Origin of the sequence: Pseudomonas batumici (genome assembly GCF_036585405.1) — a bacterium.
In the GTDB taxonomy this organism is placed as follows: domain Bacteria; phylum Pseudomonadota; class Gammaproteobacteria; order Pseudomonadales; family Pseudomonadaceae; genus Aquipseudomonas; species Aquipseudomonas batumici.
The window spans coordinates 6616620-6671865 of record NZ_CP144470.1 but is presented as its reverse complement, the minus strand read 5'-3'; the positions used below and the strand labels follow the sequence as shown (position 1 = coordinate 6671865).

Here is a 55246-nt window from a genome sequence, read left to right as displayed (position 1 = left end):
ATGAAGATATTTATGCGGCCATCAGACGTCGCGATGCTGATGCCGCGCTGGGGGGCGACGCGCCTGAGGCCCCATGTGCGATCTGCTCGGGTACACGCTCGCCTTTCAGCGACTCGGTACACCATCACCCCGCCCCATCGGGTTTTCCTCAGTACCACCTGCCGCTAACGACCCGAGGTAATGAGCACGGCCACACCGGGAGCGAAAACATCATGATCATTGCTGAGCAGCGATAAGGTTGGGTCGGCCCGTTGATCGTTCTGGACGCTCCATGGAGGAAGATCAAGGTATCGGCTTCCGGAGTGTCAGTCTTCCAGACTCTCGGCCATCAACGCCACCAGCTCCATTGGGCTTCGACTGTTGATGACGTTGTAGATCAGGTCGCGCTTGCCGCGCGGCAGCTTCTTCACACAGCTCTTTGCCGAGGCGCGCACAGCGTCGTCCGTGCCATGGATACGGGCGGCCAGCAGCAAAATGAGTACAGCGTCAGTGAGGTTCATCAGAAACGGGCTCGTGCAATCTGGGCAGCAGTGTATCGGCGCTGCCTGGGGTTTCTCCACTACGCTTTCGACCCTTTGTCGGAAGTGGTGCTTCGACGGCTAGGCTGGGATCAGGAACATCAGTGGAGGGCAGGAAATCACCTGAAACCACCGCATCTCAAGCTCCAAAATTGTAAGTATTCATGTCGATTCAAAAGGGTTCAGACGCCACAAATGCACCTACAAACGCCTTGTTTAGAGCTTTCCGCACCACCGTACCTTTTCAGAGTCTGAAGGCGAATACGGCAGGAAGTGTTCCCTATTTCACCGACCACACCCGACCAATTCGTCGGATCATAGCCCCTGCGACTGTCAAAACTCGTTCGTCGCATGCGCCCAGAACAGCCGCCCCAAGAGGACTTCATTTCATGACCTGAGACATCGGCAAGGTAACCGTTATGCGTACTTCATCTACGTTATCCATCAAGGTCCATTATCGTCCCATCGAAGCAGCCATCCGCTTGAGCAACTTGCATCGTTTTGAAGAGCAAATTCTGCAACACCTGGACGGCCGACCACGACCCACGCCGGACGACTTCCCACGCTGGCCCGGCTTACTGCTCAAAACCGATCGAATTTTCGATGCACTGCTCAACGGCGATCTGCCCTATGGCAAAGCCGGCATTACTTGCGCCGACCCTGCCCTCCTCGACGATCCCGACCTCACGATCCGTCATGTCGATCTCAAGGCATGGATGGAAAAGTTCTACACAGAAGATCGGCCCAGATTTCTGTTCAGTCCACCAGAACGCTGCGGGCTAAGCCGGTCGGCAGTCCAGAGCTTGATCAATGAGCACAACAACCTGACGTTACTCCTGAACGAATGCACCTCACGCGGCATGGCCCTGAAAGAGCACAACGTAACGCTCAAGTTGCAGATCATCGACCTGAAGGAAAAACTGCAGCCCGATAACTTGAGCGACCGCAGCAGGTCCACCTTGCTGAACATTATCGGTGGTTTGTTGACCGCCCTGCGCGGCAGCTCACCCGCAGGCAAGCCCTTCACTGCATATGAAAGCGACAGCGCCATCATGGACCTGATCATCGCTCACCATCGTGGGCAAATCGGTATCTCCGAGCGTTCGATGCAGAAACATTTCGCCGCCGCCCGCCGAAGTCTAGCCAACTAGCCACTCGCCCAAACCGCAACTGCGGCCCTGCCCCCCGCAGTTGCGTAGCGACATGAGGTCAGCTGCCATTGAATACCGATCACGCCTTCCAAGCCTTCAGGAGTGATCCTAATGACTGCTCTTCGTACGTCTCCCACCACCGAGCCCCTCGAACACCGCGTCCTGCGTCGTGATGAGGTCGAGCACAAGACCGGACTCAAGCGCGCGCACATCTACGCGTTGATGCGCGCAGGTCAGTTCCCCAAGACCATTCCTCTGGGCAAGCGCGCCGTCGGCTGGGACTCACGGGAGATCGAACAATGGATCGCCGACCGCTGTGCCGAGCGAGATTGACGGGAGCTGATCATGCAGGTTGTCTCACTGATCTCGACCAAGGGTGGTGTTGGCAAGACCACCACCGCCGCCAACCTCGGCGGCTTTGTCGCGGATGCCGGCTTTCGGGTATTGCTGCTGGACCTGGACGTACAACCCACCCTGTCCAGCTACTTCGCACTGAAGCAGCAGGCGCCGGCCGGCACCTACGAGCTGCTGGCGATGAACGAGCAAGACCTGGACCGCCTGATTTCCCAGACCAGCGTGAATCGACTGGACCTGATCCTCTCCAACGATCCCTTGGGACAACTGGGAACTTTGTTGTTGCACGCACCGGATGGCCGTTTGCGCCTGCGCAATCTGCTGCCGACACTCCAGGCGCACTATGACCTGCTGCTGATCGACACCCAGGGCGCCCGTAGCGTATTGCTGGAGATGGCCATGTTGGCCTCGGATCTGGTGTTGTCGCCTGTCACCCCGGAGATCCTCGCCGCCCGCGAGTTGCGTCGGGGGACCTTGCAGCTACTGGATGATCTTGCGCCCTATCGCCATCTGGGGATTCAGCCGCCGCCCATACACCTGTTGATCAATCGGGTTCACCCCATCTCGATCGACGCTCTGCTCATCCATCAGGCCCTGCGCCAGGCGTTTGGCCAGGGCTATGGCGTGCAGGTGCTGCAGACCACCATCCCGGCGATCGACGCCTACCCGCGTGCCGCCACACGACGACTGCCAGTGCATCAGGTCGAGCCGCGTAAACCCTCCCGCCGCCTGGCGCCTGCAGCCCTGGAGACGATGCGAGCACTTGCCAGCGAGTTGTTTCCTGCCTGGCAAGAGTCCTTCGCCACTGTCAGCGGCCGAGCGATGGGAGGACACCGCCATGTCGAGTGAAGCCCAGAGGGTGAAGCCGACAATGGCTGAGCCCGTCGCCGACACCCTGAGCAGCATGACCGCGCAGTTGCTGAGTCCACCCTTCGCCCGTGACACGCCAGTGGCCCAGGTCCTCAGCGATCCCCTGGTGGACACACCCATGCAGGTGCTCCTGGAGCAGATCCAGCCGTACCACCTCAATCCGCGACGCTCACCCAATCCTCAGTACGGCGCCATCAAGGCCTCGATTCGCCAACGCGGACTCGACCAGCCGCCGAACATCACCCGCCGGCCTGGCGAAGAACACTTCATCATCCGCAACGGTGGCAACACGCGCCTGGCGATTCTCAACGAACTGTGGCTCGAGACCGGTGAAGAGCGCTTCCACAACCTGCTGTGCCTGTTCCGCCCGTGGACGGCGCGAGGCGAAATTCTCGCGCTTACCGGTCACTTGGCCGAGAACGAATTGCGCGGCAACCTGACCTATATCGAACGCAGTCAAGCGGTGGATCAGGCACGTCTGTTGTACGAGCAAGAATGCGGGCATTCGCTGAATCAAAGCGAGTTGGCCACACGTCTGACTGAGGACGGTTATCCGGTAACCCAGCCGTCCATCAGCCGCATGCGGGCCACACTGGAGCATCTGCTCCCCGCCATTCCCGGACAGCTGCACGCGGGCCTCGGACGCCCTCAAGTCGAGAAGCTACTCAGTCTGCACAAAGCCGCCCTGCACGCCTGGGAGCGACATGCACCCGACGCTGAGTTCGCCCCCGTTTTCCAGCAGAGCCTGACCCGCTTCGATAGCGACGTGGTGCCTTTTTCCATTGAGCGGGTACGTGATGAGTTGATCGGAGATTTGGCGCAACAACTGGCGCTGGACTACGATGAACTGGCGCTGGAAATGGGTGGGTCCGATCTGCATCGCAGCCTGTTGGGCCAGTTGCTGGAACCGGAAGTACCGCTGCCACGGCCAGAGCCAGGCCCCCGCCCCGCTTCATCGGTATCCGTCATCGGCACGCCGTCTCCAAAGCCTCCCGGCACCGAACAACTGCGCAGCCGAATCGCCGAACTGGCCCGAACCATCACCGCAGAGACAGCGCCAGACATTGAGGTGCTGGTGCAGTCCTCGGGGTGTGGCTTCGCTTGCCACTGTGCTGATCAAGAGCGTTTGCCGCCCTTTGGGCAAGCGCTGCTGGGGTTGCTCCAGGCGCTGACAGGGACTGCGCCTGCGAACACACAACTGGCGGTGGATCTAGGCTTCCTGTTCTGCGGCGGCAGCACGGCGCCCTTCGAACGCCTGAGCGATGAAACGCTAAATCAGCTGTTTCGGCTGATCAAACTGATACGCCTACTGCCGCTCAGAAACTCATCGGACGTTAGCCCATGAACGGCCCACAGGCGCTGAACCAGGCGGTCATTGCCCAGGCGCTGCAGGATCTGCGCAACGGGCAACTGCGACGCTGCCTGGCCTTGGGATTTACCGAGCAACAGCTGGCGGCGCTCAAGCGTCCCGAGTTGCTCAGTGTGTTGATCAACGCCCAGGTCAGTTGGTGCACGGTCAAGGTCAACAGCGCAGTGGTGCAACGGATTCTGACCCAGGCCAATGCGGTCACCGAAGAAGTGGTCGCCATCGACCGGCTGCTGCGCGCGGGCGCCAGCACCGAGATGATGAGCCGCTACCATGGACTGACCCATCAGGAGGTTGCCATGCGTCGCGACGTGCTCGGTCTACCCAAGCGCAGGGGTCGCCATCCGACCCTGGACGAAGCCCAGGATGTCGAACTGTGGCACCGCTGGAAGCCACTGCGCGATCAGCGAGCCGTCGAGGTCAGCGATGAGGCGGCAATGTTGCAGCTGGCCCTGGAGGTGGCCGAAGACATGACACTGCCGCTCTCGGTGGTATGGGCGGCGATCCAGAGCTGGGTTGATCAAGATCTGGTGTGAATCATGGGTCAGCCTCCTGCATCTCCCGCACGCCCCTCGGTCAAACCGCTGCCCGGCGACGGCTTTGTCTACAGCGGCAATCCCCATGACTGCGTACCCCGCGCCCTGCTGCTGGATCGTCGTCTGACGCCCCTGGAGCGCAACACCTGGCAGGTCATCCGTCTGCTGCTCCAGGGCGATGGCATCACCACCCTCCCCACCTACGAACATCTGCGCCCCTACCTGGCCACCAGCCCCTGCGCGGTACAAGCTTCCTGCGAGACCGTCGCTCGTGCGCTGACCTTGTTGCGTCTGAGTCGCTGGCTCAGTCTCGTACGCCGGCGACGGCCCGGGGATGCCGGCCAATGGCAGGGCAACATGTATGTTCTGCACGATGACCCCTTGTCGCCCAGCGAAGCCTTGCACCTGGATGCCGACTACCTGGAGTTGGTGAGTCAATCACTGGTTCACGCCAGCAAAGCGCTGCAGCGAGTCGCCTATCAGGCTTTGCAGGAGCTGGCGGAGGATCCGCTTCTGGTCACGCAGCCGCGACCTGAGCGTCTGCAGCGACTGGCCCACTGGTTGGATGATGCCAGTGCTTTCACGTCACCCGAGATGCCCCTAATTTCGGAATCCGAAGTAGGTCCTGCTTCGGATTCCGAAGGCACACCTACTTCGGAATCCGAAATCCCCTCACCTGCTTCGGATTCCGAAGCAGGACGCAAAGCCAATGAATCCGCCAGACTTCGGAATCCGAAGCAGGTGTCCAGTACTGTACTAAGTATCAGTAAAAGCTTTTGTATACCGCACGCAAGCGACAGCAATCCGCTGCGCCCGCCATCCCGCTTCGCCAGCCTGCGGCCGGAGGAACAAAGTGCGGTATTGGCCACCTTGCAGCGGGTCGATCCAACACTGCGCCAAGCCGTGCTGGACGAGTGGGCTATTCGCTGCGAGAGCGGTGGCATCCAGCGCCCGGCGGCGTACCTGTTCGGCATTGTGCAGAAGGCCCTGCGTGGTGATTTTCATCGTTGGGTCGCGCCAGCCCAACTCGCGGCGAGGCCGGTCATGCCGCCTCCCGTACAAGACGAGGCACAACGTGCCGTGGATCGACAGCATCTGGCGGAGTTGCGCCAACTGCTCGGTATTCGCTCGCCCTGAACGGTCCGTCGGAAAATTATGCCACTGGCATAAATCCATAGCGGTCTGTCCCGCCACCACCGCTGCAAACTGGGCAGGCAGACAAGCCCATTCACGGCAGACAGTGATGATCAGCGGCACCACCCTAAGTGCTCGATTTGCCCACGAGCCCTTTGCCCATGGCCCCGTCCAACCACACCCCACTCGGCACCCTGCGCAGTCAGATGCAACTGACCCTGCACACGCACCATGCCATTCGCCTTTGGCATGGGCGCCCACAGGCAGGCGATCTGCACGGCATCCTGGGACTGAACGGTTTTGTCGCCCTGGCCAACCGCATCCACCGCGATGCGGCAACCGATGATCCTTACGCCGATGCCTGGCTACTGCGCATTGAAGCAAAACTCGATGCCACCCGAACCGTCCTGTTGGCCCTGCGTGAAGAGCTGAGGGACGCACTGACCCAAGCCCCGTCCGCCCTGAATCTGGGCGACAACCTCAACATCGCCCCTGTGCAACTGCCGATCACCGTCAATGCACCTTTGGGATTTCTGGCGCTCTACCTGCTGGCCGACTACGACGAACTGGCACGCCTCGCCATCCTGGCCCAGCACACCGCGCTGATTGACGGCCTGACCCTGGAGCTCTGGCTGGAGGAAGGCGCACACCAGTTGCGCAGCCTGTTCAGCCTGGTTCAGCCCTATCGCTCCAGTGGGGTCTGTCGCAACGACTTCGCTACCGGCAATGCCAAGGCTGCTTATGCGCGCGAACAGTTCGGTGACCTGCCGCAGTCCGTGCTCGATGGCAGTCAGCGCGCCCGACATGCGCCAGCGATACGGAGGTCAGGGTCAGGCAAGAACACCGGTGCTGCGCCAGTGCCAAGCGTGGGCGGCGATGACGGCATTCTGGACCAGTCCCCGATCGAGGAGCACCGGTCATGAATCCGTTGAAGGTCGCGGAACAGGTGGCCTCCCTAAAAGGCCTTTTCAAGGGTAAGGGGGAACTGCTGATCCTGGCCAATGCCTGTGTCGCGCAGCGTGATGCATTGATCCAGCAGACCCTGCCCTCAATGCTGGCCCGTGCCCACATCTCACCGCTGCACCTGTTGCCAGTGCAGCTGAGTCGTCAGGCCACCCAGGCGGGCACCACGTTTTTGCGCTGGCGCCGAGTCGATCGCACGGCCATGGGTGTGGCGCAGTGGCAGGCCCTACTGCTGGTCCCGACCACGCCCTTGGCCGTAGTGCCAACGCTGTACCAGCTCGAACGCCAGCGCATCTTACTCAATGCCCAGATCAGCCTGACCCACGCCCTGGCGCAACTGGCGCGCAGCACGGCCGACAAGCTGGCCCATGCCGAACGTATCTACCACCAGCGACGGGAGTGCGTCGCAAGGGAGGTCCCATGAGCACCTACTTTGTCGGTGAAGGCAATATCGGCTCCGCCCCCGACTACCGAGAGTTTCCTCGGGATAACGCCGAACCACGACGCTTGCTAAGGCTGAATGTCTATTTCGACAACCCGGTACCGACCAGGGACGGCTATGAGGATCGAGGCGGTTACTGGGCGCCGGTAGAGTTGTGGCACCAGGATGCCGAGCAATGGCAAGCGGTGTATCAGAAAGGCATGCGCGTGCTGGTCGATGGCCGCACTGTCCGCGAGGAATGGGAGGATCGCGAGGACAACCCACGCGTGACCTTCAAGATCGAGGCGCGACGTATCGGCATCCTGCCGTATCGCTTGGCGAAGGTGACCTTGCAAGCCCCCGTCGAATCATCGGGCCGTGACGCAGCGGACGAAGCCTAGTTAGCCAACACGTCTGCGTTATGGCGCATCGGCACTTGCCCACTGCACATGTCTCGGCGAACCAGCACCGCCTCACATCAAGCGGTTCAACGCTCCTTCCCCTCCAATCGGGTTGCCCTTCCCTGCGTATTACCACAGGCACCGCGGCACGCGCTCCTACAGGCTTGCCTACGTGATCGCCGTATCGATCGGCAACCGCCCAGGCAGCCCAGGTCTTCAAGGCTGCGCCGCGCTCTCGCGCTGACCGTTCCCTGTCTCTCAACGCTGCGTACCGTCCCAACGTACGACGGCGCCCATTCACAGGAGCCCCGTGATGCAGTCCCGTCCACGCCCATTGAATAGTGTAAGGCCATGCCTTACACTCCAGTTACCATGATCCGGCGCTTCCGGCACAAGGGCCTGAAGGTGTTGCACCAACGCGGCGATACATCCGGCGTTCGCGCCGATCACGTTGCCCGTCTGTGCCGCCTGCTGGCATCCCTTGATGTCGCGCAAACGCCGCAAGACATGGACCGCCCTGGCAACCGATTGCATCCACTCAAAGGCCCCTACGTGGGCTACTGGTCGGTCAGCGTGTCGGGTAACTGGCGTGTCGTGTTCCGCTTCGACGGCACCGATGCCGACCAGGTCGATTACCTTGATTATCACTAAGGAGGTTCCTGATGCCGATGCACAATCCTCCCCACCCCGGCGAGGCGCTACGTGAAGACGTGTTACCCGCCGTCGGCCTGAGTGTCGCTGCTCTGGCCCGGCACCTGGGGTATTCCCGTGGTCAGCTGTCGACAGTGCTGCATGGCCATGCGGCGATTTCCGCTGACCTGGCTTACCGGCTGGAACTGGCCGGTTTGGGCAGTGCTCGCCAGTACTTGGCCGAACAGGCGGCCTACGATCTCTGGCAGACCCAGCAACGCGAGCATCCGTTGATTGCTCGGTTGCAGTTGGCTTGATCCCTCCCGCCCCCTCGGCGTAAGCCAGGGGGGCGCACCTTCCATCACGCTGGTCAGTTGCCTATTGCAACGCGCCAATGAGCGAGTAGGATTTAATCCTACCTTTCACCGGCGGAGTCCAACATGCGCTCAACCCAACAAATGAGCATCACCCTGCCCCTCGAAATGGCGGCAGCAGTGAAAGCCAAGGTGACCACCGGTGAATACGCCACCGAGAGCGAAGTGATTCGCGATGGGCTGCGCGCCCTGTTGGCACGTGACCGAGCCATAGAAGAATGGCTGCGTGATCAGGTGATCCCGGCAGCCGTGGCGCTCAAAGCCGACCCGGGCCGGGCACTGTCCACCGACCAGGTCCGTGAACACCTGGCCGCCAAACGTCAACGCAAAGGCGCCGATAAGCCGTGAGTTACAACGTTGTCTTCGCACCTGAAGCGTTGACGCAACTCGACGCCCTTGAAGACTACATCACCAACGCCGACTCACCTGTCATCGCCGCACGCTATGTCGACGCGATCATCAACTACTGCGAAAGCCTGTCTACCTTCCCGCTCCGCGGCAACCGCCGTGACGACTTGATGCCTGGCTTGCGTATCACCCACTACCGACATAGCACCATCATTGCCTTTACGGCGGACACTCACACCACAACGGTATCGATCCTGGGTGTGTTTTATGGCGGGCAGGATTACGACGCTCATTGGCAGGAGGAAGACGGCGAGTAACTCACACGCAGACCTCCACTAATTTGACATACTGCGGGCAAGTGCCAAGAGTTGAACTGGCGCCCTCGCAGCAAAGCTGCTGATGGACGACTAGATAGCATTTTGCTAGCCTCACTTCGATCGACGAATGCCCCATGAGGAAACGATTAGTGTCAGGACGAGAAGATAGTGTAGCAAGGACTTTTCACCGTCAGCTTTTCAAGGCTTGCAACATGACGGGTGCGCTTGACTTGAGCATTCCGCTGTGTGGCGCGGATAGGCACTTTAACGCTGATGAGATGTTTGCCGCTAACGATCAATTCCTGCTTATAGAGTTCAAATCAAACCGCCACAACCTAGGGAAAGAGAACTCTAAAGAATCTGCTTGCCTACTCTGCGAAAATCTAATTCACATACAAGAGGCAAGGTTACTCCACAGACAGTGTCATTTCGCGATGTGGGGAAAAAAACATAGGGGTGGAGGGCTGGAAACCCTCGGTGGAATTTACCAAGATTTGGTTTGCCATCCAGATGTACTACCTTCGTGTGAAGCAGTTTTTGCTACAACTAATTTAGTTGATGAGACAGCTCTTGTGTTCAAGGGTGAAGCTCTTGCGCGCTCAGTAGCTCAGGGAAAGGCTGGATTACATGCTGATGAATTTGCTCTATACCTTCAATGGCTACTCAGCTTGCGAGGTGGGGAAACTCGCAGGCAGAACTTCCCGATCGTCCTATTTGGAATCTCCATGTTAGGCCCCGTAGATAGTTACGCCTTCGACTCATTTCACGAGCTTGCAGGATGGGCTAACTTAGGTTTAGTCCCGGAGCCAAATCCTGAAGACGAGCCTGATGAAGAAAACACAATAAGGCACGACGAGCCACGTTTCTAACATAGGCAGTGTTGTATAAATACAATTTAGATTTTGAGGGTGAGTCCACCCGAAAAAAACTGATCACATCCAACATCGGATTGGCGCTACCCACACCGATCACACATACCCACTCTACCGTCCAGCGCTGCCAACTCGTTTGGCACCCGCCCAGGTAGCCAAGATCTTCAAGGCTACAACTCGGTGTTTACCGCGTTGATCCAACGGCCTGCAACAAGCCCGCAGGCGCATTTATCCCATCAAGCGGCCCTTCCCATCGGCCCCTGACAGGAGTCCCTCAATATGCCCCAGGAGACCATCGACCCCATACTCGCGGAACTGATCCGCGCCCATCATCAAAGCACTCAAACGCCCCATCTGTTCTTCCGCGCCTGGAAACAGGCCGTCCAGCTTGCCGGAATCACCTATTTCGGCGACGGCAGTCGTTCAGGCTTCCAAGATGCCCAGAGCAAATGGGACCTGTGCCCCAACATGCCACTGATCCAGCGAGCCATCGGCGTCATGAGCCATGGCGAAAAGGTATTTCTGGCCTCACTGGTCAGCTTTTACAATGCCGATGACGGGGGACGCCTGCTTCAAGCAGCCGGTGTCCACGGCCTGGCTGATCTTGGTGTGCTGGACATGAAACGACGCGCGCTAATCGCCCATCTGATCCTCAACTACAGCGGCTGGTAACACAGCACGCGACAGCCCCGACGGGACACCTCCCGTCGGGCGGTGTCCCTCTCCCTTCAGCAGGAGATCGACACATGCCTACTCATCCTTTCAATCCGTTTGCACGCGGCTTCAGTGATCTGCGCATTCAGCGATTGCTGGCCATTCTCTACGACGTCGATGCGCCGCTGTGTCATCGACCGCCGCACCCATCCCAGCAGGACATGGACGACGACCAGTTCTCCCGTCGCCAATGCCTGTTCAACGACGAACATGCACTGGTCCTGACAGCGCCGACTACCCTCGAGGAGCACGACGCCCAGTATTCCCACATCGGAGTGGTGGTGCAGGTTATCTACGCTCTATTCGCCCACTATCGACAACCGCCCGTTCTGCTAGGCGACCTCTACTCCCAGACTGTTGCCCAACTACGGATCAAACAGCTGGCGTTCGAGACCGGACACTACAGCCGTTGCTGGGAGATCAGCAGTGTTCATCTGTGCGACGCGGCCTATAACTGGTTGGTAGCGCAGACTGCCCACCACACTCCGACAGGGCTGCTGTTCGAGGTGTTCACGCTCCCCGTCAGCCAGACCCTGGGCTGCAAGCTGATCGACACACCCTGGACGGATGCCAACCTGGGTGACGTCAGCGACTGCACCGCCGAGGAACTGCGGCAAGAACAGCTAGACGCCGGCATGCCGGAATCGCTAGTCAACGTGCTTCATCTGGCCGCACAGGCGGATGTGCGGATACTGATCTTCGATCCGGACGCGGCTCCTCTGGAGGGGCTCGTCATCTACACGAGCGACAACTGATCAGATCACACGAAGCCCCTCCTCTGGGGCTTCGATCCGATCCACCCACGAAACAACGCGGAGCCGTGGCACGGCGCATTGAAACGTGCACTCACGTCATTGACGACCGATGCTGCCTGCATGTTCCGCCGACCCGTTCGGCAACATGCCCAGGTGGTCACGATCTTCAAGACCACGGTGCCTTGCGCTGATCACTCCCGTTCGCACCGCATCCTCGCGCGAACCCCGTCAGCACGACGGGCGATGCCATCAATCCCCGCCAGTCATGCACTGGCCCCCCACCCCGTGGAGTCTGTCCCTGCGGGGCGTCTCCACGTTCATTTGCCATCCGAACTCAGGAGACTGTCATGTCCCAATCATCTGCGGTCGCCGACGCGACCTACTTCGATCTGCATACCAGCGGCCTTGGTTATCTCAATCGCATCCGCGAGGTGAAACCCAACCGCGGCAAGCCTTTTCTGGCCTGCACTATCGCCGCCCTCTGCGGACCAACAGAGTCCCCGGACTATCGCTACTTCGATGTCAAAGTCAGTGGCAGCGAAGCCCAACGTCTGGTCAGGCACCACGCCGAAACGGTCCGTGAAGGCCACAAGGTGCTGATCGGCTTTCGGCTCGGTGATCTGTGGGTCGATCTGTTCCCCTATCAACGCGGCGAGAAGGCCGGCCAAACCGGTGTCAGCCTCAAGGCACGCTTGCTGTTTATCAGCTGGATCAAGATCGACGGCGAACAGGTGTATCAGGCTAGGCCCAGCGCCAACGACGAGCACATTGTTGAGCCCCAATCGTCCAAAACCTCCGACACCTCGGAGGCCTCCATCCCCGAATCGCCCGCTGCGGCCAAGTCGTTCTAAACCGCACGTCCATTCATCCCCTCGCAATGCCCATGGTTTGTCACTCGCAAGCCATGGCCTTGCCGCGCACTCAGGAAACCATCATGGAAACCCATTGCGCTTTCACACCACGCTTTACCCCCGGCGTCGTTATTGCCAGCCGAGGCGTCCAAATGCTGATCGAGGATGGAAAACTCGACCCGTCGTCCTACCTACTTCGCCATCTTGAAGGCGATTGGGGTGATGTCGATCCAGAGGACTGGCAAACCAATCAGTCCGCCCTCGAGCATGGCGAACGCCTGCTGTCGGTTTATCACCACACGTCCGAGTTGACGTTGTGGATCATCACCGAGTGGGATCGGTCAGTGACAACAATGTTGCTACCCGAGGAGTACTGAGCGAACAGACGACGGCCTTCCTAGGAAGGCCATTTGTCTTTGCGGTAAACCTGAGGGTGACTACGCCATTACAGGGGAACTGCTCAAGCCGCTTTGCCTGCTGACGATACCCGGCACGATTCGTCAAATAGCGCTCTCCACCAGAGGGCCATCCGATGCGTACCCGGGATGTTTTCCAGTGCCGTAACACACTGTGCTTGAGCCTATGCCTGCTGGCCGGCTGTGCGTCGACGTCACCGCTCCCCTCTTCTTCTGCTGACATGACTACTGCCTCGGTCAGTGCCACTCCGGTTTCTGTGCTCAGGCAAGGTCGCTACACCCTGATTGAACTGCGCCCAGAACTCGCCCAACTGGATCTGCAGCATCAGATCATCGACTTGCGTATCCCCGCTACACCGGACACCAGTGTCGGCGATGCAATGCGCTACGTGTTGCGGCGCTCAGGCTACCAGCTGTGCGACGGCGATCCCGTACTGGCGGCTTTGTGGTCTTTGCCCTTGCCCGCCGCGCATGTGCGGCTTGGACCTCTGCCGTTGAACAAGACCTTACAACTGTTGGCCGGCAACGCTTGGCGTTTATCGATCAATGAGCGCGAACGACAGGTCTGCTTTATCGCCGATACCTCCGTATGGGAACCATCGTCGGGAGCCCAGCCATGAACCCAACATCTCGCCCACGCCTGACGCATCTGGTGGTCGTCGCTTGGCTGACGCTGCTGACGGTGGCCTTGATCGCATTGGCGATTTCCGCCGCCCATATGGACGCACAACACCAACAGAACGCGCCCAATGCCCAGATCGCCGAGCTGCGGGATCACGTGACCGTTCTGGAAACGTTCAAGGCGGAATTTGAAGCCGCACCAGCTAAGGCGAGCAAGACCGATCTTCAGCAAGTCAGCGATCGCTGGCAACAGCTGTGGGACGCCCTGAGCCAGCGGCAGCAGGATGCCGCTAGCGCGGCCAGCGTGGAGACCCTGCAAGTTCGCTTGGACCTCCTGGAGCAACAGCTCCAAGCCCCCAAACCAGATACAGCTCAGCCCCATAGTTCCTCTGCCAAACCCCGCACTATCCCCGTCGCGCCCTCCTTCCAAGTGCTTGGTATCGAATCACGCGGCGGCGAGCGCTTCCTGGCGATCCAACCGAATGGCACAGCCGAGTTGGTACAGGTCCACTTGCTGCGCATTGGCGAAGCAGAAGGACGCTGGCAGTTGCAAGCACTGGAAGGTGAAAGCGCGCTGTTCGTAGTGGATCGGCAAGTACGGCGCCTGACGCTGCCGAAGGAATGAGCCATGCCATCACCAACCAACTTCCGCGCCCTGTCATGGCTGCCCATTACCCTGCTGTTCGGGCTGGCCTCGGCACTGGCCGGCGGAGACTTCATCAGCGACACCCGAATCAGCCAACAACGTGAAAGCCGCGAAACCCGCACGGATGAACAGTTGGCCCAGGACTGGGGCCTGCGCGCCGAGGACTGGGTGCGCTATCGGCAACTGCAACAGGGCCCGCTGGGTGTCTACTCGCCCAATCTCGACCCACTGACCGCGCTCGGCATTGAGGCCCGCAACGACGAGGAACGCCGTCGTTATGCCGAATTGCAGGTACACGCCGAGTCCGCGCGAGTGGCCAAGGAACTGGCCTACCAACGCGCCTATGACCAAGCCTGGAAGCGGCTGTACCCGAACCTGCTGCCGGTCAGCCTGATGGATGCCCGCAACAACAGTCCCATAAGGCTGCCCGGCAATGGACGCCTGGCCCTGTTTATCAAGGACAACTGCATGTCCTGCAATCTTCAGGTCAAGAAGCTGCAGAGCGCAGGCCTGGAGTTCGATCTGTATATGGTCGGCAGCGACAGCGACGATGCCCGCTTGCGACGTTGGGCTCAGCAGGTCACGCTGGACCCGTTGAGCGTGCGTGAACGCCGTATCACCCTCAACCACGACGCGGGACGCTGGAACAGCCTTGGAGTGGCAGGCGACCTGCCGGCACTGGTGCGCGAGGTGGACGGCCAATGGCAACGTCAATGACCTGCCGCGCCGTCGCTCTGGTGTGGGTCCCGATACTGCTTGATCCAGCAGCACTCACAGCAAGAGAGCTTCCACCACTGGCCTATCAGGTGGCAGCGGCGCAAGCGCGGGTACCCTCGAACGTGCTCTATGCCGTGGCCCTGCAGGAGAGTGGCTGGGCTCTGCGTGGCCGAGTGGTGCCATGGCCCTGGACGCTGAATATCGCCGGGCAGCCCCACCGCTATGCCACCCGACGCGAAGCCTGCACCGCTCTATACCGCACCTTGCGAATCACCCCAGCCACGCGAGTGGATGTGGGCCTCGGCCAACTCAATATTGGCCATCAACAACACCGCGTTCGCCAGCCCTGCGAGCTACTGGAGCCCTACCGCAACCTGCTCCTGGCCGCGACCATTCTGCGCGAGCAATACAACCCTGCCGAAAGCTGGTTGATAGCGGTCGGCCGTTACCACCGCCCCGCCGGTGGTCTCCCGGCCATTCGTTACCGAAGCAGCGTTGAGCGATATTTGGCCCACGTCGCTGCCCCCACGACGCAGGAGAATCACCCATGAAGCGCCCTTGCCGGCTTCTCATCTTCCTGCTGGGGCTGCCCCTCACCCCATTCGCCCTTGAAGAGCCAAACACGCCGCCGTCAATGCCCTACAACGAGGCCGACTTCTTGCCCATCCGCTCTCCCTCACTGCGCCCCGGACCTGTCGAGCCTCGGGCAATCAACCTGCCCGGCATCACTGCACTATTTCTGATTGGTGACGACCCGCGCTCACACGCCTGGCTGCAGCAACGCTTACCCGATCTGCAACGCCTCGGCGCCGTCGGGCTGGTGGTCAATGTCGAGTCGATGGCAGCGTTGCAAGCTCTGCGCAATCGAGCCCCCGGCCTGAGTCTGAACCCGGTGCCAGGAGACGATCTCGCCGCCCGCCTGGCATTGACTCGATACCCCGTGCTGATCACCGCGACGGCAATCGAGCAATGAGATGGTCCAGACCGTCGAAGTGCTCCTGCGCCCGGCGGTGGAGCTGTACACCGCTGCCGTCTGCGCTGGAAGTGCGTCACTGTGCTTAGCAGCACCCTGGTCGCTGGCACTCAGCCCAGAATTGGGCCTGGGGGCGGCATCGGTGTTTGCCGGCTTCGGCGCGATTCGATTACGTCAGGCCTCGGTGATCCTGCGCTACCGCCATAACATCCGCCGTCAGCCCCGCTACGCCTTGCGTGACTCTCAGATTCCAGTCAGCCACGAACGGCTGTTCCTCGGTCGCGGTTTCCGCTGGGAACCCCACCACACCCACCGTCTGTTGCAGACCTACCGCCCGGAGTTCCGCCATTACGTAGAAATACCCCGGCGCCAGCGCTACGCCCGGCACTTGGAACAACGCCTGGAGTTCGCGCCCTTCCCTCTCTCGCAACTGGCGCGACTCACCGCTTGGGATCATCCCCTCAACCCACTACGCCCCTGGCCTGCTGTGGGAGGCCTACCTCGCCTGCACGGTGTCGAGCCCAACGAAGTGGACGTCAGCCTGCCGCTCCGGGAACGGGTCGGCCATACCCTGGTGCTCGGCACTACTCGCGTCGGCAAGACCCGCCTGGCCGAACTGCTGATCGCCCAGGACATCCGCCGCGGCGAGATCTGTATCGTTTTCGATCCCAAGGGCGACGTTGCTCTATTCCAACGTATGTTCATGGAGTGCCAACGCTGCGGGCGATTGGACTCCTTCTATGTGTTCCACCTCGGCTGCCCCGACAGCTCGGCGCGCTACAACGCCGTGGGCCGCTTCGGCCGTATCACTGAGGTGGCCAGCCGCATCGCCGGCCAGCTCTCCGCCGAGGGCAACAGCGCCGCATTCCGCGAATTCGCCTGGCGCTTTGTCAACATCATCGCCCGCGCCCTGGTCGAGCTCGGGCACCGCCCGGACTACCTGCTGATCCAGCGCCATGTGGTCAATATCGACACGCTGTTTATCGAGTATGCCCAGCACTTCTTTGCCAAGAGCACCCCCAAGGCCTGGGAAGCGATTGTGCAGATTGAAGGCGAGATCAACGAGCGCAATACGCCCCGTCATATGCTCGGCCGTGATCGGAGGGTGGTGGCGATCGAGCAATACCTGGCGCAGGTACCCATGTTCGACCCGGTGCTCGAAGGCCTACGCAGCGCCGTGCGTTATGAACGCACATTCTTCGACAAGATCGTCGCCTCCCTCTTACCCCTGCTGGAGAAATTGACCAGTGGCCAAATCGCCCAGTTGCTGGCACCGGACTATGCCGACCTCAACGACCCACGGCCAATCTTTGACTGGATGCAGGTGGTACGCCAACGAGCGGTGGTGTATGTCGGTCTGGATGCACTGTCCGACGCCGAGGTTGCGGCGGCAGTGGGCAACTCGATGTTCGCGGACCTGGTGTCGGTAGCCGGCCATCTGTACAAATTCGGGCTGAATGACGGACTGCCCGGCGCAGCGAATAGCTCCGCGGCGCCGATCAACGTCCATGCGGATGAGTTCAGCGAATTGATGGGCGATGAGTTCATTCCCCTAGTCAATAAGAGTGGCGGCGCCGGGATGCGAGTCACCGCCTACACCCAGACCCTCAGCGATATCGAAGCCCGTCTCGGCAACCGCGCGAAAGCAGGTCAGGTGGTCGGCAACTTCAACAACCTGATCATGCTGCGGGTCCGCGAGACCGCTACCGCCGAGCTGCTGACCAAGCAACTGCCCAATGTGGAAATCGCCAGCGTCTCTCCAGTCAGCGGTACCACCGACAGTTCCGACCCGCACGGGCGCACGGCCTTCACTTCCAGCAGCATGGACCGTATCACCATCAGCAGCGTGCCGATGCTGGAACCGGCACACATCGTTGCACTGCCCAAGGGTCAGGCCTTTGCCCTGCTCGAAGGCGGCACTCTGTGGAAACTGCGTATACCTCTGCCGATCCACGACCCCGAGACCGACCTGCCCGACAACCTACGCGCCCTGGCCGACCATATGCGCCGCCAGTACATCGATGACGCACCGGCCTGGCATGGCGAAGAGCGCAAACATGCGTGACCCAGCCAACGTTGCACAGCAACAGCAGGTCCGCCAGCAAGGCCTGATCGCCGCGTTGATCACCCTGCCGTTGCGTTTTCTCGGCGTGCTACTGGGTTCCCTGATGTTGTGCCTGCTGATCGAACTGGTGGGTCTGCACCTGTTCTGGCCCGACCAAGGCTGGCGCCATGTCCAGGGGATGATGAACTTCGAGTTGCAACAGCTCTCCACCCACTTCACCCACAGTGTGGTGGTGCAGGAGCCAGGGCGGAGCGCCTATCGCTTGGTGAGTTGGCTGCACCAGAGCCTGCTGCTGGACAGCGGGTTACTAGATTGGCTGAAGCGCATGAACGAACAAGAAAAATCAGCGGATATTACGGCGGACTTCAACATCACCCTCACGCAGGTGGTGGTGCACCTGGAGCGCTGTGTGCTGGCGGTGTTTTACACGACTACGACCTTCCTTCTGCGCCTGTTGGTGCTGATCATGACTCTGCCGCTGTTCGCCTTGGCGGCCCTGACTGGGCTGGTCGATGGTCTCGTGCGAAGGGATCTACGCCGCTTCAGCGCTGGGAGGGAGTCAGGCTTCCTCTACCACCGGGCGCGAGCCATGATCTTGCCGCTGACAGTGTTGCCGTGGGTGGTATATCTGGCGTTACCCGTGAGCGTACATCCACTGTGGATCCTGCTGCCGACAGCGTTCATGTTGGGCGTCGCGGTGGATATAACAGCAGGGAGTTTTAAAAAGCACCTTTGACTGCCAGCATCAGCGTTTCTTTGGCGCTGGCGGCGGAGCCTTTGGCACGATGGCAGGACGGACGTTCGTTGGCGCAGGCGGATTGACATTCATCCCGTCATTAACGTGGACTCTCCTACCGCCACTCGTTGGATGCTTCTGATTTGTCATATCGACTCCTCCGGACTGTTTAAAATTTCCACGAAATAGACGTCTGCGTTACAAACCAGAAGAAACTCTACCCCTGGACTTTCAACGTAATCATTGTCGGCGATCCAGGCAGGAAATTGCATCAGAAAATGCCCTTCCTTGGGGTCGGTTGGCCAGACAAGAGGGTAGCCGAACAACCTTCGACCATCCAAGAAATTGAGCACCACGGCCCTCCCTGGGAATTTACGAAACGCATAGATCCACTCTTTGTAGGAGGCTCTGGATGTAAAACCGAGCCTTCTCGCGACCTGATAAAGGGAGTCATGATTCGCCGCAAATGCCAGACCAAACCCGATCAAAATGGCCAGCCCTATTGCCCAGGCGCTTTCTACGGTGGTACTCCAAGCCCCCCAAACGACTCCATGGCCTCCCACATATTTAAGAAGCCATTCGATACCCGAGACAATGAGGCTGATCACCCCCGTCCCGATCAATGCCTGAATGGTCCGCTCAAACTGCCCTGGCTTAGGTGATTCAGACAACCAGTAGAAAATGGTGGTGACCACGAACCCAGGAATCAATAGCTGTACAAGCGGAATGACTTTGTTGGCCAGATCTTCCATAGCAGATCAATTCCACATCAAAGGGATGACTCACCTCACGCTCGGTAAGAAACCTCACCGCCACCGAACGGGTAAGACGCTGCCATTCAATATTCACTGAGTAAACGTATGAGGTTCAACGACAAACTCTCTGATCGGGTGGAAATCTGGTAAGCAAACGTTTCGCATTCCCCCAAGCAAACAGACGCCAGGCGCTAAATCATTGTGGCTCGCCCTTCCATGGAACCAACCAATGTTCATTCAGGCGCCATTCCACCACGCGCTACAGGGCATCCTGCTGATCGTGCCGCTCCTTGCACTCTCCCCTGCACAGGCCTCAGAAGCTGAGCGTCTGGCTACCCTGCTACGCCAATTCAACCTGATCGAACGACTGGCCGAGGAAGGTGACCATTTCTCCTATGACGAGACTTCACGTTACCACTTCGACTACACCCGCTTCCGAGACGACCTGCAGCGCATGCGTCAGGGCATCCATGACTACCTGAGCCCGCAGCGAGCACAACCACGTGACCCAGTGCCACTGCCTGGAGACTATCGCCAAGAAACGGAGGTGCCCCGTGAGTCTGAGCGCTGAACAAAGCACTGCATTCCTGGCCCATGGCGGCTTCACACCAGGAGCCAGTTCGTCGCTGCTGGTGGGCGTGGTATTCGCGGTGCTACTGGTCTGGGGTGTATGGGCGCTTCGCACAGCGTATGTCGGCTGGGCCGAGCACAAGCTGACCCAACGCCAGTTGCTCGGCGTGGCGGTGCGTTTCGCCGCAATGTATGTGGCGCTGACTTACTTCCTGCTGTCATGAGCAAGTCAGCCATGAAGCACTCCGATCAAGCCTTGTCTACTCCCACTGTATTCGCCGCGGTATTCGGCGCCTCGCTGTATGCATTGGCGCTGCTATTGCCGCTTGAGCGGGCACAGGGTGCGCTGCCATCGCTGGAGGATCCGTCGCGGGGTACCGGCAACGGCATTCTGCAAACTCTACAGAACTACGGCTACGACATCGTGATGCTGGTGGCTCTGCTGGTAATCGCCTCGATGTTTGTTGGCGTCTGCTACCACGCCTACACCACCTATTCGGAGATCCACGCTGGACGCAAGACCTGGGGCCAGTTTGGCCTGACCGTGGCCGTGGGCGCGCTGCTGCTTGTGGTCGGCATCTGGCTGCTGACCAAGGCCACCGGGATCTTGTAGGAGGCGAGCATGCACAATGAATCGCGACAGGATCAGACCCTGACCTTTTTACCCCATCGCCTGAACCGACAACCGGTGGTGGTACGTGGCCTGACCGCAGATGAGTTGTGGATCTGTACGGAGATCAGCGCGGCATTGGGTTTGCTGGCTGGGTTGCCACTGGCCTGGCTCACCAGCAGTGTGGCAATGGTCCCAACGCTGGTGCTGGTCACGATAGCCAGCGGGGTGTTCTTCGGCGGTTCGCTGCTGCGTAGGCAAAAGCGCGGGCGGCCGGATGCCTGGTTGTATCGGCAACTGCAATGGAAGCTATGCCGTCGCTACCCATTTTTGGCGCATCACCTGGGTGGCGGAGGCCTGATTCTGCACTCCGGTGCCTGGGGCATTCGCCGGAGTCAGTCATGAGCCGCTTCAAGAACGAGATCACGCACTTGCAGGCCCATGTGCGTACCTTACGCCTGGGCAGCACAGGGTTGTTGCTCGTGTCGATATTGCTGGCGATCGGTTGGTGGAGCGCGCCACGTGACCTGACGATCCATATCCCGCCAGACCTCCGTTCCGGCAGTATGCACAAATGGTGGGAGGTGCCGCCCTCAACCGTATATGCCTTTGCCTTCTACATCTTCCAGCAGCTCAACCGCTGGCCGAACAATGGCGAGGATGACTACCCCCGCAATATCCGGATGCTGTCGGCGTACCTGACACCAGCCTGCCAACTGTTCCTGCAACAGGATGCCAACCGCCGGCAAGACAGCGGTGAGCTGCGCCATCGGGTGCGCGGGGTCTACGAAATTCCCGGCCGCGGCTACGGCGACAACCCGATGGCGCGGATCAAGGTAGTGTCCGACGACGATTGGATTGTCAGCCTCGACCTGACCGCCGACGAGTACCACAGCGCCGAACAGGTCAAGCGCGCCCTGGTGCGTTACTCGCTGAAAGTGGTGCGCCAGGACATCGACCCGGAACGCAATCCTTTCGGCTTGGCCCTGGACTGCTACAGCCAGGCACCGCAGCGCATTGGACGTGCAGTCGATGACGAGCACAAGGAACCTTCCTCATGAAACGACTCCTGTGGAGCACCCTGCTCCTGCTGACAACCCCACTGGTGAACGCCGTGGAGATCCTGCGCTGGGAGCGCATGCCGCTGGCGGTGCCGTTGCGTGTCGGTGAGGAACGGGTGGTGTTTATCGAGCGCAATGTCCGCGTCGGTATGCCCTCCTCGCTGCAAGGCAAACTACGAGTGCAAAGCGCCGGGGGTGCACTGTATCTGTTGGCCAGCGAACCCATTGCGCCCAGTCGTTTGCAACTGCAAGACGCCGACGATGGCACGCTGATCCTGTTGGACATTGCTGCGGAACCAAACAAGACCGGGGACCCGCCGCTGGAAGCGATGCGGATTGTCGAAGCAGTGCGTATGCCTCCCGACAGCACCGACGACAGCCCAGCTACTCAGTCCGTCCCATCCACTCCATTGCCGGTGGCCCTGACCCGCTACGCCGCACAAAGCCTGTATGCGCCGTTGCGCACCGTCGAACCGGTACCCGGCCTGAGAGCGGTACCGCTGCGCGACGATCTGGTGCTGGACACCTTGATGCCAGAACTGCCCCTGGCCTATCGAGCGCTGGCCTCCTGGCGGCTGGAGGATCTGTGGGTCACTGCGGTGCGCCTACGCAATACCTCGCCGCATTGGCTGGCTCTCGATCCACGTCGCTTGCAGGGAGATTTTGTCAGTGCCACCTATCAGCACCCCGACCTCGGACCAAAGGGCGAGTCCACCGACACCACTGTGCTGTACCTGGTCACTCGCAATCACGGCTTGGTTGAATCACTGCTGCCCACGATCAGCCCGGTAGACGTCACAATGAACCTACCCCGGAGCAGCGGTGATGAAGAGTAATGGCTTGCTCAAGTGGCTGATGCTCCCCCTGATCGCCCTGCTGCTCTACGTCGGGTCAAAGCTGACCGGACCGTCTCGTGAGAACACCAGCGATAACACGGTCGAGCCCCTCAGCCGTGAGGAAATGCAGGCCCTGGGTATCGAAGGCGATACCCCACGCGACACCGTGGCCACGCTGGTGGGCCAGGTCAAACAACTGCGCGGTGAATTGCAGAACGCGGTGAAGGGCAACCAGCGGGAGAAGGCCGAAAACGAGCGTTTGCGTCAGCGTGAGGGCACCATTGAACAACGGGTGCAAAGTGCTCTGCAGAACGAACGCGAGCAGGCAAGTGAATCCCAGCGCCAAACGCACCAACTGCTGCAGGAGCTGCAACAGCGTCTGGAATCCCTCGGTAATACTGATCTCCCCCTTGGCCTGGGGTTGGAGGATGGCGACGGGCAGGATCTGCTCCGGGATCGGCTGATCTGGATCGAACCCCAGGATGGCCGCGATCCTGGTGCCAAATCACGCAAGCCGCTGAGCTTTCCCAGCTCTTTCGGTCCAGCACAAAAGCCCTTGGAAGACACCGTTGCCCGGCTTGATGCAACCGGTAAAACGCTGCAAAGCAAAACAGCGCTGCAACCGGTCTACACCGTCCCCGCCAATGCCACTCTGATGGGCTCGGTAGCGATGACCGCGCTGATCGGTCGAGTACCGGTGGATGGCACGGTCAATGACCCCTACCCGTTCAAAGTGCTGATCGGCTCGGACAACCTCACTGCCAATGGCATCGACCTGCCGGAGGTCGCGGGTGCCGTGGTCAGCGGTACCGCGTCGGGGGATTGGACACTGTCCTGCGTACGAGGGCAAATCCGCTCGCTGACCTTTGTGTTCCGCAACGGCACGGTGCGCACCGTGCCGTCGAAAGGCTCCAAACAGGAAGCGGACGACGACACCCAAAGCAGTGGCGACAACCGTCAGGGCCTGGGCTGGATCAGCGACCCTTACGGTATCCCCTGCGTGACCGGCGAACGACGCAGCAATGCCCAGCAGTACCTCGGTTCGCAAGCGCTGATCACCGCCGCCGGAGCCGGTGCGGCAGCACTGATCCAAGGCAACAACAGCACGACCTATATGAGCCCCGGCAATCCGCTGGGCACAGTGGGCATTACCACCAACGAGGCACTGGGTCGGATTCTCGCAGGTGGCGTGCAGGAAATGGCGCAGTGGGTCAACAAACTCTACGGCCAGGCCTTCGCCGCCGTGTATGTGCAGCCCGGCGCCCGGGTCGCGGTACATATCGAGCGGGCGATCAATGTCGATTACAACCCAATCGGACGCCGGGTCGATCACAACCGAGGAGATAGCCGCCATGTCGTTGAACTGGACTAGCCTGGGGATCTTGTCAGCCTTGTTGCTGGTCGGTGGTTGCGCGACCGATCCAGAAAAGCTGCTGCCCCATGGCGACAGCACCATGCTGGACGTCTGGAACCAGCAGGCTGTCGGCCATGGCGACGACGGGCCATTGATACGTCGCCTGCTCGACGCCCGACAGACGCTGCGACGACCACTGGAGTCCGTCGATCAACTGCGGGTCAATCAAACCATCTACACCCGCACCGCTCAGACTGAGATCTACCGCCAGTTCCACCGCCTCCCCAACCCTGATTTGGTGATGTACGTCTTCCCACACTTAGCCGGCAGCGATCCAGTACCGGTGCCCGGTTACAGCACGGTGTTCCCACTGTATCAACGCGTGCAATACGCCCTGCCCGGCGAACGGATTGAGGACCACTGATGAACCGCAAGCATCGCCAGCCGGGCGATGCCTGGCAACGCTACCGGGCGCGGCTACGCGGACTGGGCATCCCCGCGCCCGGACGTGACTCCAACCGTAGACCGGCAACCCGGGCTGACGAAAAGCTCCTGTATGCCGCCCCGCCCGCCTTCGTCGACCTGCTGCCCTGGGTCGAGTATCTGCCCGGCTCGCAAAGTCTGTTGCTTGATGACGGTCAGTCGGTGGCAGCCTTTTTCGAGTTGAGCACCATCGGTACCGAAGGCCGTGAAGCCGAGTGGCTACGGGAAGTGCGCGATGCTCTGGAAAATGCCTTACAGGACAGCTTCGACGAACTGGATCAGCAGCCCTGGGTCATCCAGCTCTACGCCCAGGACGAAACCGACTGGCTCCCCTACCTGCAAGGGCTGCGCGACTACGTGCAGCCCAGAGCCCAGGGCAGTGCCTTCACCGAGTTCTACTTGCACTCCATCGCACACCACCTGAACGCCGTCAGCAAACCCGGAGGTCTGTTCGAGGACAACACCGTCAGCCACCTGCCCTGGCGCGGCCGACAACGGCGCACGCGGATGGTGGTTTACCGACGGACCCAGCGCACGTCGCTTCGCCATGAACGCTCACCGGAAGCGGCCCTGAAGGTGGTGTGCGAGCGCCTTTCGGGAGGCTTGGCCAATGCTGGCATCCAGGCCCGGCGTATGGACGCGGCAGCCATCCATGGTTGGTTGCTGCGCTGGTTCAATCCCGCCCCGAATTGGCTGGGCAGCGACCCAGCCGCGCAACAGCGCTTCTATCAACTGGTCGGTTTGCCGCAAGCCCCAGAGGCCACTGAGTTGGAGCTGGCCAGTGGGACCGACTTCACCCAGCGTCTGTTCTTCCGCCAGCCACGCTCAGACACCGAGCACGGCGTGTGGTGGCTGGACGATCTGCCACATCGAGTCATCACCCTGGACCGCTTACGCAGCCCACCGGGTATCGGCCATCTGACCGGAGAAAGTAGCAAGGGTGGCGACGCGCTCAACGCTGTGTTCGACCAACTGCCGGAAAGCACGGTGCTGTGTCTCACCCTGATCATCACCCCACAGGATCGGCTGGAAGCGCAGCTCAATCACCTGAGTCACAAATCTGTGGGCGATACCCTGGACTCACAGCAGACCCGCGAGGATGTCGAACAGGCGCGTAGCCTGATTGGCCGCTCGCACAAACTCTATCGTGGGTCACTGGCATTCTACCTACGCGGCGACAACCTGCAGGAACTCGACGCACGTGGCCTCCAACTGACCAACGCCCTACTCAATGCGGGCCTGCAACCGGTGCGCGAAGAAGATGAGGTGGCGCCACTCAACAGCTACCTGCGTTGGCTACCGTGCGTGTTCAATCCGGACCTCGACAAACACCAGTGGTACACCCAACTGATATTCGCCCAGCACGTGGCCAACCTGGCACCGGTATGGGGTCGTAGTGAAGGTACCGGCCACCCCGGCATTACCTTTTTCAATCGTGGCGGCGGGCTCATCACGTTCGATCCACTGAACCGTCTGGATCGGCAGATGAACGCTCATCTGTTCCTGTTCGGTCCGACCGGCTCGGGCAAGTCCGCCACCCTGAACAATCTGCTCAATCAAGTCACCGCGATCTACCGCCCGAAACTTTTTATCGTCGAGGCCGGCAATAGCTTCGGCCTGTTTTCCGACTTCGCTCAGCGCCTGGGCTTGAGCGTGCACCGCCTCAAACTCGCCCCTGGCTCCGGGGTCAGCCTCGCCCCCTTCGCCAGCGCTCACCTCCTGATGGATGCCCCCAACCGGGTCAAGACCCTGGACGCCGATGCCCTCGACGATGAAGACAAGGCCAACCAGGAGGACGAGCGCGATGTCCTGGGCGAGTTGGAAATCACCGCCCGGCTGATGATCACCGGCGGTGAGGAGAAAGAAGAACAACGCCTGACCCGCGCCGATCGCAGCCTGATCCGCCAGAGCATCCTGGACGCCGCCTACCTCTGTGCAGCCCAATGCCGCACGGTGCTAACCGAGGATGTGCGCAACGCCCTGCGCACCACCGGTCAGGATCTGAGCCTGCCCGAATCACGCCGGATACGCCTGCTGGAAATGGCTGATGCCATGGACCTGTTCTGCCAGGGCAGCGACGGTGAGCTGTTCAACCGAGACGGAACACCCTGGCCCGAGGCCGACGTAACCCTGGTGGACCTGGGAACCTACGCCCGTGAGGGCTACAACGCCCAGCTCTCGATTGCCTATATCTCGCTGATCAACACCGTTAACAACATCGCCGAGCGCGACCAGATGCTCGGCCGGCCCATCATCAATGTCACCGACGAGGGTCATATCATCACCAAGAATCCGCTGCTGGCACCCTATGTGGTCAAGATTACAAAAATGTGGCGCAAGCTCGGGCTGTGGTTCTGGCTGGCCACGCAGAATATGGACGATCTGCCCAAGGCCGCCGAACCGATGCTCAATATGATCGAGTGGTGGATTTGCCTGTCGATGCCCCCCGATGAAGTGGAAAAAATCGCCCGCTTCCGTGTCCTGACTCCCGCACAAAAAGCGCTAATGCGTTCGGCGCGCAAGGAAGCAGGCAAGTATTCCGAAGGAGTGATTTTGTCCAAGTCGATGGAGGTATTGTTTCGTGCCGTGCCACCGAGCTTGTATCTAGCGATGGCCATGACCGAACCGGAAGAGAAACATCAGCGGCACCGCTTGATGCAGGAAAAGGGGATCAGTGAGCTGGAGGCGGCCTTTCAGGTAGCAACGGAGATCGATCGGACGCGGGGGATTGATCTTCATCAACTCATCAAAATCAACGACACCTGATCGGGGGCCTAGTCCAAACCGCCCGATATCTTTAGTCTATCTTATAGTTTTGCAGCATCTCACGAACGACCGCGACAAACCTGCAACCATATACATCGATAAACCGTTGGATGTCATCCAACAGTTTCTGCCGTAGAGGAATTGCTTCCGCTTTACGCTATCAGACCAATGTCACGACTAGGTCACATGGTTCCTGGAACGATGCTCAATTCAACCGAGAGGGAGATTTTCTTCGACCCTGTATTCGGAAGGCCACAACCGAATAAGTCATGTCCCCGCTGTTAGGCTTTCTCTTATACACACCTACAAGGTTGCGAAGGTGGTCACTTCCCCCTCCCCGATCGACCAGGTCTAGGACCATGAGAATGCAGAAAGTCACGTTGATGCGTTGATAGGCTGTCGCTTGCAACCCGAATTGCTCGACCAAGCCATCTAGTGAAGCGTCGCCGTCTGTCTTTTTCAGCTCGGCCACTGTCTTAATTCCATCGCGGGCGAAGTGAACGTCGACCCTACCATTGGCTACATCGTTCACCTCCCGTTGAGCAAGCTCTCTAAGCGGCGTGGCTTGAAGGAACCCATAGTAATCTTTGTGTAAATCGGCCTCTAGGGGGGGCTGATCAACACTGCGATTGAACAGATAGTCAATCCCTGTGACCGCAGTGTGGGTGAGACTCTCTCGCGAAGCCACAAATGAGATCGTGTGATAGAGGATCTGAATGAAAAATTCTTGCGCATGACCGTGATAGTCCCGGTTACTTACAAGCTCGTTGTGGAGCTGCTCAAACACCTCGGTAGCTATAGGCTCAATCCGCTGAAGCTGCACTGCTGCCATGGCTGCTTCAAGTACTCCTCCTGCGCTCTGGGCAATCGCATTAGGAATGCCGGCCTTCTGAATGATCGCGGCAGCGGTGGCCGGTGCCACTACCGCATCATGAGGATTTCGGTGAAGGCTAGCTGCCATTGCCACGTTGATTTCATCGCGCATCGCACCTACAGCAGTTGCAGACAATGAACCCTTGTTCTCGGACAACCACTGGTCGAGTACTGCCAACTGAAAAGTATTCGCTTGAATAGTGCCGACAATACGAGGTCTTACGAGCGCCTCTATACCTCCTGCCTGACCACGTTGAAAAATGGACATGCTCGCTTGGTAGACCCGTAGGAGCTCTTCTTCGATCACAAAGGCCGCGTGCAGCCATGCGTTCTTGAGCAAGCTCATGTCGAGCGTTGCGAGTCGAGTCCCAAGCTCCGCCCAACGCAAAGCTTCAATCGACGCAGCACCAAGCCAACTACTGCGTTCGAGAAGGCGATCTGACGGCATCAGCGTCGCAGAGTAGCCGAAAGCATTTTTGCGAATCTCGGCCAACTTAGTCGGAAGATGCTCATGGAGGCTACCTGTTTGAAAATCCAGAAGAACACAGATGCAGCGGTAATAGAGTGCTGCATCCTGGCGCTCCTCGCTCATTGCTAAAGCATGCCCCATGAAGTCACGCGCTCGATGGAATGCTTCCACCGCTGTTTCATGATCTTGCGCGTCTAAACCGTCCGATAGTGCAAGCAGGCCCAGAGCAAACGAAGCCTCATCTTCCGCCTCCGGAACGCTGGCGAGGTCACGCAGTGCCACCAATAGGTCATTGTCGTGAACGTGAGCCAGGATCAAGCCATTCACTCTAGCAACATGCCGCAAGTAGTCGGCGTCATCACTATGCTCGACTTCCAAGAGATATGCTTGAAGCTTGCGCAGAAGAGCAGGACGTCCCTGTGAGAGGTACAAGGCCCCCAACAACGACTGAACCCGGGTACCCGGATACCACTCCTGCCGACCGGTATGATCAAGAAAGGCCCTCTGCAAGTCGCGCACAAACTTTTCATCCGCCCCAGCCAAGGAAGCCAAACGCCGGACAATCTCGATCAGCACTCCAGGATCGCAGGCCTCGCGGATCAAATCGGTTGAAACAGTCCTTGCGCTCGGCGTTCCCGCGTCGACAAGCGCATAGAAATATGCCGCGCTTTCTGGAGTATCCGCGAGCTCAGTTGATATCTCACGAAGCTCGAGTTCAGACAGCGCATTCAACTCGACCTTTTGCTCCCTGCGTAACGCGTCAATGATGCTTCGTGACAGATAGCTCATCCCTTAATCCCTAAAAGAGCGTATCGCTGCCGAGAGCCACTCTGCGTCTATCCGAAGGTATCACTGAGTCGAGCTCTGGGCGTGCAAGAGCACCGACAATGACTTGGATGCCTGGTATCTCTTCCACAGTTTTACCCACCGCTTCAATCAAAGCCGCGAAATCTGCAACGCTCATTTCCGATGCAGCAGGTGAATCCAAGATAAGAAGACCCGGATGCCGACCATAACCACGCGATCGAGCAACCTGAAGAGTGGCCAGTGCTGCCGCAACACGTATGCGAAGATTCTCCCCCGTATTCAAACCGGTAAACGTGACATTAACGCCACCTTGGCGTAAATCCATTCGATGAGCTTTAAACGAAAACTCCTCTAGGTTGCGAACGCCGAACCGCTCGGCCAGATTGAAGATCTGATCGCCTACCTCTTTCATGATTTCTGCTTGAAGCGACTCCATCGCACTTTTGGTCACTGCCTCGGCGGCACTGAGCAGGCGCAAAGCTTCATTTTCATCGAAGGTTGTCTCGCCAGACCCAGCAAGCATCGCACCCAACTCCTCGATTCGTGCTTCAAGTCCAACGATTTCGCGTGACAGTTGCTCGGACTCATCGTTGACTGAGAGCATTACTGAGATCTCGGACAGGCATTGCTGAACCGTATCGCGACTGCCTTCTGCATCCTGGAGCTTTGATTGTGCGTATTTCAACGCTTGCGCTGCGCTTTCACGCACTTGGGCTGAGTCTGCTACAGCCGCATCTAGATGAGCCAGGCCATCCGTGTCAGACGAGTCCTGGTCAGCATCGACATTCCCACATAAGCCACAAATCTGAGTGGTCGCTTCAGTAAACCGCCCTGGTTTGAAAGAGGCTTCACAGGCAGGACAGCACGCTGGTTTCAGCTTCCTGAAAACGTACCCCGCGGCCAAGTCGTCTTTGGCTTGCTGCAAAACACGGCGAGCGTCGAGGTAAGCAACCGAGGATTCATTGACCACGGTTTGCGCAATGTTCAGCTCGCTCCGACACGTAATGACAGTGGCTTGCGATGCGGCCAGTTGCTGATCCAATGTGCTAATTTCAGCCCGCATTTTGTTCCGGTTGGGCAGCGCCGCAAGTTGGGTCTGCTTGTCCTTCTTCTGAGTTTCGAGCTCAGACAGTCGGGCTCGAACCTTTAACGTCTCGGCCGCGTTGGTACCTTTTGCCTTTTCGTGCTCACTCTTCAGGCGCTTGTGTGCTGTCGAGATGGCCGTGTATGTCGATATCCAAGGTAAACCGATAAACATTTGGATCAGGCGTATAGGCAGTCCGTCCTCTGTGTGATCGCCGAAAACGGCGGATCCAGGTCCAGCGATGAATAGCGCAGAGGACATCGAGGACCAACCGTGTTCAACCACAGTCGCTTTGGCTGATCGAAAGGCTTGAAAACGATCAAAGCCGAGCTCATCCATAAACACCGCCTCTATGGCTTCGCTCAGTTCTTCACCCGCGGTGCCCTCGTAGAGGGAGAGTTCGGTGCCGTCGCTCAGCCGAATCAGCGATGCTTGTGCGACGGTTTCGTCTGTCTCGCCTGCCTGCTTGCGTAGCGAAGTGATGTAGGGGATACCGTCGATCTCAAACTCCACCCGGAGGCCTTCTATCCAGCTCCAAACATCGCGCTTGATCTTCCCTGGAAAGCGCCCTTGTAAAGCAGCTCTGACCGCTGCAAGTGTGCTCGATTTACCTTTCGAGTTCCCCTCTGAAAGAAGTGCCCAAAGGCCGCCACTAAGGCCAGACCACTCGAAAGTGAAGGGCGTTTGCTGCTGTTTTTCATGCTTGACCCCTTCCATTCGTACCGACACCAGGTTCAGCGTGCGCACCCGAGGAAGAACGGGCTTGGGACGGATGTTCAAGTTGTCGAGTGCAGTCGCTACTGCTTCTGGTGTGGATTTGGCTTTTTGGGCAATAGCTTGATGCCAATCCGCGACGGTCATGCCATCTTTCTTGTCAGTCATACGCTTTGTTCTTCAAGAATGCCGCTCATGCGTTGAAGCACACGGCTTTTGATAGAGGGGATGACCGCACCATAAGGAGTAGAGGCATAGTCATCGTCTGCGTAGTGAATATCTTTCAGCGCGCTACCGCTCTTATCTTGGGCAACCAGCAACGCAAGACTGGTTTGCGTCTCATACCAAGAAAGCTCGGGTTGATCTGAGAGTGCTTGCTGGAGAAATTTGCGGGCCAACGGTCCGGTCAGGTATTCATACTGATACATGCCGTTCGCGAGCTTACGCTTCATGGACTTAGCAAGACCACGATATCCAAGGATGGACAGAGATTGCTGGAGATCATCATAGGCGCCACGCCGCCAACGAATCATCTTCACGATGCGGACATCCGGTTCATCTGTGTCGAAGATATGTCTGGCCGCATCCAGTAAGGCAGCTTCCTGTGTACGTGCATAGACATTGAGTAGCTGGTCGGCAAGGTAATCTGGGTAGCGGATCCAGAAGTCAATTGCCAGTGCTCTTTTCTCACCATAGAACGCGCAGTCCCAGCCATCGCTGGTGGGTTTGATGGAAGCACTGCCTCGTACAAGGATGAATAACAAACGCAAAGCGTCGCGGTAGGCATGTCCCATCTGACTCGACACAACTTCCTGTTGCTCAGCGGTCGAACTGGGCTCAATCATGGCTCCATTTCCCTCTCCTCTGTCCCTGAAAACCCTTCAATGGGTGAGATGTCTCAACGCCGTTATGCAACCGATACTAGATGATGGCAGTTTAGTATGAACGAAAGGGAGATGAGCTGCGAGGGGTAGTGTTCGTCGTGATAAGGGTAGGCACGGCTGACACTGATCGGTACGAGATCGAACGATGCCCAGAGCCATCGAACCAAGTCCGCTTTTGGTTGTAAGTGAATTGTCACGAGTGTTGCTTCTGCCGCAAGCGGATGCAGCGTACAAGCCACATCAATCTGTACCTACTCATGAAGGAGCTGCATGAAACAATTCGATCAGCCGAGATGAATCGATGGGGCAGTTGGTGGTAGGCGGTAGCCGGACACCGGGTAACTACAAGCCCGAAACTTCACCTACTCACCTTTTCGGTGGGAGTGCTGACCGTTTAGCGGCTGGATGAAATCCACCATCAATAGCTCTCACACAAAAATACGGTGATCGGGATTATCACCTTTGGCATAGCACCGGCCCGCCCGATCCGTTCGACTGTCACCGACTAAATCTCCTTTTTCGGTGCTCGTCATGCAGCCTTTAACTGTCCGTAGACCGTGGGCACGTCTTTTGAGGACGGGGCTCTCACTTGCCCTGTCGACAGCCAGTCTCGACGGGCTGGCCATCAACACTACCACGCTCGCCAGCTCAAACCTATCACCGGACTGTCTGGAATACCGAATCATCGGCCTCTGCTACTGGCTACGCTGCACGCCCTTTGGCTGCAAGATCAAAACCTCGCCCAAGGTGCGGCACTACATTCCCGATGCAGTGCTATCGAGCTATTCAAATACCGGCGCCAACCCATGGGCCGAGGCGGCGCTGATGAGCCCTGTCAATCCGACCGCTCAGGGCGGCGGCGATGGCACCATCAATCAAGCCCACGAAAACAACCTCACCAAGTTCAAAAATGCGGACGTGATAGGCCATCCCGGGGCCTTGCTATTCAACCGTTTTGCCAGCCAGTTCGGTTACACCTGTCCCGGTGCCGGAGTGCCCTTCCAGCCCTATCTATTGAGTACTCTCGATACCCTCGCATGGCGCTACAACCTGCCGGAGATGCTCTACCCCGAAGCGCTGATACTGGGCCAGCGTGAAATTGGCAGCCCCTTGGCGGGGGATCTCTGGGGCAGCGTGTATCCGCGCGGCGGCTTTCTGGAGCAGGTCGACGACCACAAAGCGGCAGCTGTGATCGTGCAACGCGCCGGAGATATCGTCACTCGAAGCGCTCAACCCCATCTCTATCTACCTTTACTGGCCAAGGCCTACCCAGGTTACTGGCCGGCCGGGGAGTTGCGGGAAGGCGACGCAAGCAGCGGAAAGTGGCAAGCGCTACAGCCTGCTCTGTCATCCACTTGCGTGGTATTTCCACACCAAGGAGCCCTGCCCCAAGCGGATGACGGCGCCTACGTCTGGGGGCTCTGGCGCCCTTACCGCTGCTGCAAACCTGAGGGGCAAATCTTTCTCGGTAGCAGTGACTTTGGCCAGTGAGGATCCGCCATGAAACCCATGCTGCCTCACGTCATCCTGTCCCCTTCAAATCTACGTTGGCTGCTGATCAGCTCAATTCTACTTTGGGGAATGGCCCCGGCTCAGCCCGAGATCGGTGAAAGCCGCGCGGGCTTCAGCGGCAGTGTGATCGGAGACGATGTGCTCTATAGCATTGGTGGCGGCAGCGCAGTACCCATGGGACCCGGTGCCAATATGCAGAGTCTGGGTGTCGGTGCCGGCTGGAGAAGCAATCTGATCTGCGGCGATATGAGCCTGGAGACAACCCTACAGAACCAACTCAATGGCCTCACCAATGGCTTTCAGTCGATCATGAGCAGCGTGATCCAGAACGCCACCAACGCTGTCGCCTCCCTCCCCGCCTTGATCATCCAGCGTGCCAACCCTGGGCTGTACAACCTGCTAACAAACGGCATTCTGCAAGCACGACTGGACTTCGATCGCTCCAAGTCGACCTGCCGCGCCATCGCCAATCGCATGGCTGATATCGCCGGTGGACAGTCGGGTTGGGACCAGTTGGCCGAAGGCATGGCCCTGAAGGAAGCGACCAACAAAACCGACGCAGTCGCTGCCATCGAGCAGACCGAAGCCCGACGCGGCAATCGGGGCGTACCTTGGGTCGGTGGTGATCAAGCCGGCGGCAGCGGCCAGGTGCCCATTAAGGTAGTCAGCGACGTGACCCGCGCGGGCTACAACCTGCTGAACGGCCGTGGCGTCACGGATACCTCACCCATCCCCCGAGCAAACTGTAGCGATCGCCTGAGCTGCCTCAGTTGGCCCTCACCTCAGGCTGCCGCCGATTGGGCCAATCGAGTGTTGGGTGAACAGGTGCAACGTACCTGTGATGGCTGCAGCAAGACCGACAGCACTCCAGGTACCGGTCTGACGCCCCTGATCCAGGAAGAATACGAGTCCAAGCTCAGAGCCTTACAGGATCTGATCACCCAACGCGTTCCCACTACACCGACCAACCTGGAGGCAGCCGGTAGCAATGCATTACCGGTCACGCGAGGACTGATCGAAGCCTTACGTGAGGAGCCCGATCAAGATCTGCTGGGCAAGCGCCTGGCATCAGAAGCGGCGCTGTCGAGTGTGCTCGAGAAAGCCTTACTGCTGCAACGCACGCTGCTGACCGGCCGCCAGGAGCCGAACGTCGCAGCCAACGAGCTGGCGCAACAAGCCGTCACCCAGGAAAGCGAGCTGTTGAGCCTGGAAATCCAGAACCTGAAAACTGAACTGGAACTGCGTCGTACCTTGGCCGCGAATACCGCCAGCGAGATCTTGCGACGTAATCAATCACGAGTCGAAGGCTCGCGCGGCATCTACCAGGGCGATCCGGAACGCAACCGAATCGAGCAGATCGAACGCCCCACAGAGGGAGGACGCTAGCATGCGCGGGACGTGGATCAGACGTCTCTCTACAGTGGCGCGAATCGCAGTGTGGACGTCAGCCCTGACACTTACCGGAATACTGATCAACATACTCGCCATCCGACTATTGGGCGATGCACAGACCCCGAGACACTGGCTGGATGAGCACGCCACGGGCCTGCTGATTTGGCGCCTGTGTCTGTACGTCATGCTGATCTGTAGCTGGTGCTGGATGCGCGCTCGACTGTCGCAACATCAGCCCGAAGCCACCCAGCGCCTGCACCGTGCCGAATGGGCCGGCATTGCCGCCTTGGCGCTGCTGGAGGCCAGCAACGCGCTGTCCGGGCCGGAGGCCCCATGACCCTGACCACTACCGACTACCTAGAGTATTACCTGACTCTGGTGAGTTGGATCGTCAACAACGGCCTGTGGGAGGTATTGGTCGCCAGCGGTGTGTTCGCCTTGCCGTTCCTCGCCATCATCCTGCAGGAATGGTTGCGCGCCCGCACGGAGGGCGCCGACGAAGGCAACAAGGGTGTGCTTTCGGCAATGCGGATCGAGAACCGAGTCTGGGTGGCGATTGTCGTGATTCTGTTCGCCGGCATCCCGTTTGTACCGGTTGACTTGAGCACGCTGCAGTTCGACGAGAGCCGCTCGCGGCAATGCCAGGTGCGCGTCGCTACACCCGGTGAAAGCGGCTGGAACAATGCCTTCACCACCCTCAACAACCAAAGCGCCGAGGTGCCGGTGTGGTGGTTCTTCATGCATTCGCTATCCAAAGCGGTGACCGGTGCTGCGGTGGCCTCGATACCCTGTGGCGTTGATTTGCGGCAGATGCGGATGGCCATCGACGGTGCACGAATCGACGACCCGCTACTGGCCCAGGAGGTCGCCGACTTCACCCGCGACTGCTACGCCCGCGCCCGAGCACGAATGTTTATGGATCGTCCGCACTTGAGCGAAGAGCAGATGAATGATGTCGGCTGGATCGGCTCGCGCTACTTCCTCGACACCCCTGATTTTTATGAGCGATACCGCTCCAGTACTCCGCGCAGCGCCTGGCCCTATGATGCCAACCGTGACGCAGGATTGGCTCAGGTACCTGACGGTGGCGGGTATCCCAGTTGTCAGCAATGGTGGGCGGACGGTGACCAAGGTCTACGAGCCCGCCTGTTGCAGCAGGTGGACGTAGACTTGCTCACCCGCCTATCGCGCTGGGCAGGTTTTCTGCCTCGCTCTGAAGTGGATGATGCGGTGATTCGTGCAATCGCCTCCCCTCGGCAGCAGGCGATGAATCAGGGGCAGGTCTACAACGACTACGGCGGCCAGGTCGAGAAAAGCATCTCCAACATCATCACCCGCGCCACGGCCGATCTGGGTCTGACAGTGGGATCACTGGGGTTCTTCCCGGCCATGGATGTAGTGCGCCAAGCACTGCCGATGGTGCTCTCTCTACTGAAGATGGCCTTGGTCATTTGTCTGCCGCTGGTGCTGGTAATCGGCACCTATGATCTCAAGACTCTGGTCACCGCCAGCTGCGTGCAATTCGCACTGTTCTTCGTGGACTTCTGGTTCCAGCTGGCGCGCTGGATCGACAGCACCATCCTGGATGCGCTCTACGGTAGCGGTGCATCGAGCGGCAACTTCAATGTGCTGTTTGGACTGAACAACTCGTTCGGGGACATGCTGCTGAACTTTGTAATGGCAACGATGTTCATCGTGCTACCGATGTTCTGGATCGTCATTCTTTCATGGGCAGGAGTCACCGCAGGAAACGTTCTGCAGGGTTTCACCAGCGGGGTCAACGATGCAAGAACAGCAGGAGGAAGTGGAGCAGATACGGTGCTGAAAGTAATAAAGTGAACCCGCTCTTATAGATCCTCATGAACATGAGGATCTATGCGATATCCATCATCGGTGTACATACCGTATCCAGAAGGACCATCTCGCCATTCAACATCCGGCGTTCGATAAGATAAATCGCTTCGGGCGACGCCCCTTCCAATCAGGAACAGCCCCGCAACAAGTCCTGCCAAAAGGATCGAAAAGCTCAGGAGCAAGACCAGAACGCTCAAACCCATGAACCAAGCGATGACCTTGGCTCCTAGCTCCGGAAGACCGCCGGCAACCAGCCACAAACGCAAGTGCTGCTCTTGTCTGGCAAGCCCTCGATAGGCTCTTCCCAGCCAGCGCCCGACACGCTCGGCCTTACTGATTTTTGGGTAACAAGTCATGGTACTCACCTCTACGACACGGACCTTTCAATGCTCCAATTCGAAGAAGGACAAAGGGTATGGATAACACAGTTCATCCACATGTTGCGGACCGTTTGTCCATAAAAGCGTCTTGAAATGGCGCAAGCAAAAGACGCAACGGAAGGGTCATTAATGGCAAAGGCCCTATCCAGAAAAGGCAAAAGGCACTCTCACCGTACACGCGTCGGAGGACGCCATGTTTCGTTGGCTCCGCTCCCGAAAAGGGGCAACTGAAACACCCTCTTCCGTCCGCTTCGAACCATCGAATGGCTGGCTGAAGCCTCTGTCGGCAACAGAACTGCTGACGACTCTCCATCGACAGACGCTGATGGAACAGATCTGGCGGCGCACCGCGGTTTCACCCGAGCAATTCGCCCTTCTCTACCGAGCACCACTGGAGCGCTATGCCGACCTGGTACAGCACTTCCCCGCCTCGGAAAGCCATCACCACGCACATCCTGGCGGACTGCTTGATCACGGCCTGGAAATCGTCGTCTGTGCGCTGAAGCTGCGCCAATCGCACCTGTTGCCTCTAAACACACCACCGGAGACCCAGGCCCAGCAGGCCGAAGCTTGGACGGCGGGTATTGCCTATGCGGCGCTGCTGCATGATATCGGTAAGCTGGTCACCGATCTGGTCGTGGAAGACAGAGCCGGTCAACGCTGGCACCCGTGGCACGGTCCGCTTCGACAGCCATATCGATTTCGCTACAACCCAGGTCGACAGTACCGTCTTCACGGTGCCGCGGCCGGGATGTTGGCTAACACCATTCTCGGACGTGGGCCACTGGATTGGCTCAGCGGCTTCCCGGAACTATGGGCTGCCCTGCTGCACGCCCTGGCCGGGCAGTACGAACACGCCGGGATACTCGGTGAGTTGGTGATCCGCGCCGACCAGGCCTCAGTCGCCCACGCCCTCGGCGGAGATCCTATCCAGGCCCTGAGTGCACCGAGGCACGCCTTGCAACGCAAGCTGATCGAGGGCCTGCGGTATTTGATGCGCGAAGGGTTCAAACTCAACCAACCCCAGGCTTCGGACGGCTGGCTCACCGAGGACGCCCTGTGGCTCGTGAGCAAGACCGCGTCGGACAAGTTGCGCGCCCACCTGCTCTCCCAGGGCATCAGCGGCATCCCCGAACGCAACACCACACTGTTCAACATCTTGCAGGAACATGGGTTGGTGCTGGACAACCCCGAAGGCAAGGCCATCTGGCGAGCCACCGTACACAGCGAAAGTGGCTGGACTCAGACCTTCACCCTGCTCAAGCTCGCCCCGGCACTGATCTGGGAGCCAGACCAACGCCCGTTGCCTTTCTCTGGCAGCATCCAGGTGGATTCAAAGCCAGTTGCCGAAAGCATACCGATGACACCTGAAACAGTGGGATCGGTTGAGCCCGCACAACCTGTGGCTATAACCACCAATACGCCCTTGCCAGGCACGCAGTTCGTGCATTGGCTAAGTGTCGGCATACACCAAAAGCGCCTGCTCCTCAACGATGCCAAGGCACTGTTGCATACGGTTGATGCCACCTTGTTCCTAGTCAGTCCCGGCATCTTCCAGCGCTATCTACAGGAACACCCTGATATTGCACAGAATGCACGGCAGGATGGTATGAAAGACTGGCAATGGTTGCAAAAGCACTTCGAGCGACTAGGACAACACCGCAAACGCCCCGACGACCTCAACCTGTGGACCTGCGAGGTGTATGGATCCCGTCCGGGCAAGCGTCTGCACGGCTACTTGCTACTTCATCCCAATGATGTGATGGCCGCCGTTCCGTTCGACAATCCCTACCTGCGGCTGCTCTGAGTCCAATCGCCACAAACCTGTAAGAACGGATGACGCCCCATGCCAACTTACACCTGACATAGCATCCGTTCCGACTGTCCCATCGCGCGGTCGCAAGGGACCACTCGCCCCCTTGCAAAGCGCTTCAGGGCCAACAGGATGTTTTTTAGCAGACACGTTGAGCTCGGAAATTTCCTGGCAAACTGAAAATCCTGATCTATGGTCAATAACATCAAATAAAATATGACCTAGGATCAAGATATGAAAAACGCACTTCTTCTCAAACGGGCAATGAAACTTCTCAACCTCAGTGGTACCAGGTTAGCGGAACGTGTCACGGAACTACGGGAAGACGGCAAGCGCACAGCCCCTGAAACCATCAGCCGTTGGCTGAACGGTACCAACCCAGTCGACCCCTTCCTGATCGGCTGGATCACTGAGATGGTCCGATCGAAGCTTCGCGATCAAAGCAAACCGACAGTCCGCTTACCGAAAGGAGGTCTGATCATCGCGGTCTGTAACCTTAAGGGAGGTGTTGGAAAAACCACAGTGGCGATGAACCTCGCAGCGATTGCCCACAAGTCGCTCGGATTGAAGACGACTTTTCTGTTCGCAGAGTACCAAGAGAACAAACGGTATTCCGACCTAGTCCTGAACAATCTTAAGGCCCTGATGATCAGTTGCCCCGATCTTGAACCCAGGGAAATCTTGAAGTACAAGCCTGACAATAACGAAGTTGTCATAGTCGACGTTTCAAACCGTGTGACGCGTGATTCTCTCACGAGCTGGAAGTCGCCCGAGGAGCTCCTGCAATCCAATCAGGAAGGTTTCCTGCATCGATTTCACCCAAATATCTACGTTGTTCCGGGTAACTTCGAAAGCTGCCTGGACAACCAATCCTTGAGGAGTTTCCTTGATAGTGGCGTTCTTCAGTCCCCTATCCAGCTTCTGCACCGACCCAGCTTGATGCGCATGGACTTCGCCTCCAATGCAACCTCCGAAGGGTTCGATCCCGCAAGCGACCTGTTTTGCCCATTTTTTATACCGCAGTCGCCATTTACAACTACCGCCCTCCCTAGGGACTTCATGAGCGACTGGCAAGATCCGCAGCAGGAGTACTACCACTACCGCTTATTCGAGCACCTGCTGCAACTGGTCGGAGGTGACATCATGGATAGCTTCTATTTTCAGCAAGAAATTGACGGGATGAACCTGCACGAGTTGCTGGACCTCGTCGCCGCCTGAGGATACCGCGAAGGCGCCTACCGATATCTCGGCGCGCCGATGCGGGCATGACAGGAGTCAGCTAGACGTATGCGCAAGAAGCCGCATTCGAAGTATCCCATCAAAGAAACAAAATGCGACAAACATGCCGCAACTCGCCAACAAGACACGCCTACAAAATTATCGGATACTTCGCACGCGCTCTTAGTCCGTATAAGACACACCTCGCCTTGATCCCCTGAGCCCGTATTCTTTAGCCTTACTGAGTCACAGTGATGGCTGTGATCGGGTGTCGCAACCCAGGATAACCAAGGCGCGGTATGCGCCATAGTCGTGTAGTCGGCGCTTTCGGGTGTCTGGCTGCCGCACTCTATGGTGGACCGCGCGAGGCAGGCTTCGGCCTGGCCGGTTCCCTTGGTTGCCGGTTTGCGACCCTCGTGCGGTCTGCCACCCAATTTCCGTGTCGCAACGGCGGGTGACAGTTCCTTAATCCAACCAAGGAGCATAAGGAAAATGGCCTCCCCCCCTTTCGCGCCCGGGCACCGCCCATTACGTCGGGTGTTAATGCGCTCCGATCACGGAGACCCTCTCCATGATTGATCGCTCACTGCTATCTCGCTTACCCACACCCACCCTGATCAAACTCGCCTCACTGAGCCCTAGCGAAGCAGTCGATCATTTACGCCATGCCGCCCGCCTCTGCCTGGACGGTGCCCGAACCCTGGCCTTTCAGGATGACCAACAGCAGGAGCTGGCCGACAAACTGATCAAGGACGCCATTGCCCTCTACGACATGGCGCTCCTGCGACAACGTTATCTGCCCTCATCCACGACTAAATCTGCCCTCCGCCTCAATGCCTGCGCCGAGGATCCGCACATAAACCCAACACCCTGGGACGAGCAATTCGCCCAAGAAATCGCCAGCGGTGCGCGTTGCGCCGGGCTCTGGCTGGACCGCCGAGCAACCCAGCCGCTGTGGTGGCAACTGACGCAGGCCCGTCAGGGCTATCCAGAAGGTGATCGGCGCGATGCCTTCGAAGCCGGTTTTCTACGCCATCTGCAGCAACAGCTGATCACAACACAGTACCGGAATACACGCAGCTCACCGCCCCGCTAACATTAGCCTGGGACAAGGCGGCGGCGCTCATGCTGCCGCCCCCCCCTCTTGCGAACCAGGCACACATCCAACGCTGGACCCAGTTCTCTCAGTCAACATCGCGGTCTACGACTGACGGAAGGCTGAAGCGTTTCTCGACCCTGCCATCGGCAAAGGAGGCTCTTTCTGATAGCGATCCAGCAAATCGGCCCAGTCCTGCATCATCGCCCTGCGCTGGGGAACATACTCCGCGTGGTTATAGCTGCCCCGAACCTGATTGGGATCAGAGTGAGACAGCTGCGCCTCAATCCACTTTGACTCGTACCCCAGCTCATTCAACGCAGTGGACATCGTGCCCCGCAAGCCATGCCCAGTCAGCCGCCCCTTATAGCCCATACGACGAATAGCCCCATTCAAGGTCGCTTCACTGATCGACTTCTGCTGATCATCACGCCCTCTCAGCAAGTAACGCTGCTTGCGCAACTTCATACTCAACAAGCGTCGAACAATCTCCAGGGCCTGGTGAGACAGAGGCACCAGATATGGCGGAACTTCATTGTTCAAGGTTCTGACCGCCCGCTGCAGCTGCTTCACTCGGCCCGGAGGTATACGCCAAAGCGCATCGTCCAGGTCGAACTGCTCCGGCAATGCCATGCGCAGCTCAATGGTCCTGACGCCCGTCAGCATGAGCAATCTGAGCCCCAGCTCAACCTGCAAGGAACCTGGAAAACAGTTCATCTTGCGCATGAACTCCGGCAACTCCTCCAGACGCAAAAACGGATGGTGCCTGACCGGCGGCTTGGGCTCGGCCAGGATGTCGAGATCGCCGGCGGGGTTATAGTCGAGCAGCCCCTCGGCAATGGCGAAGCGGAACATCTCTTTGAGCCAGCCTCGGCACTTGCCGGCCGTAGACAAGGCGTTGCGTTTCTCTATACGACGGATTGTCATGAGCAAATCGGCCCGCTGTATCTCTGGCACTAGGAGCTTGCCCAGCCCGGGCAGGATATCCTTCTGAAAGAAACGATCGATCTGCACCAGCGTGCACTGCCGCCCCATGCTCAAGCGCTTGGCCTTAAAGGCCCGCCAGCGCGTAAATACGGCCTCGAAGGCATTGCTCAACTCAGCATCATAATCGAGCTGCTTACGTCGGTGCAGACGCGGATCAATGCCCTTGACGACCAGCGATCGCGCTTCTTCACGCAACTCGCGAGCGTCTTTCAAGGATATTTCCGGGTAGGGCCCCAGGGACATTCTCTTGGTCCGCCCTCTCCACTGGAACCTGAAATGCCAAAGCTTGGAGCCATTGGTTGGCACCATGAGCGAAAGGCCTCGGCCATCACACAGGTAGTAGCTACATTTTTGAGGTCTGGCCTGCCGAACGGCAGTATCGGTTAAAGACATACGGCACCTCCGTCCGAGTCTCTCCCAGCAGAGGGCTAGCTCGGGACTGATGACATGAACCCCTCAATTGACTGGGGCAGTGTGATCAGCGAGGTGAAGCGTACGAATCGTTTTTGAGAGACCAGAGCTGTCCGTTTTCGATGACAAGATTCAGGACAACTTTTTTCTGGCTGCTAGGAGTCCTTGATGGAACTCCACAAACGAAAAAAGCGACCCGAAGGTCGCTTTTTCAAAGGCTTAAGGACCATCATCAGATTTTGATGGAAGTCCTTGGAACCATAATTTGGAGCGGGAAACGAGACTCGAACTCGCGACCCCGACCTTGGCAAGGTCGTGCTCTACCAACTGAGCTATTCCCGCGTCTTGGTGATGCGCATTTTATAGAATCTACGCACCCCGTCAACCCCTTGATTCAAAATAGTTTTATTTTTTTTCAGGATTCTCGGCATTGATCTTCAGATGCGGCCACGCCGCCCGCAGATACTGCAGCATCGACCACAGGGTCAATACCGCCGCCGCCATCAGCAACGCATACCCCACCAGTACCCAGAAACTGAAGTCCGAGGGGTTGGCCAGCAGAATCACCAACGCCAGCATCTGCGCCGCGGTTTTCCACTTGCCCATGTTGGAAACGGCCACCTGCGCCCGCTCCCCCAACTCGGCCATCCACTCGCGCAGGGCCGACACCACGATCTCACGACCGATGATCACCGCCGCCGGCAAGGTCAACCACAGGTTGCCATGCTCCTGCACCAGCAGCACCAATGCCACGGCCACCATCAGCTTGTCGGCCACCGGATCGAGAAACGCGCCGAACGGCGTGCTCTGCTCCAGGCGACGGGCCAGGTAACCGTCCAGCCAATCCGTCGCCGCCGCAAAGGCAAACACCGAACTGGCCGCCATGTAGCTCCACTGGTAAGGCAGGTAAAACAGCAAAATGAAAATCGGAATGAGTACGACGCGTAGAACGGTGATCAGATTAGGGATATTCATCGGCACAACTGGCTACGAGGTTGAAAGGCATTCTACTCGCTGTGCAGGCTTGCATAAATCGACTCAGCGAGCTTTTTACTGATCCCGGGTGCTTTGGCGATCTCGTCGATGCTGGCACGGGACAGCTCCTGCAATCCACCAAAATGTTTCAATAGTTCGCGACGACGTTTCGGCCCCACCCCCGCCACCCCTTCCAGGGTCGAGGTACGCCGGGTCTTTCCACGCCGCGCACGGTGCCCGGTAATGGCAAAGCGGTGGGCTTCGTCGCGGATCTGCTGGATCAGGTGCAGGGCCGGCGAATCGCCTTTCAAGGTGAACTCATGGGCCGCGTCATTGAGGTACAAGGTCTCGAAGCCGGCCTTGCGCGTCGCCCCCTTGGCCACGCCGAGCAGGATCAGGTCCGGCACCGCCAGCTCATCGAGCACATCGCGGGCCATGGACAACTGCCCCTTGCCGCCGTCCACCAGCAGGATGTCCGGCAGCTTGCCCTCGCCGTCCTTCAGCTTGCTGAAGCGTCGGGTCAGCGCCTGGTGCATCGCCGCATAGTCGTCGCCGGCGGTGACGCCTTCGATGTTGTAACGGCGATAATCGGACTTGAGCGGACCTTCCGGACCGAACACCACGCAAGACGCCACCGTTGCCTCGCCGCTGGAGTGACTGATGTCGTAGCACTCCAGGCGCTGCGGCGGCTCGTCCAGGCTCAGCACCTCGGCCAGGGACTCGAAGCGCGCCGCCATATGCTGACGGTCGGCCAGGCGCGCGCCCAAGGCCTGTTCGGCATTGGTCACCGCCAATTGTTGCCAGCGCGCCCGGGTACCGCGCACCCGATGACTGATGGTCAGTTCACGCCCGCGCAGCCCGGCGATGGCCGCGATCAGTGTCGGGAAGTCCTCATGGACCACATTGACGATCAGTTCGCCAGGCAGGTCGCGCTCGGGACTGCCGATGAAGTACTGGCCGAGAAACGCCATCAGCACTTCGGAGACATCCTCCTCGATCCCGACCTGCGGGAAGAAATTCTTGCTGCCCAGCACCCGCCCACCGCGCACGCTGATCAGGTGCACACAGGCGCCGCCCGGATTGACGAACGCCGCGACCACGTCGACATCGCCGCTGCCGCCTTCCATGCTCTGCTGGTCCTGAACCCGACGCAGCAGCGCGATCTGGTCGCGCAACTCCGCGGCCCGCTCGAAATCGAGGGTACTGGCCGCCTGTTCCATGCCGGCGCTCAACTCATCGGTCAGGGCGTTGCTGCGCCCTTCGAGGAACATCACCGAGTGACGCACATCCTCGGCATACACCTGGGGCTCCACCAACCCGACACAAGGCCCCTTGCAACGCTTGATCTGGTATTGCAGGCAGGGCCGGGTGCGGTTCTTGAAATAGCTGTCCTCGCACTGGCGGACCAGGAAGGTCTTTTGCAGCAGGCTCAGGCTTTCACGAATCGCCCCGGCACTGGGGTAAGGTCCGAAATACTTGCCCTTGGCTTTCTTGGCCCCACGGTGGATGCTCAGGCGCGGGTAGTCGCCGTCCGAGAGAAAGACGTAGGGGTAGGATTTGTCGTCGCGCAGCAGGATGTTATAGGGCGGCCGCCATTCCTTGATCAGCGTCTGTTCCAGCAGCAGCGCTTCGGTTTCATTGGCGGTGATGGTGGTTTCCACCTGGGCGATACGCCCCACCAGTGCCGCGGTCTTCGGCGCCAGGCCGGTCTTGCGGAAGTAACTGGCCAGGCGCTTCTTCAGGTTCTTGGCCTTGCCCACGTAGAGCAGGCGTGCGTCGCCGTCGAACATGCGGTAGACGCCGGGGCGGCCACTGCACGTTGCAAGGAAGGCACTGGAATCGAACAGGTCAGTCATTGTCAGCCGGCATCGACCATGCCGTGGCGAACCGCCAGGAGCGTCAACTCGACATCGCTGCTGACCGAGAGCTTCTCGAAAATCCGATAGCGGTAGGTATTCACGGTTTTCGGTGACAGGCAGAGCTTGTCGGAGATGATCTGGACCTTCTGGCAACCGACGATCATCAACGCAATCTGGATCTCCCGCTCGGACAAGGCGTCGAAGGGCGAGTCACTGGCCGGCTGGAAGGACTTGAGTGCCAACTGCTGGGCGATCTGTGGACTGATGTAGCGTTGCCCGGAAAACACCAGGCGAATCGCCTGGACCATTTCCGCCAGGCCCGCGCCCTTGGTCAGGTAGCCGGCCGCCCCGGCCTGCAGCAAGCGCGTGGGGAACGGGTCCTCTTCACACACGGTCACCGCCACCACCTTGATCTCCGGGTGACTGCGCAACAGCTTGCGCGTGGCCTCGAGGCCGCCGATGCCGGGCATCTTGACGTCCATCAGGACCACGTCGGGCTTGAGCTCCCGCGCCTTGAGCAACGCCTCCTCTCCCGATTCAGCCTGCCCCACGACCTGCAAACCATCGATGTCCGCCAACATACGCGTAATGCCTGTACGCACAAGATCATGGTCATCGACTACTAGCACCCTAATCAAGCAGACACCTCACGAATTTGGTCTTATCAGGTTATTGACCACCTTAGCAAAAAACCGGAGACCTGACCTAGCTCAAGCGTCACATAAGAATATCAATGCGCTATAAGCGCTTGCCGGACGGCGAGCACGTTTCACCGGGAACGCAGCGACTCAGGTGTCACGCGGACCGGCTCGGCCTTTCGCCGTATAGGGCCCGGCGGTTTCGGCCAGGGTCGTGGTCAGTCGATCGATCGCTTCCTGATCCTCCTTCTGCAGCACCCGGTAGTTACCCAGCACCTTTTCTTCCACCTGGCTGAGGTTGTCCAACTGCACCGGAGTCGCCTGCCCTGTCAGTACATAAAGTACATCCACACCCCGCGCGGCCACCCGGGACAAATAGTCGGCCTTCGGTGCGCGATCACCGCTTTCGTACTTGCCCTGCGCGTTAGCCTCAACGCCTCCGATTTCACCAAAAGCCTTCTGCGACAAACCCAGTCGCTCTCTCTCTTGTCGCAATCGCGAACCAATTCCACTCATTTGGAGGTAAGATCCCATTTTGAACACCCTTAAGGGTGGTACACTCAACCAGAATTGAACGAACTTGAACGGTTTTGAACTATGCCCGGTATCCGCACCGCCGCACAAGCCAAGGCTTGGCTGGAACATCAAGGAAAATCGGTTCAGGAGTTTGCGCGCGAGCATGGCGTCGACCCGGCAACCACCTATCAAGTGCTCGCCGGGCGAAAGAAGGGACGGCGTGGGGAAGCCCACAAGGTCGCGGTCCTGCTGGGCATGAAGGATGGAATCATCCCATCCGACAGCACCAAGCCGAGCGAATGACTCTGGCCTTTTCAGGCCCGACAGGCACCTCATTGGGTGACATGTAGGAACATTCCCAAAGTATCGTCAGTCATTACCAATGCCGGTTCTAGACCGTCAGACTCATGCGTAAAAAGCACTCGTCCTCGCCGACCACGACCAGGCCCTGACGCAAATACAGCCGCTGGGCCGGGTTGCTCTTGAACACGGTCAGGCGTAACTCCCGACGCCCCTCCCTGAAAGCGATGTCCCGTGCCTGCTCGATCAGCCAACTCCCCAGGCCCCGGCCCCGCCCCGACTCGACCAGCTGCAACTCGCGGATATACAGCGACCTGGCATCGCGACTGAAACTGACAAAACCCAACACCTGCTCGCCGTCGCACAACAGCTCGTTCTGCCGTCCGGCCCAGGCCACGTCAAAGGCCTCTTCCTGCCAGAGCAGGCCGTACTCACAGTAGTACACCATCATGTTCTGGCGCGTGAGCTGCCGGGCAAACGCCAGGTCCTCGTCCAAGGCCGGGTGAAAACGCCAGCGCCCGCTCACAACCCCATCACCGACACCACCTCGCCAGACCATAGACCGGCGACACGACGCCCGATCACCAGCACATCGCCCTCCCCCTCGGCCGCCACCACCTGCTGCCCGCCGGCCGCCCAGAGCGCACTGCGACCCGCCGACTGCCAGCCCCCGGTCATACCGCCGTGGTTGGCCATCAGCACGGCCATTCCGTGCTCCCGGGCATAGCCCTGCAACAGGGCGGTGTCAGGTGCATAACCGTTCCCAGTGATCAACACACTGGCGGCGTAAAGATTAGCCTCAGATTGCGCAGCCCGTAGCGGATGACTGGCGTGGGAAAAGTCAGCGCAGACCGCCAGAGCAATTCGCTCATCAGCCACTGTCAAGGGCTCACCACCGTTGCCCGGGGTAAAGGCGATCTCCTCGCCATCATGCAGGTGCTGCTTGCTGTAGACCTGCAAGGAACCGTCGGCACCGAACGTCAACGCACCGATCAGCACCGGCTCTTCAGCGCCCAGGCGTATCGGCATGCCCACCACCGTCACCAATTTCAGCTCCCGGGCCAGCTCGCGCAACGGCGCCAGTACCGGGGCATCCGGGGTAATCGCCAAGCCGGCGGCCAGGGCCTGTTCATAGCCGGTCAACGACAACTCGGGGAACAGCAGGAACTCCACGCCCCGTTCCGCGGCCTGGCGCATGAAGGCCAGGTGTCGGCCGATGTTGGCCTGCAGGTCCCCGGGAATCGAGACGGATTGGGCAGCGGCAAGGGTGAACGCACTCATGGTCAGTCCTGACAGTCAGCTCGGAAATATCCTCAGAGTGTGTCATAAACATCTGAGGCATTTAAGCGATAGCCGCGACGCCCTCGGCCTCATAGAATTTTCTGATTGAACAGGGCGATACCGCTCTAGTAAGCTCGGCGACATTCCCACGGAGTTGCACCATGCACCTGACTCAATCCCTGCCTCGCCACACCGCCAGCGCCTCGCGCCCGGTCGCGGCTGCCCGGATGAGTACGCTCGGCACCCCCGTGAACTTTTATTTTGGGTATTGGTTTAGCCACTGGCGCGCCTGATACCCAACCGGCGCCCACTGTTTCAGGGGTCGCCTACCAGAGAATTCTCAACCCCCGGTCGGCCTCCCGACCGGGGGTTTTGTTTTTTCAAGCCCCGCACATTTTGCAACCGACTGTTTGAATCGAGGAATACCGACATGAACCACACCACCTATTACCGCTACGACATCACCAGCGCCTGGCGATTTAGCAAGCTCCGCTCGGGACAGCACGCCGCCTCCGAACGGTCACGCACAGGTGGCACGCACACACTCACAGCCAGTCCGGTTGATTGTCGAACACCCCAGTAGGGCCGCGCGCGGGAAGTCCCCGCCGCCTGCCCAGGAAGCCCGAACATGAATTCTTCTCTCTCTGCCCTGCCGTCATCCGCCCTGCCATCGGCCAACGAGCCGCTGACCCAGCGCTTGCCCAGCCCCCTGCAACTCAAGCAGCACCTGCCACTCAATGCCAGCCTGGGCGACCAGGTCGACCGCCACCGCCACGCCGTGCGCGCCATTCTCAACGGTGAAGACCCGCGCCTGCTGGTCGTCGTCGGTCCCTGCTCGATCCATGATCCGCAATCGGCCCTTGAATACGCGGGCCGGCTGGCCAACCTGGCGAGCGACGTCAGCGACCAGATGCTGCTGGTGATGCGCGCCTACATCGAGAAACCCCGGACCACGGTGGGCTGGAAGGGCCTGGCCTACGACCCGCACCTGGACGGCAGCGACGACATGGCCGACGGTCTGGCCCTGTCCCGCGAACTGATGCTCGAGATGCTGCGCCTGGGCCTGCCGATCGCCACCGAACTGCTGCAACCCATGGCGGCCGGCTATGTCGACGACCTGCTGAGCTGGGTCGCCATTGGCGCGCGGACCACGGAGTCGCAGATCCACCGGGAAATGGCCAGCGGCCTGCCCATGCCGGTGGGCTTCAAGAACGGCACCGACGGCGGTGTCGGCATCGCCGCGGACGCCATGCGTTCGGCGGCCCATGCCCACCGGCATTTCGGTGTCGACAGCCAGGGGCATCCGGCGATCATCCAGACCCCGGGCAACCCGGACACCCACCTGGTGCTGCGCGGCGGCCATCGCGGGCCCAACTACGATGCCCACAGCGTGGCCCAGGTGCGGGCCGGCCTGGCCAAGCAGTCGATTGCGCCGCGGATCATGGTCGATTGCAGCCACGCCAACAGCGGCAAGGACCCGCTGCGCCAGCCGGCGGTGTTCGCCGATGTGCTGGAGCAGCGCTTGCGTGGCGACCGCTCGCTGGTGGGCATGATGCTCGAGAGCCATTTGTTCGAAGGTTGCCAGGCGTTGAGCGCGAACCTGCGTTATGGCGTTTCGATCACCGACGGCTGCCTCGGCTGGGAGGCGACCGAAGCGTTGCTGCGCGGGGCAGCAGAACTTTTGCCGGGAAAATCCGGCCTGAATCCGGTAATCTCAACACTTTCTTGAAAGGAGCATCACCCCATGGCCAAAGCCACTGCCCGTCACATCCTGGTTGCCAGCGAAGCCAAGTGCAACGAACTCAAGGCCCAGATCGAAGCCGGCGCCGATTTCGCCGAGATCGCCAAGGCGAACTCCACCTGCCCGTCCAGCCGCGACGGCGGTAACCTGGGCTCGTTCGGCCCTGGCCAGATGGTCAAGGAATTCGATACCGTGGTCTTCAGCGCCCCGATCAATACCGTACAAGGCCCGGTGAAAACCCAGTTCGGTTACCACCTGCTGGAAGTGACCAGCCGTCAGGATTGATCCCTGTGGCGAGGGGGCCTGCCCCCTCGCCATGGTATTCGGTTTCCCTGATACTTCGAACCGGCTTCCAAGGCTGAAGATGCGACTGGCCCTATCCCTGCTACTCACCGCCCTGACCCTGTTTCCCGGCCTGTCCGCCACCGCTGCCCCCGCGCAGCACGCGTTGACGGTCTACGGCGAACCGGCCAAGTACCCCGCCGGCTTCAGCCACTTCAACTACGCCAATCCCCTGGCCCCAAAGGCGGCAGCCTGCGGCGCTCGGCCATCGAGATCGGCCAGTTCGACCATATCCTGCCCTATGTCGACAAAGGCACCGGCGTCACCGAGATCGACGGCTGGATCTACTCGCCCCTGGCCGTGCGCTCCCTCGACGAGCCCTACACTGTCTACGGCCTGGTGGCGGAAAAGATGCAACGCAGCGACGACGGCCTGTCCCTGCGTTTCTACCTGAACCCCAAGGCCCGCTTCGCCGACGGAACGCCAATCACCGCCGAAGACGTGCGCTACACCTACAACCTGCTGATGACCCAGGGCAGCCTCGCCTATCGCCTGCAATTCGAAGCGGTGAAAGACGTGGAAGTCGAGTCACCGACCCAGGTCCGCTTCGACTTCAAGAACAACGACAACCGCTCGCTGCCCCTGGATATCGCCAGCCTGCCGGTGCTGCCGGAACACTGGTGGAAAACCCGCGATTTCGCCGACGGCGGCGGTTACGAGACCCCGCTGGGCAGCGGCCCTTACCGGGTGACCAAGATCGACTCGGGACGCAGCATCACCTTCAGCCGCAACCCCGACTGGTGGGGCAAGGACCTGCCGGTCAACCGCGGTCTCTACAACTTCGACCGCTTCACCCTCGAATACTTCGGCGACACCGATGTGGCCCGCCAGGTCCTGCGCGGCGGCGCCTATGACTACAACCGCGAGTTTTCCGCCACCGCCTACTCCATCGGCTACGACAGCCCGGCCCTCACCGATGGCCGCCTGCAAAAGGCCCATCTGGCACAGGAGGCACCGCAATCGGCGCAGGGCTACCTGTTCAACCTGCAAAAGCCGATGTTCCAGGACCGCCGCGTGCGCGAGGCCCTGGCCATGCTCTGGGACTTCGAGTGGAGCAACCGGCAGATGATGCGCAACATGTACATCCGCCAGCAGAGCTTCTTCTCCAACACCGCCCTGGCCGCGCGGCAGTTGCCCGACCAGGCGGAACTGGCGATCCTCGAACCGCTGCGCGGGCAGATTCCCGACGAAGTCTTCACCCAGGTCTTCGAAGCGCCGAAAACCGACGCCAGCGGCAACCTGCGGGACAAGCAACTGCAAGCCCTGGCCCTGCTCGAACAGGCCGGCTGGAAACCCGACGGCGACCGCCTGGTCAACGCCCGGGGCGAACCGCTGAGCTTCACCTTCCTCAATGCCCAGAACGGCATGGAGCGGCTGCTGCTGCCCTACAAGCGCAACCTGGCACAGATCGGTATCCGCATGGACATCCGCCGCATCGACGCCTCGCAGTACGTCAACCGCCTCAAGGACCGCGACTACGACATGATCGTCAGCGGCTACCCGGTCAGCACCTCGCCGGGCATCGAGCTGTACAACTACTTCGGTTCCGCCGCGGCCAACGACCCCGGCTCCAGCAACTTCATGGTGCTGAAAAATCCTGCCGTGGACAGCCTGATCAACGGCCTGGTCAAGGCCGATACGCAAGCGAAGATGCTCAGCTACGCCCATGCCCTGGATCGGGTGCTGCAATGGAACTACTACTGGATCCCCAACTATTACCCGCCGGGCACCTCGACGGTCTGGTGGAACCGCTTCGGCTTCCCCAATGAGCAGGCCAGCAATGCCCCTGCCGTCGAAACCTGGTGGGAAGTCAGTCCGACCCCGCTGACCAACGAACAGATGACCGCCGAGCTGATCAGGCGCGGCAGTTCCGGAGGACAGCACTGATGCTGGCGTACACCTTGCGGCGTTTGCTGCTGATCATCCCGACGCTGCTGATGATCCTGCTGGTCAATTTCGTCATCATCCAGGCCGCGCCCGGTGGACCGGTGGAACAGGCCATCGCGCGCCTGCAGGGCATCGGTACCGCGGGGGGGGCCGGCGCCCTGGGCGGTGGCGGCGACGCGCTGCAAAGCGCCTCCCGGGCCAGCCGTGGCCTGGACCCCAAGATGATCGAAGCCATCGAGCGCCAGTACGGCTTCGACAAACCGGCCCCCGAGCGCTTCTGGCTGATGCTCAAGCACTACGCCAGCCTGGATTTCGGCAAGAGCTTCTTTCGCGGCGCCCAGGTCACCGACCTGATCCTGGATAAAATGCCCGTGACCATTTCCCTCGGGCTCTGGGCCACGCTGATCACCTACCTGGTGTCAATTCCCCTGGGCATCCGCAAGGCCACCCGTCACGGCAGCCGCTTCGACGTCTGGAGCAGCACCGCCATCGTCATCGGCTACGCCATGCCGGCGTTCCTGTTCGCCATGCTGCTGATCGTCGCGTTCGCCGGCGGCACCTCGCTGAACTGGTTTCCGGTGCGCGGGCTGGTGTCGGACAACTTCGACCAGCTCTCGACCCTGGGCAAGGTCGCCGACTACTTCTGGCACCTGGTGCTGCCGGTGACCTCGCTGGTGATCGGCGGTTTCGCCACCCTGACCATCCTCACCAAGAACTCATTCCTCAACGAAATCACCCGCCAGTACGTGGTCACGGCCCGGGCCAAGGGCCTGAGCGAACGCCGCGTGCTCTACGGCCATGTGTTTCGCAACGCCATGCTGCTGGTGGTCTCGGGCATTCCCCAGGCCTTTATCAGCGTATTCTTCGCCGGCTCACTGCTGATCGAGGTGATTTTCTCCCTCGACGGCCTCGGCCGCATGAGCTACGAAGCGGCGGTGTCGCGCGACTATCCGGTGGTGTTCGGTTCACTGTTCATCTTCACCCTGTTCGGCCTCCTGATAAAAATCGTCGGCGACCTCTGCTACACCCTGGTCGACCCGCGTATCGACTTCGCCGCGAGGAACGCCTGATGCCCAGACTCTCGCCCGTGAGCCGGCGCCGGCTCGACCGTTTCAAGGCCAACCGCCGGGGCTGGTGGTCGCTGTGGCTGTTCGCTGCCTTGTTCGTCCTGAGCCTGGGTGGCGAGTTGATCGCCAACGACAAGCCGCTGGTGCTCAACTACCAGGGCTCGCTGTATTTCCCGGTGTTCAAGCGCTACACCGAGCAGGAGTTCGGCGGCCAACTGCCCTTCCAGGCCGACTATCGCAGCGACTACGTGCGCCAACTGATCACCAAGGATGGTGGCTGGATGCTGTTCCCGCCGATCCCGTTCAGTGCCGACACACCCAACTACGACCTCAACAAGCCAGCCCCCAGCCCGCCCACCACGGTGAACTGGCTGGGTACCGACGACCAGGCGCGGGACGTGCTCGCGCGGGTGATCTTCGGCGCCCGGGTGTCGATCCTCTTCGCCCTCGCCCTGACCGCCATCAGCGCCCTGATCGGCATTGCCGCCGGCGCCCTGCAGGGCTACCACGGGGGCTGGATCGACCTGTTCGGCCAGCGCCTGCAGGAGGTCTGGTCCGGCCTGCCGGTGCTGTACCTCCTGATCATCCTGTCCGGCTTCGTCGAACCGAATTTCTGGTGGCTGCTGGGGATCATGGCGCTGTTCTCCTGGCTGGCCCTGGTGGACGTGGTGCGCGCCGAGTTCCTCCGCGGGCGCAACCTGGAGTACGTCAAGGCCGCCCGGGCCCTGGGCCTGACTGACCGCAAGATCATCCTGCGGCACATCCTGCCCAACGCCATGAACGCCACCCTGAGCTACCTGCCGTTCATTCTCACCGGGGCGATTTCCACCCTCACGGCATTGGACTTCCTCGGCTTCGGCATGCCCGCCGGCAGCGCCTCCCTGGGCGAGTTGATCGGCCAGGGCAAGCAGAACCTGCAAGCACCCTGGCTGGGCTTCACCGCTTTCTTCACCCTGGCGCTGATCCTGTCGCTGCTGGTGTTTATCGGCGAGGCGCTGCGTGACGCCTTCGACCCCCGCTCATGAACCATGGCGAGCGCAATGACCGACAACCTGATTGAAATCCGCCACCTCAACGTCGACTTCAGCGGCCAGCACGCCGTGCGCGACCTGTGCCTGGATATCCGCGCCGGCGAATGCCTGGCGCTGGTGGGCGAGTCCGGCTCGGGCAAATCCGTCACCGCGCACTCGATCCTGCAACTGCTGCCACGTAGCGGTTGCCGGGTCCTGGGCAGCGTGCGCTATCGCGGCCAGGAACTGCTGGGGGCCGACGACAGTACCCTGCGCAGCCTGCGTGGCAACCGGATCGCGATGATCTTCCAGGAGCCGATGACCTCCCTCAACCCGCTGCACAGCGTGGAAAAGCAGATCGGCGAAACCCTGCTGCTGCACAAGGGCCTCGGCGGCAAGGCGGCCCAGGCGCGGATTCTCGAACTGCTGGAACTGGTGGGCATCCAGAAACCCCGGGAACGCCTCAAGGCCTACCCCCACCAACTGTCCGGCGGGCAACGCCAGCGGGTGATGATCGCCATGGCCCTGGCCTGCGAGCCGGAGCTGCTGATCGCCGACGAACCCACCACCGCCCTCGACGTGACGGTGCAACGCAAGATCCTCCTGCTGCTCAAGTCCCTGCAACAACGCCTGGGCATGTCGCTGCTGCTGATCAGCCACGACCTCAACTTGGTGCGCAGCATCGCCCAGCGGGTCTGCGTGATGAAAGCCGGGCAGATTGTCGAGCAGGCGGACTGCGAAACCCTGTTCAAGCGTCCCGAGCATCCCTACAGCCGCGTGCTGCTGGATGCCGAGCCGGCGGGCCAGCCGCTGCCGATGGGCAACAGCGAGGTGGTGTTGCAGGTCGACGACATGCACGTGCAGTTCCAGGTCGGTGGCGGGCTGTTCCGGCGCAAGCAATACCTGCGCGCAGTGGACGGCATCAGCCTCAGCGTGCAGCGCGGCAAGACCC

At 59.8% G+C, this 55246-nt stretch carries 59 protein-coding genes, 1 tRNA gene and 2 pseudogenes (1 of these 62 running past the window's edge); 48 read left to right on the top strand and 14 right to left on the bottom strand.

Features of this window, described 5'->3' with window-relative positions:
* Positions 1-305: 305 nt before the first annotated feature.
* Positions 306-500 carry a hypothetical protein gene (locus tag NUH87_RS30730; RefSeq protein WP_338524021.1) on the bottom strand — a complete coding sequence of 65 codons (195 nt, stop codon included), beginning with the start codon at positions 498-500 and terminating at the stop codon, positions 306-308.
* A 437-nt stretch (positions 501-937) separates the two neighbouring features.
* Between NUH87_RS30730 and NUH87_RS30725 the strand changes: the two genes are divergently transcribed.
* The 25 genes and pseudogenes from NUH87_RS30725 (at position 938) to NUH87_RS30605 (ending at position 18749) form a co-directional block, all read left to right on the top strand.
* The gene (locus tag NUH87_RS30725; protein WP_338524020.1) at positions 938-1669 is read left to right on the top strand and encodes a hypothetical protein; all 732 of its coding nucleotides are present in this window, start codon (positions 938-940) and stop codon (positions 1667-1669) included.
* Positions 1670-1780: 111 nt separating this feature from the next.
* A complete protein-coding gene (locus NUH87_RS30720) occupies positions 1781-2002 on the top strand; it encodes an AlpA family transcriptional regulator (RefSeq protein ID WP_338524019.1) in 222 nt (73 codons plus the stop codon).
* Between the two features lie 12 nt (positions 2003-2014).
* Complete coding sequence (locus NUH87_RS30715; RefSeq protein WP_338524018.1) at positions 2015-2872, top strand: ParA family protein; 858 nt, start codon at positions 2015-2017, stop codon at positions 2870-2872.
* A gap of 22 nt (positions 2873-2894) precedes the next feature.
* Positions 2895-4238 carry a ParB family protein gene (locus NUH87_RS30710; RefSeq protein WP_338524017.1) on the top strand — a complete coding sequence of 448 codons (1344 nt, stop codon included), beginning with the start codon at positions 2895-2897 and terminating at the stop codon, positions 4236-4238.
* The gene (locus NUH87_RS30705; RefSeq protein ID WP_338524016.1) at positions 4235-4795 is read left to right on the top strand and encodes a DUF2857 domain-containing protein; all 561 of its coding nucleotides are present in this window, start codon (positions 4235-4237) and stop codon (positions 4793-4795) included. Before NUH87_RS30710 ends, NUH87_RS30705 begins: the two co-directional genes overlap by 4 nt.
* Positions 4796-4798: 3 nt before the next feature.
* Positions 4799-5932 (top strand): STY4528 family pathogenicity island replication protein, encoded by a 1134-nt coding sequence (locus NUH87_RS30700; protein ID WP_338524015.1) that lies wholly within the window; start codon positions 4799-4801, stop codon positions 5930-5932.
* Between the two features lie 158 nt (positions 5933-6090).
* Entirely contained in the window at positions 6091-6852 is a 762-nt protein-coding gene (locus NUH87_RS30695; RefSeq protein ID WP_338524014.1) for a PFL_4669 family integrating conjugative element protein, read from the top strand.
* Complete coding sequence (locus tag NUH87_RS30690; RefSeq protein WP_338524013.1) at positions 6849-7316, top strand: DUF3158 family protein; 468 nt, start codon at positions 6849-6851, stop codon at positions 7314-7316. The genes NUH87_RS30695 and NUH87_RS30690 overlap by 4 nt, the downstream gene beginning before the upstream one ends.
* Positions 7313-7714, top strand: a complete 402-nt coding sequence (locus NUH87_RS30685; RefSeq protein WP_338524012.1) for a single-stranded DNA-binding protein — start codon at positions 7313-7315, stop codon at positions 7712-7714. The genes NUH87_RS30690 and NUH87_RS30685 overlap by 4 nt, the downstream gene beginning before the upstream one ends.
* 372 nt (positions 7715-8086) lie before the next feature.
* Positions 8087-8365 (top strand): type II toxin-antitoxin system RelE/ParE family toxin, encoded by a 279-nt coding sequence (locus NUH87_RS30680; RefSeq protein WP_338527013.1) that lies wholly within the window; start codon positions 8087-8089, stop codon positions 8363-8365.
* Between the two features lie 11 nt (positions 8366-8376).
* Positions 8377-8661: a HigA family addiction module antitoxin gene (locus NUH87_RS30675; RefSeq protein WP_338524011.1), complete on the top strand. Its 285-nt coding sequence runs from the start codon at positions 8377-8379 to the stop codon at positions 8659-8661.
* 123 nt (positions 8662-8784) lie between these two features.
* Complete coding sequence (locus NUH87_RS30670; RefSeq protein WP_338524010.1) at positions 8785-9066, top strand: type II toxin-antitoxin system ParD family antitoxin; 282 nt, start codon at positions 8785-8787, stop codon at positions 9064-9066.
* Positions 9063-9383 carry a type II toxin-antitoxin system RelE/ParE family toxin gene (locus tag NUH87_RS30665; RefSeq protein ID WP_338524009.1) on the top strand — a complete coding sequence of 107 codons (321 nt, stop codon included), beginning with the start codon at positions 9063-9065 and terminating at the stop codon, positions 9381-9383. Before NUH87_RS30670 ends, NUH87_RS30665 begins: the two co-directional genes overlap by 4 nt.
* A 212-nt stretch (positions 9384-9595) precedes the next feature.
* Positions 9596-10252 carry a hypothetical protein gene (locus NUH87_RS30660; protein WP_338524008.1) on the top strand — a complete coding sequence of 219 codons (657 nt, stop codon included), beginning with the start codon at positions 9596-9598 and terminating at the stop codon, positions 10250-10252.
* Between the two features lie 282 nt (positions 10253-10534).
* Entirely contained in the window at positions 10535-10927 is a 393-nt protein-coding gene (locus tag NUH87_RS30655) for a hypothetical protein (protein ID WP_338524007.1), read from the top strand.
* Between the two features lie 74 nt (positions 10928-11001).
* Positions 11002-11724 (top strand): ABC transporter substrate-binding protein, encoded by a 723-nt coding sequence (locus NUH87_RS30650; protein ID WP_338524006.1) that lies wholly within the window; start codon positions 11002-11004, stop codon positions 11722-11724.
* A gap of 347 nt (positions 11725-12071) precedes the next feature.
* Positions 12072-12575, top strand: a complete 504-nt coding sequence (locus tag NUH87_RS30645) for an STY4534 family ICE replication protein (RefSeq protein WP_338524005.1) — start codon at positions 12072-12074, stop codon at positions 12573-12575.
* Positions 12576-12658: 83 nt separating this feature from the next.
* The gene (locus NUH87_RS30640) at positions 12659-12952 is read left to right on the top strand and encodes a hypothetical protein (RefSeq protein ID WP_338524004.1); all 294 of its coding nucleotides are present in this window, start codon (positions 12659-12661) and stop codon (positions 12950-12952) included.
* A gap of 260 nt (positions 12953-13212) precedes the next feature.
* Positions 13213-13611 (top strand): PilL N-terminal domain-containing protein, encoded by a 399-nt coding sequence (locus NUH87_RS30635; protein ID WP_338524003.1) that lies wholly within the window; start codon positions 13213-13215, stop codon positions 13609-13611.
* Complete coding sequence (locus NUH87_RS30630) at positions 13608-14237, top strand: hypothetical protein (protein ID WP_338524002.1); 630 nt, start codon at positions 13608-13610, stop codon at positions 14235-14237. The genes NUH87_RS30635 and NUH87_RS30630 overlap by 4 nt, the downstream gene beginning before the upstream one ends.
* A 3-nt stretch (positions 14238-14240) precedes the next feature.
* Positions 14241-14975 carry a TIGR03759 family integrating conjugative element protein gene (locus NUH87_RS30625; RefSeq protein ID WP_338524001.1) on the top strand — a complete coding sequence of 245 codons (735 nt, stop codon included), beginning with the start codon at positions 14241-14243 and terminating at the stop codon, positions 14973-14975.
* Entirely contained in the window at positions 14960-15526 is a 567-nt protein-coding gene (locus NUH87_RS30620) for a transglycosylase SLT domain-containing protein (protein WP_422393893.1), read from the top strand. Before NUH87_RS30625 ends, NUH87_RS30620 begins: the two co-directional genes overlap by 16 nt.
* Complete coding sequence (locus NUH87_RS30615; protein ID WP_338524000.1) at positions 15523-15948, top strand: integrating conjugative element protein; 426 nt, start codon at positions 15523-15525, stop codon at positions 15946-15948. The genes NUH87_RS30620 and NUH87_RS30615 overlap by 4 nt, the downstream gene beginning before the upstream one ends.
* Position 15949: 1 nt before the next feature.
* Positions 15950-17995, top strand: a pseudogene (gene traD / locus NUH87_RS30610) (type IV conjugative transfer system coupling protein TraD); the annotation flags it as partial.
* Between the two features lie 10 nt (positions 17996-18005).
* Positions 18006-18749 (top strand): TIGR03747 family integrating conjugative element membrane protein, encoded by a 744-nt coding sequence (locus tag NUH87_RS30605; RefSeq protein WP_338523999.1) that lies wholly within the window; start codon positions 18006-18008, stop codon positions 18747-18749.
* A 146-nt stretch (positions 18750-18895) separates the two neighbouring features.
* Here NUH87_RS30605 and NUH87_RS30600 read toward each other — a convergent pair whose 3' ends face one another.
* The gene (locus tag NUH87_RS30600) at positions 18896-19501 is read right to left on the bottom strand and encodes a DUF6338 family protein (protein WP_338523998.1); all 606 of its coding nucleotides are present in this window, start codon (positions 19499-19501) and stop codon (positions 18896-18898) included.
* A 232-nt stretch (positions 19502-19733) separates the two neighbouring features.
* On the opposite strand from NUH87_RS30600, the gene NUH87_RS30595 reads away from it, so the two are divergent.
* From NUH87_RS30595 to NUH87_RS30555, 9 genes are all read left to right on the top strand, one after another.
* Complete coding sequence (locus NUH87_RS30595; protein WP_338523997.1) at positions 19734-20075, top strand: RAQPRD family integrative conjugative element protein; 342 nt, start codon at positions 19734-19736, stop codon at positions 20073-20075.
* Positions 20065-20298 (top strand): TIGR03758 family integrating conjugative element protein, encoded by a 234-nt coding sequence (locus tag NUH87_RS30590; RefSeq protein WP_338527008.1) that lies wholly within the window; start codon positions 20065-20067, stop codon positions 20296-20298. The genes NUH87_RS30595 and NUH87_RS30590 overlap by 11 nt, the downstream gene beginning before the upstream one ends.
* A gap of 74 nt (positions 20299-20372) precedes the next feature.
* Complete coding sequence (locus NUH87_RS30585; RefSeq protein ID WP_338527005.1) at positions 20373-20687, top strand: TIGR03745 family integrating conjugative element membrane protein; 315 nt, start codon at positions 20373-20375, stop codon at positions 20685-20687.
* Positions 20688-20696: 9 nt separating this feature from the next.
* Positions 20697-21089, top strand: a complete 393-nt coding sequence (locus NUH87_RS30580; protein WP_338523996.1) for a TIGR03750 family conjugal transfer protein — start codon at positions 20697-20699, stop codon at positions 21087-21089.
* Positions 21086-21745 carry a PFL_4703 family integrating conjugative element protein gene (locus NUH87_RS30575; protein ID WP_338523995.1) on the top strand — a complete coding sequence of 220 codons (660 nt, stop codon included), beginning with the start codon at positions 21086-21088 and terminating at the stop codon, positions 21743-21745. Before NUH87_RS30580 ends, NUH87_RS30575 begins: the two co-directional genes overlap by 4 nt.
* Positions 21742-22581, top strand: a complete 840-nt coding sequence (locus tag NUH87_RS30570; protein ID WP_338523994.1) for a TIGR03749 family integrating conjugative element protein — start codon at positions 21742-21744, stop codon at positions 22579-22581. Before NUH87_RS30575 ends, NUH87_RS30570 begins: the two co-directional genes overlap by 4 nt.
* Positions 22571-23953 (top strand): TIGR03752 family integrating conjugative element protein, encoded by a 1383-nt coding sequence (locus NUH87_RS30565; protein WP_338523993.1) that lies wholly within the window; start codon positions 22571-22573, stop codon positions 23951-23953. Before NUH87_RS30570 ends, NUH87_RS30565 begins: the two co-directional genes overlap by 11 nt.
* A complete protein-coding gene (locus tag NUH87_RS30560; protein ID WP_338523992.1) occupies positions 23934-24359 on the top strand; it encodes a TIGR03751 family conjugal transfer lipoprotein in 426 nt (141 codons plus the stop codon). The genes NUH87_RS30565 and NUH87_RS30560 overlap by 20 nt, the downstream gene beginning before the upstream one ends.
* Positions 24359-27184: a conjugative transfer ATPase gene (locus tag NUH87_RS30555; protein ID WP_338523991.1), complete on the top strand. Its 2826-nt coding sequence runs from the start codon at positions 24359-24361 to the stop codon at positions 27182-27184. Before NUH87_RS30560 ends, NUH87_RS30555 begins: the two co-directional genes overlap by 1 nt.
* A gap of 205 nt (positions 27185-27389) precedes the next feature.
* Here NUH87_RS30555 and NUH87_RS30550 read toward each other — a convergent pair whose 3' ends face one another.
* Genes NUH87_RS30550 through NUH87_RS30540 form a run of 3 tightly spaced genes read right to left on the bottom strand, consistent with a single transcriptional unit; the run spans position 27390 to position 31976 of the window.
* Positions 27390-29315 (bottom strand): hypothetical protein, encoded by a 1926-nt coding sequence (locus NUH87_RS30550; RefSeq protein WP_338523990.1) that lies wholly within the window; start codon positions 29313-29315, stop codon positions 27390-27392.
* A gap of 10 nt (positions 29316-29325) precedes the next feature.
* Positions 29326-31299 carry a hypothetical protein gene (locus NUH87_RS30545; RefSeq protein WP_338523989.1) on the bottom strand — a complete coding sequence of 658 codons (1974 nt, stop codon included), beginning with the start codon at positions 31297-31299 and terminating at the stop codon, positions 29326-29328.
* Positions 31296-31976, bottom strand: a complete 681-nt coding sequence (locus NUH87_RS30540; RefSeq protein WP_338523988.1) for a hypothetical protein — start codon at positions 31974-31976, stop codon at positions 31296-31298. Before NUH87_RS30540 ends, NUH87_RS30545 begins: the two co-directional genes overlap by 4 nt.
* Before the next feature lie 570 nt (positions 31977-32546).
* On the opposite strand from NUH87_RS30540, the gene NUH87_RS30535 reads away from it, so the two are divergent.
* The 4 genes from NUH87_RS30535 to NUH87_RS30520 are packed head-to-tail and all read left to right on the top strand — an operon-like array spanning position 32547 to position 36758.
* Entirely contained in the window at positions 32547-33506 is a 960-nt protein-coding gene (locus tag NUH87_RS30535) for a TIGR03756 family integrating conjugative element protein (protein ID WP_338523987.1), read from the top strand.
* 18 nt (positions 33507-33524) lie between these two features.
* Entirely contained in the window at positions 33525-34913 is a 1389-nt protein-coding gene (locus NUH87_RS30530) for an integrating conjugative element protein (protein WP_422393965.1), read from the top strand.
* A 49-nt stretch (positions 34914-34962) separates the two neighbouring features.
* Entirely contained in the window at positions 34963-35256 is a 294-nt protein-coding gene (locus NUH87_RS30525) for a hypothetical protein (protein WP_338523986.1), read from the top strand.
* On the top strand, positions 35253-36758 hold the full coding sequence (locus NUH87_RS30520) for a conjugal transfer protein TraG N-terminal domain-containing protein (RefSeq protein WP_338523985.1): 1506 nt from the start codon (positions 35253-35255) through the stop codon (positions 36756-36758). Before NUH87_RS30525 ends, NUH87_RS30520 begins: the two co-directional genes overlap by 4 nt.
* Positions 36759-36766: 8 nt before the next feature.
* Here NUH87_RS30520 and NUH87_RS30515 read toward each other — a convergent pair whose 3' ends face one another.
* Positions 36767-37129 carry a DUF3742 family protein gene (locus NUH87_RS30515; RefSeq protein ID WP_338523984.1) on the bottom strand — a complete coding sequence of 121 codons (363 nt, stop codon included), beginning with the start codon at positions 37127-37129 and terminating at the stop codon, positions 36767-36769.
* 217 nt (positions 37130-37346) lie between these two features.
* Here NUH87_RS30515 and mobH point away from each other — a divergent pair, with 217 nt between their 5' ends.
* From mobH to NUH87_RS30500, 3 genes are all read left to right on the top strand, one after another.
* Complete coding sequence (gene mobH / locus NUH87_RS30510) at positions 37347-38960, top strand: MobH family relaxase (protein ID WP_338523983.1); 1614 nt, start codon at positions 37347-37349, stop codon at positions 38958-38960.
* Positions 38961-39200: 240 nt separating this feature from the next.
* The gene (locus tag NUH87_RS30505) at positions 39201-40184 is read left to right on the top strand and encodes a ParA family protein (protein ID WP_338523982.1); all 984 of its coding nucleotides are present in this window, start codon (positions 39201-39203) and stop codon (positions 40182-40184) included.
* A gap of 571 nt (positions 40185-40755) precedes the next feature.
* Entirely contained in the window at positions 40756-41280 is a 525-nt protein-coding gene (locus NUH87_RS30500) for a LasR-specific antiactivator QslA (RefSeq protein ID WP_338523981.1), read from the top strand.
* Positions 41281-41385: 105 nt separating this feature from the next.
* On the opposite strand, the gene NUH87_RS30495 is transcribed toward NUH87_RS30500, so the two are convergent.
* The 6 genes from NUH87_RS30495 to NUH87_RS30470 form a co-directional block, all read right to left on the bottom strand.
* Positions 41386-42660, bottom strand: coding sequence for a tyrosine-type recombinase/integrase (locus NUH87_RS30495; protein ID WP_338523980.1), 1275 nt, complete (start codon positions 42658-42660; stop codon positions 41386-41388).
* Positions 42661-42944: 284 nt separating this feature from the next.
* Positions 42945-43020 (bottom strand) — tRNA-Gly (locus NUH87_RS30490).
* Positions 43021-43083: 63 nt separating this feature from the next.
* The gene (pgsA, locus tag NUH87_RS30485; protein WP_338523979.1) at positions 43084-43653 is read right to left on the bottom strand and encodes a CDP-diacylglycerol--glycerol-3-phosphate 3-phosphatidyltransferase; all 570 of its coding nucleotides are present in this window, start codon (positions 43651-43653) and stop codon (positions 43084-43086) included.
* A 32-nt stretch (positions 43654-43685) separates the two neighbouring features.
* A complete protein-coding gene (gene uvrC / locus NUH87_RS30480; RefSeq protein WP_338523978.1) occupies positions 43686-45509 on the bottom strand; it encodes an excinuclease ABC subunit UvrC in 1824 nt (607 codons plus the stop codon).
* Positions 45510-45511: 2 nt separating this feature from the next.
* Complete coding sequence (gene uvrY / locus NUH87_RS30475) at positions 45512-46150, bottom strand: response regulator transcription factor GacA (protein WP_338523977.1); 639 nt, start codon at positions 46148-46150, stop codon at positions 45512-45514.
* 150 nt (positions 46151-46300) lie between these two features.
* Positions 46301-46666 carry a helix-turn-helix transcriptional regulator gene (locus NUH87_RS30470; RefSeq protein WP_338523976.1) on the bottom strand — a complete coding sequence of 122 codons (366 nt, stop codon included), beginning with the start codon at positions 46664-46666 and terminating at the stop codon, positions 46301-46303.
* A gap of 81 nt (positions 46667-46747) precedes the next feature.
* Here NUH87_RS30470 and NUH87_RS30465 point away from each other — a divergent pair, with 81 nt between their 5' ends.
* Positions 46748-46969 carry a DNA-binding protein gene (locus NUH87_RS30465; RefSeq protein WP_338523975.1) on the top strand — a complete coding sequence of 74 codons (222 nt, stop codon included), beginning with the start codon at positions 46748-46750 and terminating at the stop codon, positions 46967-46969.
* Between the two features lie 88 nt (positions 46970-47057).
* Here the strand turns inward: NUH87_RS30465 and NUH87_RS30460 are convergent, their stop codons facing one another.
* Positions 47058-47492, bottom strand: coding sequence for a GNAT family N-acetyltransferase (locus tag NUH87_RS30460; protein ID WP_338523974.1), 435 nt, complete (start codon positions 47490-47492; stop codon positions 47058-47060).
* The gene (locus tag NUH87_RS30455) at positions 47489-48247 is read right to left on the bottom strand and encodes a carbon-nitrogen hydrolase family protein (protein WP_338523973.1); all 759 of its coding nucleotides are present in this window, start codon (positions 48245-48247) and stop codon (positions 47489-47491) included. Before NUH87_RS30455 ends, NUH87_RS30460 begins: the two co-directional genes overlap by 4 nt.
* Positions 48248-48875: 628 nt before the next feature.
* Here NUH87_RS30455 and NUH87_RS30450 point away from each other — a divergent pair.
* The 6 genes and pseudogenes from NUH87_RS30450 to NUH87_RS30425 form a co-directional block, all read left to right on the top strand.
* Positions 48876-49976 (top strand): 3-deoxy-7-phosphoheptulonate synthase, encoded by a 1101-nt coding sequence (locus tag NUH87_RS30450; protein ID WP_338523972.1) that lies wholly within the window; start codon positions 48876-48878, stop codon positions 49974-49976.
* Between the two features lie 15 nt (positions 49977-49991).
* Complete coding sequence (locus NUH87_RS30445; RefSeq protein ID WP_040068580.1) at positions 49992-50273, top strand: peptidylprolyl isomerase; 282 nt, start codon at positions 49992-49994, stop codon at positions 50271-50273.
* Positions 50274-50352: 79 nt separating this feature from the next.
* Positions 50353-52217, top strand: a pseudogene (locus NUH87_RS30440) (extracellular solute-binding protein).
* On the top strand, positions 52217-53287 hold the full coding sequence (locus NUH87_RS30435) for a microcin C ABC transporter permease YejB (RefSeq protein ID WP_338523971.1): 1071 nt from the start codon (positions 52217-52219) through the stop codon (positions 53285-53287). Before NUH87_RS30440 ends, NUH87_RS30435 begins: the two are co-directional and overlap by 1 nt.
* A complete protein-coding gene (locus NUH87_RS30430) occupies positions 53287-54309 on the top strand; it encodes an ABC transporter permease (protein ID WP_040068588.1) in 1023 nt (340 codons plus the stop codon). Before NUH87_RS30435 ends, NUH87_RS30430 begins: the two co-directional genes overlap by 1 nt.
* Before the next feature lie 15 nt (positions 54310-54324).
* A protein-coding gene (locus NUH87_RS30425) for an ABC transporter ATP-binding protein (RefSeq protein WP_338523970.1) crosses the window boundary here: on the top strand, positions 54325-55246 show its 5' portion. Its footprint extends 659 nt past the window's final position; 922 of the gene's 1581 nt are visible here — the first part of the coding sequence; its start codon is at positions 54325-54327; the stop codon falls past the right edge of the window.

What these genes read in the sequence shown, in the direction of transcription:
- NUH87_RS30700 (WP_338524015.1), top strand. Translation starts at nt 4,799, where the DNA reads ATGGGTCAGCCTCCTGCATCTCCCGCACGCCCCTCGGTCAAACCGCTG.
- NUH87_RS30455 (WP_338523973.1), bottom strand. Translation starts at nt 48,247, where the DNA reads ATGAGTGCGTTCACCCTTGCCGCTGCCCAATCCGTCTCGATTCCCGGG.
- NUH87_RS30690 (WP_338524013.1), top strand. Translation starts at nt 6,849, where the DNA reads ATGAATCCGTTGAAGGTCGCGGAACAGGTGGCCTCCCTAAAAGGCCTT.
- NUH87_RS30705 (WP_338524016.1), top strand. Translation starts at nt 4,235, where the DNA reads ATGAACGGCCCACAGGCGCTGAACCAGGCGGTCATTGCCCAGGCGCTG.
- NUH87_RS30675 (WP_338524011.1), top strand. Translation starts at nt 8,377, where the DNA reads ATGCCGATGCACAATCCTCCCCACCCCGGCGAGGCGCTACGTGAAGAC.
- NUH87_RS30710 (WP_338524017.1), top strand. Translation starts at nt 2,895, where the DNA reads ATGGCTGAGCCCGTCGCCGACACCCTGAGCAGCATGACCGCGCAGTTG.
- NUH87_RS30670 (WP_338524010.1), top strand. Translation starts at nt 8,785, where the DNA reads ATGCGCTCAACCCAACAAATGAGCATCACCCTGCCCCTCGAAATGGCG.
- NUH87_RS30615 (WP_338524000.1), top strand. Translation starts at nt 15,523, where the DNA reads ATGAAGCGCCCTTGCCGGCTTCTCATCTTCCTGCTGGGGCTGCCCCTC.
- NUH87_RS30715 (WP_338524018.1), top strand. Translation starts at nt 2,015, where the DNA reads ATGCAGGTTGTCTCACTGATCTCGACCAAGGGTGGTGTTGGCAAGACC.
- NUH87_RS30730 (WP_338524021.1), bottom strand. Translation starts at nt 500, where the DNA reads ATGAACCTCACTGACGCTGTACTCATTTTGCTGCTGGCCGCCCGTATC.
- NUH87_RS30445 (WP_040068580.1), top strand. Translation starts at nt 49,992, where the DNA reads ATGGCCAAAGCCACTGCCCGTCACATCCTGGTTGCCAGCGAAGCCAAG.
- NUH87_RS30530 (WP_422393965.1), top strand. Translation starts at nt 33,525, where the DNA reads ATGCTGCCTCACGTCATCCTGTCCCCTTCAAATCTACGTTGGCTGCTG.
- pgsA (WP_338523979.1), bottom strand. Translation starts at nt 43,653, where the DNA reads ATGAATATCCCTAATCTGATCACCGTTCTACGCGTCGTACTCATTCCG.
- NUH87_RS30650 (WP_338524006.1), top strand. Translation starts at nt 11,002, where the DNA reads ATGCCTACTCATCCTTTCAATCCGTTTGCACGCGGCTTCAGTGATCTG.
- NUH87_RS30695 (WP_338524014.1), top strand. Translation starts at nt 6,091, where the DNA reads ATGGCCCCGTCCAACCACACCCCACTCGGCACCCTGCGCAGTCAGATG.
- NUH87_RS30545 (WP_338523989.1), bottom strand. Translation starts at nt 31,299, where the DNA reads ATGACTGACAAGAAAGATGGCATGACCGTCGCGGATTGGCATCAAGCT.
- NUH87_RS30430 (WP_040068588.1), top strand. Translation starts at nt 53,287, where the DNA reads ATGCCCAGACTCTCGCCCGTGAGCCGGCGCCGGCTCGACCGTTTCAAG.
- uvrC (WP_338523978.1), bottom strand. Translation starts at nt 45,509, where the DNA reads ATGACTGACCTGTTCGATTCCAGTGCCTTCCTTGCAACGTGCAGTGGC.
- NUH87_RS30505 (WP_338523982.1), top strand. Translation starts at nt 39,201, where the DNA reads ATGAAAAACGCACTTCTTCTCAAACGGGCAATGAAACTTCTCAACCTC.
- NUH87_RS30635 (WP_338524003.1), top strand. Translation starts at nt 13,213, where the DNA reads ATGACTACTGCCTCGGTCAGTGCCACTCCGGTTTCTGTGCTCAGGCAA.
- NUH87_RS30620 (WP_422393893.1), top strand. Translation starts at nt 14,960, where the DNA reads ATGGCAACGTCAATGACCTGCCGCGCCGTCGCTCTGGTGTGGGTCCCG.
- NUH87_RS30645 (WP_338524005.1), top strand. Translation starts at nt 12,072, where the DNA reads ATGTCCCAATCATCTGCGGTCGCCGACGCGACCTACTTCGATCTGCAT.
- NUH87_RS30660 (WP_338524008.1), top strand. Translation starts at nt 9,596, where the DNA reads ATGACGGGTGCGCTTGACTTGAGCATTCCGCTGTGTGGCGCGGATAGG.
- NUH87_RS30605 (WP_338523999.1), top strand. Translation starts at nt 18,006, where the DNA reads ATGCGTGACCCAGCCAACGTTGCACAGCAACAGCAGGTCCGCCAGCAA.
- NUH87_RS30540 (WP_338523988.1), bottom strand. Translation starts at nt 31,976, where the DNA reads ATGATTGAGCCCAGTTCGACCGCTGAGCAACAGGAAGTTGTGTCGAGT.
- NUH87_RS30450 (WP_338523972.1), top strand. Translation starts at nt 48,876, where the DNA reads ATGAATTCTTCTCTCTCTGCCCTGCCGTCATCCGCCCTGCCATCGGCC.
- NUH87_RS30640 (WP_338524004.1), top strand. Translation starts at nt 12,659, where the DNA reads ATGGAAACCCATTGCGCTTTCACACCACGCTTTACCCCCGGCGTCGTT.
- NUH87_RS30470 (WP_338523976.1), bottom strand. Translation starts at nt 46,666, where the DNA reads ATGAGTGGAATTGGTTCGCGATTGCGACAAGAGAGAGAGCGACTGGGT.
- NUH87_RS30720 (WP_338524019.1), top strand. Translation starts at nt 1,781, where the DNA reads ATGACTGCTCTTCGTACGTCTCCCACCACCGAGCCCCTCGAACACCGC.
- NUH87_RS30575 (WP_338523995.1), top strand. Translation starts at nt 21,086, where the DNA reads ATGAGCCGCTTCAAGAACGAGATCACGCACTTGCAGGCCCATGTGCGT.
- NUH87_RS30500 (WP_338523981.1), top strand. Translation starts at nt 40,756, where the DNA reads ATGATTGATCGCTCACTGCTATCTCGCTTACCCACACCCACCCTGATC.
- NUH87_RS30595 (WP_338523997.1), top strand. Translation starts at nt 19,734, where the DNA reads ATGTTCATTCAGGCGCCATTCCACCACGCGCTACAGGGCATCCTGCTG.
- NUH87_RS30535 (WP_338523987.1), top strand. Translation starts at nt 32,547, where the DNA reads ATGCAGCCTTTAACTGTCCGTAGACCGTGGGCACGTCTTTTGAGGACG.
- NUH87_RS30630 (WP_338524002.1), top strand. Translation starts at nt 13,608, where the DNA reads ATGAACCCAACATCTCGCCCACGCCTGACGCATCTGGTGGTCGTCGCT.
- NUH87_RS30625 (WP_338524001.1), top strand. Translation starts at nt 14,241, where the DNA reads ATGCCATCACCAACCAACTTCCGCGCCCTGTCATGGCTGCCCATTACC.
- NUH87_RS30560 (WP_338523992.1), top strand. Translation starts at nt 23,934, where the DNA reads ATGTCGTTGAACTGGACTAGCCTGGGGATCTTGTCAGCCTTGTTGCTG.
- NUH87_RS30515 (WP_338523984.1), bottom strand. Translation starts at nt 37,129, where the DNA reads ATGACTTGTTACCCAAAAATCAGTAAGGCCGAGCGTGTCGGGCGCTGG.
- NUH87_RS30465 (WP_338523975.1), top strand. Translation starts at nt 46,748, where the DNA reads ATGCCCGGTATCCGCACCGCCGCACAAGCCAAGGCTTGGCTGGAACAT.
- NUH87_RS30495 (WP_338523980.1), bottom strand. Translation starts at nt 42,660, where the DNA reads ATGTCTTTAACCGATACTGCCGTTCGGCAGGCCAGACCTCAAAAATGT.
- NUH87_RS30520 (WP_338523985.1), top strand. Translation starts at nt 35,253, where the DNA reads ATGACCCTGACCACTACCGACTACCTAGAGTATTACCTGACTCTGGTG.
- mobH (WP_338523983.1), top strand. Translation starts at nt 37,347, where the DNA reads ATGTTTCGTTGGCTCCGCTCCCGAAAAGGGGCAACTGAAACACCCTCT.
- NUH87_RS30570 (WP_338523994.1), top strand. Translation starts at nt 21,742, where the DNA reads ATGAAACGACTCCTGTGGAGCACCCTGCTCCTGCTGACAACCCCACTG.
- NUH87_RS30655 (WP_338524007.1), top strand. Translation starts at nt 10,535, where the DNA reads ATGCCCCAGGAGACCATCGACCCCATACTCGCGGAACTGATCCGCGCC.
- NUH87_RS30435 (WP_338523971.1), top strand. Translation starts at nt 52,217, where the DNA reads ATGCTGGCGTACACCTTGCGGCGTTTGCTGCTGATCATCCCGACGCTG.
- NUH87_RS30565 (WP_338523993.1), top strand. Translation starts at nt 22,571, where the DNA reads ATGAAGAGTAATGGCTTGCTCAAGTGGCTGATGCTCCCCCTGATCGCC.
- NUH87_RS30550 (WP_338523990.1), bottom strand. Translation starts at nt 29,315, where the DNA reads ATGAGCTATCTGTCACGAAGCATCATTGACGCGTTACGCAGGGAGCAA.
- NUH87_RS30725 (WP_338524020.1), top strand. Translation starts at nt 938, where the DNA reads ATGCGTACTTCATCTACGTTATCCATCAAGGTCCATTATCGTCCCATC.
- NUH87_RS30685 (WP_338524012.1), top strand. Translation starts at nt 7,313, where the DNA reads ATGAGCACCTACTTTGTCGGTGAAGGCAATATCGGCTCCGCCCCCGAC.
- NUH87_RS30555 (WP_338523991.1), top strand. Translation starts at nt 24,359, where the DNA reads ATGAACCGCAAGCATCGCCAGCCGGGCGATGCCTGGCAACGCTACCGG.
- NUH87_RS30600 (WP_338523998.1), bottom strand. Translation starts at nt 19,501, where the DNA reads ATGGAAGATCTGGCCAACAAAGTCATTCCGCTTGTACAGCTATTGATT.
- NUH87_RS30680 (WP_338527013.1), top strand. Translation starts at nt 8,087, where the DNA reads ATGATCCGGCGCTTCCGGCACAAGGGCCTGAAGGTGTTGCACCAACGC.
- NUH87_RS30580 (WP_338523996.1), top strand. Translation starts at nt 20,697, where the DNA reads ATGCACAATGAATCGCGACAGGATCAGACCCTGACCTTTTTACCCCAT.